At 62.2% G+C, this 54,651-nt stretch carries 46 protein-coding genes and 1 pseudogene (1 of these 47 cut by a window edge); 11 read left to right on the top strand and 36 right to left on the bottom strand.

Annotation, left to right across the window (positions count from 1 at the left end):
* The 5 genes and pseudogenes from ACVWYU_RS26740 to ACVWYU_RS26720 all read left to right on the top strand — a co-directional run.
* Positions 1-465: pseudogene (locus tag ACVWYU_RS26740) on the top strand (urocanate hydratase); the annotation flags it as partial.
* A 131-nt stretch (positions 466-596) separates the two neighbouring features.
* Positions 597-1,763 (top strand): CaiB/BaiF CoA transferase family protein, encoded by a 1,167-nt coding sequence (locus ACVWYU_RS26735; RefSeq protein ID WP_457374111.1) that lies wholly within the window; start codon positions 597-599, stop codon positions 1,761-1,763.
* A complete protein-coding gene (locus ACVWYU_RS26730; protein ID WP_247254912.1) occupies positions 1,753-2,895 on the top strand; it encodes an acyl-CoA dehydrogenase family protein in 1,143 nt (380 codons plus the stop codon). The genes ACVWYU_RS26735 and ACVWYU_RS26730 overlap by 11 nt, the downstream gene beginning before the upstream one ends.
* A 97-nt stretch (positions 2,896-2,992) precedes the next feature.
* Positions 2,993-4,420, top strand: coding sequence for a purine-cytosine permease family protein (locus tag ACVWYU_RS26725; protein ID WP_457374110.1), 1,428 nt, complete (start codon positions 2,993-2,995; stop codon positions 4,418-4,420).
* A 72-nt stretch (positions 4,421-4,492) separates the two neighbouring features.
* Positions 4,493-5,182: a TetR/AcrR family transcriptional regulator gene (locus ACVWYU_RS26720; RefSeq protein WP_457374109.1), complete on the top strand. Its 690-nt coding sequence runs from the start codon at positions 4,493-4,495 to the stop codon at positions 5,180-5,182.
* Here the strand turns inward: ACVWYU_RS26720 and ACVWYU_RS26715 are convergent.
* The 17 genes from ACVWYU_RS26715 to ACVWYU_RS26635 all read right to left on the bottom strand — a co-directional run bounded on the left by ACVWYU_RS26715 (position 5,151) and on the right by ACVWYU_RS26635 (position 24,938).
* Positions 5,151-6,497 (bottom strand): glutamine synthetase family protein, encoded by a 1,347-nt coding sequence (locus ACVWYU_RS26715; protein ID WP_457374108.1) that lies wholly within the window; start codon positions 6,495-6,497, stop codon positions 5,151-5,153. The genes ACVWYU_RS26720 and ACVWYU_RS26715 overlap by 32 nt on opposite strands.
* Positions 6,498-6,519: 22 nt before the next feature.
* Entirely contained in the window at positions 6,520-7,074 is a 555-nt protein-coding gene (locus ACVWYU_RS26710; protein ID WP_090320414.1) for a helix-turn-helix domain-containing protein, read from the bottom strand.
* Between the two features lie 25 nt (positions 7,075-7,099).
* Complete coding sequence (locus tag ACVWYU_RS26705; protein WP_457374107.1) at positions 7,100-8,389, bottom strand: NAD(P)/FAD-dependent oxidoreductase; 1,290 nt, start codon at positions 8,387-8,389, stop codon at positions 7,100-7,102.
* 118 nt (positions 8,390-8,507) lie between these two features.
* Positions 8,508-9,104 carry a DJ-1/PfpI family protein gene (locus ACVWYU_RS26700; RefSeq protein WP_247254917.1) on the bottom strand — a complete coding sequence of 199 codons (597 nt, stop codon included), beginning with the start codon at positions 9,102-9,104 and terminating at the stop codon, positions 8,508-8,510.
* 107 nt (positions 9,105-9,211) lie between these two features.
* Positions 9,212-10,867, bottom strand: coding sequence for an arylsulfatase (locus tag ACVWYU_RS26695; protein ID WP_390956425.1), 1,656 nt, complete (start codon positions 10,865-10,867; stop codon positions 9,212-9,214).
* Between the two features lie 61 nt (positions 10,868-10,928).
* Positions 10,929-11,723: a cyclase family protein gene (locus tag ACVWYU_RS26690; protein ID WP_390956426.1), complete on the bottom strand. Its 795-nt coding sequence runs from the start codon at positions 11,721-11,723 to the stop codon at positions 10,929-10,931.
* The gene (locus ACVWYU_RS26685; protein ID WP_390956427.1) at positions 11,701-12,705 is read right to left on the bottom strand and encodes an NAD-dependent epimerase/dehydratase family protein; all 1,005 of its coding nucleotides are present in this window, start codon (positions 12,703-12,705) and stop codon (positions 11,701-11,703) included. The genes ACVWYU_RS26690 and ACVWYU_RS26685 overlap by 23 nt, the downstream gene beginning before the upstream one ends.
* Positions 12,706-12,715: 10 nt before the next feature.
* Positions 12,716-13,699 (bottom strand): fumarylacetoacetate hydrolase family protein, encoded by a 984-nt coding sequence (locus tag ACVWYU_RS26680; RefSeq protein WP_247254921.1) that lies wholly within the window; start codon positions 13,697-13,699, stop codon positions 12,716-12,718.
* Entirely contained in the window at positions 13,696-14,277 is a 582-nt protein-coding gene (locus tag ACVWYU_RS26675; RefSeq protein ID WP_090320392.1) for a cupin domain-containing protein, read from the bottom strand. The genes ACVWYU_RS26680 and ACVWYU_RS26675 overlap by 4 nt, the downstream gene beginning before the upstream one ends.
* 13 nt (positions 14,278-14,290) lie before the next feature.
* On the bottom strand, positions 14,291-15,553 hold the full coding sequence (locus ACVWYU_RS26670) for an MFS transporter (RefSeq protein WP_457374106.1): 1,263 nt from the start codon (positions 15,551-15,553) through the stop codon (positions 14,291-14,293).
* Complete coding sequence (locus tag ACVWYU_RS26665; protein ID WP_457374105.1) at positions 15,543-18,017, bottom strand: efflux RND transporter permease subunit; 2,475 nt, start codon at positions 18,015-18,017, stop codon at positions 15,543-15,545. The genes ACVWYU_RS26670 and ACVWYU_RS26665 overlap by 11 nt, the downstream gene beginning before the upstream one ends.
* A gap of 4 nt (positions 18,018-18,021) precedes the next feature.
* Positions 18,022-19,128, bottom strand: coding sequence for a WD40/YVTN/BNR-like repeat-containing protein (locus ACVWYU_RS26660; protein ID WP_090320384.1), 1,107 nt, complete (start codon positions 19,126-19,128; stop codon positions 18,022-18,024).
* 58 nt (positions 19,129-19,186) lie between these two features.
* Positions 19,187-20,575: a DUF1329 domain-containing protein gene (locus ACVWYU_RS26655; protein ID WP_390956431.1), complete on the bottom strand. Its 1,389-nt coding sequence runs from the start codon at positions 20,573-20,575 to the stop codon at positions 19,187-19,189.
* A gap of 12 nt (positions 20,576-20,587) precedes the next feature.
* Positions 20,588-22,285, bottom strand: a complete 1,698-nt coding sequence (locus ACVWYU_RS26650; protein ID WP_090320379.1) for a DUF1302 domain-containing protein — start codon at positions 22,283-22,285, stop codon at positions 20,588-20,590.
* A 57-nt stretch (positions 22,286-22,342) separates the two neighbouring features.
* Positions 22,343-23,467 carry an FAD-dependent oxidoreductase gene (locus tag ACVWYU_RS26645; protein WP_457374104.1) on the bottom strand — a complete coding sequence of 375 codons (1,125 nt, stop codon included), beginning with the start codon at positions 23,465-23,467 and terminating at the stop codon, positions 22,343-22,345.
* A gap of 87 nt (positions 23,468-23,554) precedes the next feature.
* Positions 23,555-23,965 (bottom strand): Rieske (2Fe-2S) protein, encoded by a 411-nt coding sequence (locus tag ACVWYU_RS26640; RefSeq protein ID WP_457374103.1) that lies wholly within the window; start codon positions 23,963-23,965, stop codon positions 23,555-23,557.
* Between the two features lie 31 nt (positions 23,966-23,996).
* Positions 23,997-24,938 carry a VOC family protein gene (locus ACVWYU_RS26635; protein ID WP_390956432.1) on the bottom strand — a complete coding sequence of 314 codons (942 nt, stop codon included), beginning with the start codon at positions 24,936-24,938 and terminating at the stop codon, positions 23,997-23,999.
* 277 nt (positions 24,939-25,215) lie between these two features.
* Here ACVWYU_RS26635 and ACVWYU_RS26630 point away from each other — a divergent pair, with 277 nt between their 5' ends.
* Both ACVWYU_RS26630 and ACVWYU_RS26625 read left to right on the top strand, forming a co-directional pair.
* Positions 25,216-26,178, top strand: coding sequence for a LysR family transcriptional regulator (locus ACVWYU_RS26630; protein ID WP_247254929.1), 963 nt, complete (start codon positions 25,216-25,218; stop codon positions 26,176-26,178).
* Between the two features lie 59 nt (positions 26,179-26,237).
* Positions 26,238-27,395: an alpha/beta hydrolase family protein gene (locus ACVWYU_RS26625; RefSeq protein WP_457374102.1), complete on the top strand. Its 1,158-nt coding sequence runs from the start codon at positions 26,238-26,240 to the stop codon at positions 27,393-27,395.
* 218 nt (positions 27,396-27,613) lie between these two features.
* Here the strand turns inward: ACVWYU_RS26625 and ACVWYU_RS26620 are convergent, their stop codons facing one another.
* Positions 27,614-28,000: a nuclear transport factor 2 family protein gene (locus tag ACVWYU_RS26620; RefSeq protein WP_090320360.1), complete on the bottom strand. Its 387-nt coding sequence runs from the start codon at positions 27,998-28,000 to the stop codon at positions 27,614-27,616.
* A gap of 260 nt (positions 28,001-28,260) precedes the next feature.
* Here ACVWYU_RS26620 and ACVWYU_RS26615 point away from each other — a divergent pair, with 260 nt between their 5' ends.
* On the top strand, positions 28,261-29,610 hold the full coding sequence (locus ACVWYU_RS26615; protein ID WP_457374101.1) for an amidohydrolase family protein: 1,350 nt from the start codon (positions 28,261-28,263) through the stop codon (positions 29,608-29,610).
* Between the two features lie 11 nt (positions 29,611-29,621).
* Entirely contained in the window at positions 29,622-30,068 is a 447-nt protein-coding gene (locus ACVWYU_RS26610; protein ID WP_457374100.1) for a GlcG/HbpS family heme-binding protein, read from the top strand.
* Here ACVWYU_RS26610 and ACVWYU_RS26605 read toward each other — a convergent pair.
* On the bottom strand, positions 30,053-31,003 hold the full coding sequence (locus ACVWYU_RS26605) for a LysR family transcriptional regulator (RefSeq protein WP_457374099.1): 951 nt from the start codon (positions 31,001-31,003) through the stop codon (positions 30,053-30,055). The two genes, ACVWYU_RS26610 and ACVWYU_RS26605, sit on opposite strands and share 16 nt — an antisense overlap.
* A 209-nt stretch (positions 31,004-31,212) precedes the next feature.
* Here ACVWYU_RS26605 and ACVWYU_RS26600 point away from each other — a divergent pair, with 209 nt between their 5' ends.
* On the top strand, positions 31,213-32,391 hold the full coding sequence (locus tag ACVWYU_RS26600; protein ID WP_457374098.1) for a GGDEF domain-containing protein: 1,179 nt from the start codon (positions 31,213-31,215) through the stop codon (positions 32,389-32,391).
* Positions 32,392-32,400: 9 nt separating this feature from the next.
* Here ACVWYU_RS26600 and ACVWYU_RS26595 read toward each other — a convergent pair whose 3' ends face one another.
* From ACVWYU_RS26595 to ACVWYU_RS26515, 17 genes are all read right to left on the bottom strand, one after another.
* Positions 32,401-33,543, bottom strand: coding sequence for an acyl-CoA dehydrogenase family protein (locus ACVWYU_RS26595; RefSeq protein WP_457374097.1), 1,143 nt, complete (start codon positions 33,541-33,543; stop codon positions 32,401-32,403).
* Between the two features lie 9 nt (positions 33,544-33,552).
* The gene (locus ACVWYU_RS26590; protein WP_457374096.1) at positions 33,553-34,746 is read right to left on the bottom strand and encodes an acyl-CoA dehydrogenase family protein; all 1,194 of its coding nucleotides are present in this window, start codon (positions 34,744-34,746) and stop codon (positions 33,553-33,555) included.
* Positions 34,747-34,916: 170 nt separating this feature from the next.
* Positions 34,917-36,002: a Zn-dependent alcohol dehydrogenase gene (locus tag ACVWYU_RS26585; RefSeq protein WP_247254938.1), complete on the bottom strand. Its 1,086-nt coding sequence runs from the start codon at positions 36,000-36,002 to the stop codon at positions 34,917-34,919.
* Positions 36,003-36,030: 28 nt separating this feature from the next.
* The gene (locus ACVWYU_RS26580) at positions 36,031-37,383 is read right to left on the bottom strand and encodes a coniferyl aldehyde dehydrogenase (RefSeq protein ID WP_457374095.1); all 1,353 of its coding nucleotides are present in this window, start codon (positions 37,381-37,383) and stop codon (positions 36,031-36,033) included.
* A 133-nt stretch (positions 37,384-37,516) separates the two neighbouring features.
* Positions 37,517-39,709, bottom strand: coding sequence for a LuxR C-terminal-related transcriptional regulator (locus ACVWYU_RS26575; protein WP_457374094.1), 2,193 nt, complete (start codon positions 39,707-39,709; stop codon positions 37,517-37,519).
* A 135-nt stretch (positions 39,710-39,844) separates the two neighbouring features.
* On the bottom strand, positions 39,845-41,212 hold the full coding sequence (locus tag ACVWYU_RS26570) for a DUF1329 domain-containing protein (protein WP_248916441.1): 1,368 nt from the start codon (positions 41,210-41,212) through the stop codon (positions 39,845-39,847).
* Positions 41,213-41,238: 26 nt separating this feature from the next.
* Complete coding sequence (locus ACVWYU_RS26565) at positions 41,239-43,071, bottom strand: DUF1302 domain-containing protein (RefSeq protein ID WP_457374093.1); 1,833 nt, start codon at positions 43,069-43,071, stop codon at positions 41,239-41,241.
* 168 nt (positions 43,072-43,239) lie between these two features.
* Positions 43,240-44,028, bottom strand: coding sequence for a crotonase/enoyl-CoA hydratase family protein (locus ACVWYU_RS26560; protein WP_457374092.1), 789 nt, complete (start codon positions 44,026-44,028; stop codon positions 43,240-43,242).
* 11 nt (positions 44,029-44,039) lie between these two features.
* Entirely contained in the window at positions 44,040-45,041 is a 1,002-nt protein-coding gene (locus ACVWYU_RS26555; RefSeq protein ID WP_457374091.1) for an acyl-CoA dehydrogenase family protein, read from the bottom strand.
* A 22-nt stretch (positions 45,042-45,063) separates the two neighbouring features.
* Complete coding sequence (locus tag ACVWYU_RS26550; RefSeq protein WP_090320320.1) at positions 45,064-46,221, bottom strand: acyl-CoA dehydrogenase family protein; 1,158 nt, start codon at positions 46,219-46,221, stop codon at positions 45,064-45,066.
* A complete protein-coding gene (locus ACVWYU_RS26545; RefSeq protein WP_457374090.1) occupies positions 46,218-47,423 on the bottom strand; it encodes a lipid-transfer protein in 1,206 nt (401 codons plus the stop codon). The genes ACVWYU_RS26550 and ACVWYU_RS26545 overlap by 4 nt, the downstream gene beginning before the upstream one ends.
* Before the next feature lie 31 nt (positions 47,424-47,454).
* Entirely contained in the window at positions 47,455-48,594 is a 1,140-nt protein-coding gene (locus ACVWYU_RS26540) for an acyl-CoA dehydrogenase family protein (protein WP_090320314.1), read from the bottom strand.
* A gap of 246 nt (positions 48,595-48,840) precedes the next feature.
* Positions 48,841-50,364, bottom strand: coding sequence for an acyl-CoA synthetase (locus tag ACVWYU_RS26535; RefSeq protein WP_457374089.1), 1,524 nt, complete (start codon positions 50,362-50,364; stop codon positions 48,841-48,843).
* On the bottom strand, positions 50,355-50,789 hold the full coding sequence (locus ACVWYU_RS26530) for a PaaI family thioesterase (RefSeq protein ID WP_457374088.1): 435 nt from the start codon (positions 50,787-50,789) through the stop codon (positions 50,355-50,357). Before ACVWYU_RS26530 ends, ACVWYU_RS26535 begins: the two co-directional genes overlap by 10 nt.
* Positions 50,789-52,345, bottom strand: a complete 1,557-nt coding sequence (locus ACVWYU_RS26525; RefSeq protein WP_457374087.1) for an acyl-CoA synthetase — start codon at positions 52,343-52,345, stop codon at positions 50,789-50,791. Before ACVWYU_RS26525 ends, ACVWYU_RS26530 begins: the two co-directional genes overlap by 1 nt.
* A gap of 60 nt (positions 52,346-52,405) precedes the next feature.
* Positions 52,406-53,209, bottom strand: coding sequence for an enoyl-CoA hydratase/isomerase family protein (locus ACVWYU_RS26520; protein ID WP_457374086.1), 804 nt, complete (start codon positions 53,207-53,209; stop codon positions 52,406-52,408).
* Positions 53,210-53,242: 33 nt separating this feature from the next.
* The gene (locus ACVWYU_RS26515) at positions 53,243-54,397 is read right to left on the bottom strand and encodes a CaiB/BaiF CoA transferase family protein (RefSeq protein ID WP_090320300.1); all 1,155 of its coding nucleotides are present in this window, start codon (positions 54,395-54,397) and stop codon (positions 53,243-53,245) included.
* Positions 54,398-54,594: 197 nt separating this feature from the next.
* Here ACVWYU_RS26515 and ACVWYU_RS26510 point away from each other — a divergent pair, with 197 nt between their 5' ends.
* Positions 54,595-54,651: the 5' portion of a LuxR C-terminal-related transcriptional regulator gene (locus ACVWYU_RS26510; RefSeq protein ID WP_457374085.1), read on the top strand. Its footprint extends 2,760 nt past the window's final position; the window shows 57 of its 2,817 coding nt (coding positions 1-57); the start codon lies at positions 54,595-54,597; its stop codon lies beyond the right edge, outside the window.

Genomic DNA, 54,651 nt, shown 5'->3' with positions numbered 1-54,651 from the left:
GGTCTGCCGGCCCGTATCTGCTGGGTCGGCCTGGGCCTGCGCGCCAAGTTGGGCCTGGCGTTCAACGAAATGGTGCGCAGCGGTGAATTGTCCGCGCCAATCGTCATCGGTCGCGACCACCTGGACTCCGGTTCGGTGGCCAGCCCGAACCGCGAAACCGAATCGATGCAGGACGGCTCCGACGCCGTGTCCGACTGGCCACTGCTCAACGCCCTGCTCAACACCGCAAGCGGCGCGACCTGGGTGTCGCTGCACCACGGCGGCGGCGTCGGCATGGGCTTCTCCCAGCACTCGGGCATGGTGATTGTCTGCGACGGTACCGACGAAGCGGCCGAGCGTATCGCCCGCGTGCTGCACAACGACCCGGCCACCGGTGTCATGCGTCACGCCGATGCCGGTTACCAGATCGCCATCGACTGCGCCAGGGAACAGGGCCTGAACCTGCCGATGATTACCGGTCAATAACGCAAAACCGCTTTATGTGGGAGCGAGCGGGCTCGCGATGGCGTGTCAGTCGACACAGCGGTGAATGACACACCATCGCGAGCAGGCTCGCTCCTACAAAAAAACAGCCGTCCTTCATCGAGGAACCTGCCATGAGCAGCATCCCGTTTACCCAACAACTTCAGGGCGTGCGCGTGCTCGACCTGAGCCGCGTGCTGGCCGGTCCGCATTGCACCGCCATGCTCGCGGACCTGGGCGCCGACGTCATCAAATTCGAAGTCCCGGGGCACGGTGACGACAGTCGCCACCTGGGCCCGTTCAAGGATGGCGAGAGCGTCTATTTCGGCCTGATCAATCGCGGAAAACGCAGCGTCGAGATGGACTTCAAGTCCACCGCCGATCGCGCCCGGCTGTACGAGCTGGTACGCGACGCCGACGTTGTCGTGGAAAATTTTCGTCCCGGCGTGACCCAGCGCCTGGGCATCGATTTCGACACCCTCAAGCAATACAACCCCCAACTGATCTACGCGAGCATTTCCGGCTTTGGCCAGCACGGCCCGCTGTCGGGCAATCCGGCCTATGACATCGTCGCCCAGGCGATGTCGGGGCTGATGAGCGTCACCGGTTTCGCCGAGACCGGCCCCACCCGCAGCGGTGAGGCCATCGGCGATCTGTGCGCCGGGGTGTATGCCGCGTGGGCCATCAGCAGCGCGCTGTTCGCCCGGGAGCGGCATGCACCCGGCGCGCAATACATCGACGTCGCCATGTTCGATGTGCTGTTCAGCCTGCAAATGACCGGCCTGTCCAACCTCTTCGCCCATGGCGTGGCACCTGGCCTGGTCGGCAACCGCCATCCGGTCTCGACGCCCTTCGATACCTACCGCGCCGCCGATGGCCAGGTGGTGATTGCCGTGGCCAGCAACAAGCTGTTCCAGCGCCTGTGCGACTGCCTGGGCAAACCCGGGCTGGGCACCGACCCACGCTTTGCCGATGACCCGCAACGCACCCTCAACGAGCCGCTGCTGCGCGCCGAAATCGAAGCCTGGACCCGCCAGCTGAGCGTCGATCAGGTCTGCGACATCCTGCTCGACGCAGGCGTGCCGTCCTCGCCTGTGTGGAACCTCGCCCAGGCGGCCGCCAGCGAACAGGCGCAAGTGCGTCAACTGATGGTGCACCCACAGGGCTCTGCACAGCCGCTGGTGCCGCAACCCGTTTTCTTCAACGGTCACAAACCCCATGCCGTCACCCACGCGCCCCATCTGGGCGCCGACAACCAGGCATTTGGACTGAACAAACAGGAGCTTTCCCATGAACTTTGAATTGGATCAGGTCGAACTGGCCGTCATCGAAACCGCCGAAAAAGTGGCTCGCGAGGTGATCCAGCCACTCGCCCAACATTACGACGAAAGCGAAACCTTCTGTGCCGAGAGCCTCAAGGCACTGGCCGAGCTGGGCGGCATGGGCATCAACCTGCCAGAGGAGTACGGAGGCCTGGGCATTGGCAGCCTGGCCATGAGCCGCGTGGTGGAAGCCGTCGCGGGTGCCTGTGCCTCCACGGCATCGGCATTGACCGCGCACTTCCTGGCGACCGACTCGATCCTGCTCGGCGGCACCGAAGCACAGAAACAGCAGTGGTTGCCCCGAGCCGCCAGTGGTGAATTGCTCGGCGCCTTTGCCCTGACAGAGCCGGCGGCCGGTTCCAACCCGGCCGACATGCGTTGCCGTGCCCAACGCGAAGACGGCGGCTGGCGGGTGCGTGGCAGCAAGCACTACATCACCAACGCCCGCGAGGCCGACTTTATCGTGCTCTATGCCAAGACCGATGCCGACGCCGGCCACAAGGGCATCAGCGCCTTCATGATTGCCAAGGGCACCGAAGGGATCAGTTTCTCCAGCCCGGAAAAAACCATGGGGCTGCGCGGCAGCACGATCTATGAGCTGGCCCTGGACTGCTGGCTGCCCGATTCGGCGCTGCTGGGCGTCGAAGGTGCCGGCTTCAACACCGCCATGGCCGTGCTGGACCGGGGTCGCGTGGAAGTCGCCGCGATGTCGTTGGGTATTGCCAATGCGGCCCTGCAAGCGAGCCTGAACTGGGTCCGCGAACGGCAGATCGGGCCCAAACCGCTGGCGGCCTATCAAGGCACCCAATGGCGCCTGGCCGACATGTACGCGCAGCTGGAAAGTGCGCGCATGCTCACCTGGAAAGCGGCCGCCCGGCGCGACAGCGGTGAACGCTTCAGCCTCGATTCGGCGACCGCCAAACTGGTCGCCGCCGAGTGTGCCGGTTTCGTCACCGACGCCGCGCTGCAGCTGCATGGCGGCTATGGCTACATTCGTGATCTGCCGCTGGAGCGCTATGTGCGTGACGCGCGGATCCTGCGCATTTTCGAAGGCACATCCGAAGTGCAGAAAATCATCATTTCGCGAAGTCTGCTCGACGCCCAACGCTAACCGAGCGAAACAACCGGGCCTGTCCTGCAGGCCCTCCTCCTGAGTATTTCAACCACGAGAAGGCTGTCGTATCGAACGACACCCGAGAGGAACCGCCATGTCCGCCTCCAAAGAAAGTGCGCAGCGCAAGACGTATATAGAACGGCGATCCATCGATTACATACCCGAGTCGGAGCGCCACGGCCGACTGCTCAGTCAATTCACCCTCTGGTTCGGCGCCAACCTGCAAGTGACCGCGATTGTCACCGGGGCCCTGGCTGTCGTGCTCGGCGGCGATGTGTTCTGGTCCCTGGTCGGCCTGTTGCTCGGGCAATTGCTGGGCGGCGCGATCATGGCGCTGCACGCCGCACAGGGCCCGCAACTGGGCCTGCCGCAGATGATCTCCAGTCGCGTGCAATTTGGCGTCTATGGCGCTGTCATACCGATCGTTCTGGTGTGCCTGATGTACGTGGGCTTTTCCGCCAGTGGCTCGGTGCTGGCGGGTCAGGCGATCAGCCAGTTGATCAATGTCAGCGACGCCGCCGGCATCCTGATTTTCGCCGCGATGATCGTCGTGCTGACGGTGCTGGGCTACCGCACCATCCACTTGATCGGGCGCTTGTCGAGCCTGATCGGCGTGGTGTCGTTCTTCTATCTGTTCTACCGCCTGCTGTCGGTGCATGACATCGGCGAGCTGCTCGGCAATCGGCATTTTTCCCTCAGCAGCTTTCTGCTGGCGATCTCACTCTCGGCTTCCTGGCAGATCGCCTTCGGTCCCTATGTCGCCGACTACTCGCGCTACCTGCCGAGAACCACCTCAGCCTGGAAAACCTTCCTTGCGGTGGGCCTGGGCTCTGTCATCGGCACGCAGATTTCCATGGTCTTTGGCGTGTTCGTAGCCGCCCTGGCGGGCGACCAGTTTGCCGGTCACGAGGTGGCCTACATCGTTGGCATGGGCGCCAGCGGCGTTGTCGCTTCACTGCTGTTTTTCAGCATTGTGTTTGGCAAGGTGACCATTACCACCCTCAATGCCTACGGCAGCTTCATGTCGCTGGCCACCATCATCAGCGGCTTTCGCGGCAACCGGGACATCTCCAGGACCGTGCGCCTGATCTACATCCTGGTCATGGTCGGGTTTGCCACGGCCCTGGCATTGCTGGGCAGGCATTCCTTCCTGCACGATTTCTCGGCTTTCATTCTGTTCCTGCTGGCGTTTTTCACCCCCTGGAGCGCCATCAACCTGGTGGACTACTACCTGGTCACCAAGGAACGCTACGACATCCCCGCCCTCAGCGACCCGGATGGCCGCTATGGACGCTGGAACGTCACGGGCATCGCGGTGTATGCCCTCGGCGTGGTGATCCAGTTGCCGTTCATCGCCACCAGTTTCTACACCGGGCCCCTGGTTGAACCCCTGGGCGGTACCGATATTTCATGGCTGATCGGATTGACCGTGCCGGCGCTGATTTACTACCTGGCGGCACGTCACTCGTTGCATCGGGTTCCCGCGCAACTGATTCTTCCGCAAGACGCCAGCCCGGTTTGATCCACCGTCACCGCAGGGCGGCCCGAGCGGGCCGCCACTGCCCCCTTTCACCACACAGCGCCCGGGTTTCCCATGCTCGCCATTGCCTCCTCGCCTCCCGCCACCCGTGCCCGCGACCGACTGCTGGACGCCGCCATCGAACTGTTTGCCCGCCACGGTTTTCAGGCCATCGGCCTGCGCGACCTGGCGAGCCACCTGGGGCTGCACGCCGGGTCCCTGTACCACCACATCGAAAACAAACAATGCTTGCTGTTCGAACTCATTGAGTCGGCACTGTCGGACTTGTTGCTCGACACCAAGCGCCGGATGAGAGGCGCGAAGACTCCACGGGAACGCCTGCGCCGTTTCGTCCAGGCCTTCGTCGCGTTCAATCGGCGAGAGAAGCAGCGGCTGGTGCTGGTCACCCGTGAGTTCGTCAATCTCGACGAAGAACACCAGCGCCAGGCCAACCAGTTGAAAGACGCCTACCGCGCCCTGTTGCGCACGATCATCGCCGACGAATACAAGGACCGCGGCCATCACGAGCAAGAGGCCGGCCTGATCACCCATGCGGTGATGGGCCTGCTGTACGGCCAGTCACTGTGGATCGAGGTCGACATCAGTGAACAGCAATTGGCAGACCTGTTCACACACTGCGTCACGGGCATGATCGCCGGTGGCACTGCCGGTTTAACCCCGCCTGCCCGGCCGCCGAAGCGAACGCACCGGGCAGATCGAGGGCCGTCTGGCCTCACAGATACCAGCGATATTCCCGGGCACTGATTTCCTGCATGAACGCCAGATGATCCTGACGTTTGTTCTCGCAATACACATACACGAATTCCGCCCCCAGGCCTTCGCGCAGTTGCGGTTGATGCTGCATCGCGCGCACGGCTTCGAGCATTTCCAGCGGGAAGTCGATGCCGCTGTTGCGGTCTTCGTTGAGTGGCGGAATCGGCTCCTTGCCGGCTTGCAGGCCATGTTCGAGCCCGACCAGAATCGCCGCCAACACCAGATAAGGGTTGGCATCGGCACCGGCCAGGCGATATTCGATGCGCAGGTTTTTCGCGTCCGACTCGGGAATGCGCAGGCACGCATCGCGATCTTCAAAGCCCCAGCTCGCATGGGTGGCCACGTTTGTGGTGCCGCCGAGACGGCGATAGGCGTTCTGGTTCGGCGCGAAGATCGGCATGCTGTGCGGCAGCAATTCCAGGCAACCGGCCACGGCATGGCGCAGGGGTTGCTGCTGGTTGGCGGCCAGCAGGTTTTTACCGTCGGCATCGTACAGGCTGACATGCACATGCATGCCGCTGCCCGGGTGCTGCAAGTAAGGCTTGGCCATGAAGCTGGCGCGGTAGCCGTGCTTAAGCGCGACGCCACGGGTGCTGCGGCAGAACAGAGCAGCCCAGTCGGCCGCACGCAAACCGTCGTCGAGATGGCCGAAATTGATCTCGAACTGACCCGGTCCCAACTCTGCGGTAATCACCGTGGCATCGATGCCCTGGGCTCGCGTCGCCTCGACCATTTCATCCAGCACCGGCGCAAAGCGCGACAGGCGCTCGATGTGCATGTTCGGTTGATCATCGGCATCGTCAGTCAAGTCATCGCGGGGGAACTGCGGCAAGCCGTCACGCAGTTTTTTATCGAACAGGTAAAACTCCAGTTCGAACGCCACCACCGGATGAATGCCTTTGCGCGCCAGCCGGTCCAGCACTTGTGCCAGCACCTCGCGCGGCTCGAAGACGATCGGCTTTTCGGTGCCGTCGGAGGTAATCAGCATCTGCCCCAGGGGCTGCGCTTCCCAGGTCACCGGTTTGAGCGTGCCAGGCACCAGCCGCCGCAACGCGTCCGGGTCACCGTCGTTGAAGCAGTAGTCACCGATCTTGAACAACCCGCCCTGCACGCCCAGCAACACGCAGTTTTGCGGCAGCTTGAGGGCGCTGCCAGCCGCGACTTTTTCCAGCATCTCTACGGGATAACGCTTGCCGTAAAAGTGCCCCGGAATGTCCAGGGAAATCAGGTCGACATACCGCACCTCGGGGTAGCGTTGGCGAAAGGCACGCACTTCGGCGAGCAAATCAGAGCAGGCAGCATCCATCGTGGTTGTTCCTTGGTTATTGTCAGGTGTAGACCCAGAGCACGCGCGCGGGCTGCTCGGTCAGGTTGCCGTAACGGCAACGGGTGTGACTGTCGAATTGAAAACTGTCGCCGGCGCGCAAGGTGACCGGCTCGTCGTCGCCCAGCCATAACGTCAACTCGCCTTCGAGCACGTAGCCGCCCTGCTCCGAGCTGTCGGTCAGGTGCCGGTCGCCACTACTGGCGCCGGCTTCCAGATGACTTTCGAGCATCGAGAACGACGAGCGCATCTTCGGCGAGACCAGGATGTCGGTAATCCCGTTGGCGTAATACAAGGTACGGCGCTCGTCAGGCCGGGTTACCCAGGGCAGGACCTTGGGTTTGGGCAAACTGTAGAAATAGGTGGTCGGCACGCCCAGGGTTTCACTGATCGCCGTCAGATCGGCCACCGTTGGCCGGGATAAGCCACGCTCGACCTGGGACAAAAAACCCACCGAACGACCGATCCGGTCCGCCAGTTCCTTCAGGGTGAACTTCTTGTGCTTGCGTAAATCGTGAATAAGGATCGCCAACGCGGCGATTTCTTCTTGCTTGTTCATGACCGGGATTCCGCTGAATGACTCATCAAATGCTGTCGCGCAGTCGATACCAGGCTTTGCCGATCGCTTCCAGCGGCGCGGCCAGGTACTTGCCGCCGGGGAAACTGCCATTACTCAAGCCTTGATACAACGCCAACTCATCCGTTTGGCCGAGAATCGCATCCGACACCGCGCGCGCCGCCGCCAGGGTCGGCAGCACGCCGTGGCCCGAGTAACCCTGTAGCCAGTAGCGATTGCCCTGACGGCCGACATCCGGTGTGCGGTTCAGGGTGAGGTCGATGTGGCCGCCCCAGGCGAAGTCCACCTTGACCCCTTTGAGCTGAGGAAACACGCGCTCCAGGAACGGCCGGGTGGCCGCGGCGATGTCCTTCGGCATGCCGCCCAGATAGGTGCAGCCGCCGCCGAACAGCAAGCGGTTGTCCGGGGTACGCCGGAAGTAATCGAGGACGAACTGGTTATCGGTGACGCAGGCATTGGTCGGCAGCAGCGCCGTGGCCTGCTCGGGCGTCAGGGGGGCGGTGGCGACCTGATAAGTCCCGACCGGCAACACACAACTGGCCAGTTTCGGGTCGAGGCGATCCAGATAAGCGTTGCACGCCAGGACCAGCACATCGGCCCGGACCGAACCACGCTCGGTCTGGACCCGGAACCCACCGCCCTCTTCCCGATAACTCAACGCCTTGCTCTGTTCATGGATGCGCCCACCCGCGCGCTCGATGGCGGCGGCCAGGCCCAGCGCCAGTTTCAGCGGGTTGAGGTGAGCACCTTCGGGATCAAAGAGACCGGCCTGATAGCGATCGCTGTCCACCCAATCGGGCAACCGCTCGCGGGGAATGAACTGCAGGCCGTCGTGGCCCCACTTGTGACTGGCTTCGTGTTGCCATTCGGTCAACAGGCTGACCCGGCGCGGCATGACCGAAGTCCATAGATGGCCGGATCGATAATCGCAGTCGAAGCCATGACGCCCCGGCAGTTCACGCAACTCCGTGGCGGCCCAGCGCATGCCGTCCCACAGTCGGCGAGCACGTTCATAACCCAGGGCGGCCTCCAGCGGCGGCATGTCACACGACCAGCCGAGAATCGCCTGCCCGCCGTTGCGCCCCGAAGCCGCCCAGGCCACCCGGCTGGCTTCCAGCAGCGTCACCCGTTTGCCGGCCAAAGCCAGACGCAGCGCGGTGTGCAGACCACTGAAGCCAGCGCCGATGATCACCACGTCGGTGTCATGGTCGCCCCTCAGCGCCGGCCGGGAGGTCAGGCGATCGGCACAACTGTGGGCGTAAAAACTGGCGACATGCTGGGTGGACTGCTGAAACATACGGGCCTCATGAAATTTATTTTTTATAATTTCATGAAAAAATACACCGTTAATTTCACGAAGGCAATGTGGATTGCAGCGTTCGCCATCCAGACAAGCCCGCCCTCGCGATGGAGCCCTACAGAAATCGTGAAATATTCGCCATCGCGCGCGTCACGTAGTCGTCTTTCTCGCCCACCGGGGCGACGTAATGAATCGCGCTGCGTGCAGCCTCGACGCCCTCCAGACGGGCAATGAACCAGGCGGCCAGGTATTGCGACGACAGGCAGCCGCCAGCGGTGGCAACATTCCCCTTGGCCACGAACGGCTGATTGAGCACTGCCACACCCGCCTCCTCGACCCACGGCCTGGTGGTCAGGTCGGTGCAGGCCGGAACATCGTTCAGCAGCCCCAGCCTGGCCATGACAAGCGTGCCCGAGCACTGAGCACCGAGCAGCTGCCGGGTCGGGTCGAGTGCAAGCCGGGACATCAACGCGGCGTCAGCGACAACTTCCCGGGTCTTTCTCCCGCTGCCCACCAATACCGCGTCCGCATCGCAGGCGTCCTCCAGCGTCGCCTGCGCCTCGATCAACACGCCATTCATCGACCGCACTTGCTGCGTGGGACTGGCAATGGATACCCGCCAACCCGGCCGCTGCACCCGGTTGAGGATACCGAGCGCGATCAGCGAGTCGAGTTCGTTGAAACCGTCGAAAGTCAGGATGGCGATGTGCATGGGAAGCCTCGGGCAGGTGGAGACGTTGTGTGACACCATCCTAAAACCCGGCTACCAAGACATTCAAAAAATTGTCATGGATACATTTCGCCTGACCCGCCGATGTCCTAATGCGGCGCAAACACGACACCTACCTGCCCGGCATATTTCAACCAGGCGGCTTTGAGCCGCTGCACCGTTTCCGGCTGGCTGGCGGCCAGGTCGATGGTTTCGCCCCGGTCCTGCGCCACATCGAACAATTGCCACTGCAGCGGCTGCGCGTTGTCACCAAAGCCGGCCTGGGGGCGTATGCCCAGCAGCTTGAGGTTGCCCTCGCGATAATAGGCATTGCCGAACAGCTCCCCGGCCAGGCTGTCGTTACGGTGCGGGCTGCCCTTTCCAGCGAGCATCGGCAGCATGGATTGACCGGTGATAGGGTGTTTACTCGTGTTGGATGGCGCCTCGCTCGGCACGGGTATACCCGCCAGGTCGAGGAAGGTTGGCGCCAGGTCATCGACCCTCGCGACACCGCGCTCCAGTCCCTGGCGACGCAGTGCTTTGGGCATCTGAATGATCGCCGGCACGCTGATGCCGCCTTCTGCGGTAGTGCCTTTGAACAAGTGGAACGGTGCCGCGCTGACCTCGGCCCAGCGCAAGCCATAGTCGATCTGTGAACCCTTGCGACCGAGGTTGGCATAACTATTGTCGGTGCTCGCCCCAGGCGGATAGAACCGGGCGTGGTTCTCCCCTGCCGCGCCGTTGTCCGACATGAACACGATCAGGGTGTTGTCGTACTGGCCGCTCTTGCGCAGGTAATCCAGCAACCGGCCGATGTTATGGTCGAGGTTATCGACCATGGCGGCGTAGATCTCCATCTTCCGCGCCTCGACACGTTGTTGTTCCGGGCTCAACTGCTGCCAGCCCGGCAGTTTTGGATTGACCGGGAGCGGATTGGCCGGCCGGGCATCGCTGGCCATGAGGCCAAGGCTTTTCATCCGTTCGATGCGCGCCAGGCGCACGCTGTCATAGCCCTGATCGAATCGCCCTTTGTACTTATCCAGGTATTCCGCGGGGGCTTGCAGGGGCCAGTGCGGAGCGGTGTAGGCGGCATAGGCAAAAAACGGCTTGCCGTCCTTCTTGCTGTTTTGCAGGTAGCTGATCAGCTTGTCGGTATAGAAATCCGTGGAGTAGAAATCGTCCGGTAACTCCACGGCCTTGCCGTTCTCACGGTAATGCACTTGCTCGAGTATTGTCGGCTCGACACTCGAAGGCTTGAAGTGTGCGGCACCGCCTTCGAGCAGCGTGAACGACTGCTCGAATCCACGCTGATCCGGTCCTTGATCAGGTTCCAGCCCCAAGTGCCATTTACCCACCATGAGCGTGTTGTAACCGCCCTCTTTCAACAACTGGGCAATCGAGTAGGAACGTCGATTCAGGTAGCCCTCATAACCAGGTTTGTCCCTCTGAAAGGGCTGCAAGGCTTCGGCCATGGTGCCAAGCCCGGCAAGGTGGTTGTCGGTGCCGGACATCAGCATCGATCGCGTGATCGAACAGGTGGGTGCAGCGTACATGCTGGTGAACTGCATGCCTTCACGGGCCAGTCCATCCAGAGTTGGCGTGCTGATTTCACCGCCATAACTGCCCAGGTCTGAATAGCCCAGATCGTCGGCGACAATCAGCAGTATATTGGGCTGCGCCGGATCGGCACTCGCCGCCATGGCCAGGCTACTGCTCAGTGCCAGCGCCCCCATCAGCAAGGTTAAAGGCATACGCAAACGAGGCATGTTTTCTCTCTTATTGTGTTCATCGAGGAGCGTTGATTTCGTTACTTGCCCAGCGCAGCGCTTACGCTTCGAATATCGCCACCGCGCGAACAAAACCTGCCGACGCATGCTTGATTTTGTAAGGGAAGCAGGACACCAGGAACCCGCTCGCCGGCAACACGTCGAGGTTGGCGAGTTTTTCCATTTGCCCATAACCGATATCGCGCCCGGCCTTGTGCCCTTCCCAAATGATCGAGGCATCACCGTCAGCGGCAAAACGTTCGCGGGTGTATTTGAACGGCGCGTCCCAGCTCCAGGCATCGGTGCCCACGACCCGCACACCGCGTTCCAACAGATACAGGGTGGCTTGCCGGCCAATGCCGACGCCGGCATCCAGATAGCCCGGCTGACCAAACAGGGCGCCGGCACGGGTGTTGATCAGCACGATCTCCAGCGGCTGCAAGACATGATCAATGCGCGCCAGTTCGGCTTCGATCTCATCGGCCGTCACCACATGCCCGTCCGGCAAATGCCGAAAGTCCAGCTTCACCCCCGGTTGCAGGCACCAATCCAGCGGCAACTCGTCAATGCCAAACGCAGGTTGCCCGCCATCGGTGGTCGAGGCGTAATGCCAGGGTGCATCCATGTGCGTCCCGCTGTGGGTGGTGATCTGCAAACGCTCGGCCGCCCACGACTCCTTGCCTGGCATCTGTTCCAGTTGCAAGCCGGGGAACATGGCAGCCATTTCCGGCCATCCCTGCTGGTGGTCCATGTAATCGATCTTCGGCAACAGCGGTGGTGGGTCCGTGTAAGGGTTGTTGTCCAGGGTGACCGAAAGATCCACCAGGCGACGTTTAGGCTGGGTTGGTTGCGACATACAGGCTGTCTCCAGTGAGTGACAAGTGGCGTGGGGTGGCGGGGTTCAGAGCGTTGCGGATCAGCGCTGCGGCATTGCCGTCATGACTGAAGCCGGCAGCGCGCGCCAGCGGGGTTTTCAGGGGTGGCAGACGCCCGAAGAGCGCTTCCAGGTGGGCGTCCGGGGCATAGCTGACAAGGCTGCGGCGCTCCTGCCCATAACTCGCCGCCAACGCATCGACCACCTGGGCAATGGACAGATGCAGCACGGGCAACTGCCAGACACGCTGCGATCCAGGCAAGACGCCATTGAGTTCGGCGGCATGAATCAGGTTGTTCACACAGCAGCGTGCCGACATCCACCAGGCCGTTGCCTGCTCCGAAACCGGGCAACGATAAGCCTCGCCCTCGGCAAATGAACGCAACAAGTCGCTCATGAAGGCCGAGCGCAAGCCATTGGGTTCACGTGGGCGCGCAACGATGCCCGGCAGACGCAACACGCGGCCGTCCACTTCCGCGCGCCGGCCGAGGTCGATCACCGCACGCTCGACCATGGCTTTGTGCGTGCCATAGGACAGTTCCGGGCGCAGCTCGGCGTGTTCGGTCATTTTCGTCGGCAAATCGCCGCCGTACACCGCCACGCTGCTGGCGTACACCAGCACCGGCGGCAGCGTTTTGTTGCGCAGCTGGTTGAGTAACTCCAGGCTGGCCAGCAGATTGACCTGATAACCCAGTTCGTAGTGCTCCTCCGCCGCGCCACCGGCAATGCTCACCAGGTGGAACACGACATCGATGCCATCGGCCAGAACGCGGCGGATCAAGGCCGCATCGGTAATGCTGCCGCAATGTCGGCGTAAACGCGGATCCTGGGGCACGCCTTGCAGTTCGGTATCGAGCAATAACAACGAGTCGATGACCTGACCACGCAGGCGGCCCCGCGCCAGCAGGCAGCGCACCAATTCGCGCCCGACAAAACCGTTGGCACCGGTAATCAACACACGCATAGGCCGCTCCTTAGCACCCGGCCTTGACGACACGTTGATTGATTGCACCAAACAACGACTGCCCGTCGTTACCCAGCACCTCCATGTGCACACGGTCACCAAAACGCATGTAGCCGGTCTTGGCGACGCCATGCTCGATCATCTCGATAGCGCGACGCTCGGCAATGCAGGCCGATCCGGCCTCGCGTTCGGCGTTCGAGACCGTACCCGAGCCAATCAGCGTGCCGGCGCGCAACCGGCGGGTCAGCGCGGCATGGGCAATCAACTGGCCAAAACCGAAGGTCATCTGCCCGCCGTGGGGATGACCGAACCACTCGCCGTTCCAATGCACCTGCAAGGGCAAATGCACGCGACCGTCGCGCCAGGCATCGCCCAGTTCGTCCGGTGTAATGGCCAGCGGGGCGAAGCTGGATGAGGGCTTGGCTTGCAGAAAGCCAAATCCGGTGGTCATTTCCCGTGGGGCCAGGGCCCGCAGACTCACATCGTTGATTTGCAGAATCAGCTTGATGTGTTGAAGCGCCTGCCCGGCTGTACAGCCCATGGGCACGTCATCGACCAACACCCCATACTCACCTTCGAAGTCGATGCCCTGGCTTTCGCTGGGCAGTGGGATATCGTCGTTTGCACCGATGAAATCATCACCCGCGCCCTGGTACATCAGCGGTGTGTGCTCGGCACCTTCGATGGGGTCAAGGTTGAAAGCCTTTTGCATCAGCGCACCATGGCTGAGGAATGCCGAGCCATCGCACCACTGATAGGCACGCGGCAACGGCGCCATCGCCTGGGCCGGGTCAAAGGTAAACGCCTCTCGTGCCTCCTGCGCATTCAGCCGGGTAGCCAGTGCCTGCAAGCGCGGCTCGGCGCTGTCCCAGTTTTCAATGGCCTGTTGCAAGGTCAGCGCGACCGGGCTGGCGTCCAGCGCCCACTTCAGGTCCCGCGAGACGATCACCAGCCGGCCATCACGGCTGCCGTTTTTCAGAGTGGCGAGTTTCATGCCTTGGCTCCCCGATCAGTGCCCAGCTCAGGGGCGAAGCGCCCGTCAAGAAGAATGAAGACCATGCGCGCCATGGCCTCGGTGCGATTGCTCCAGGCATGGTTGGTGCCGCGTTGCACCACCACGTCACCGCGTTTGAGGTGCACTTCCTCCTCATCCAGCACCAGCCACACTTCGCCCTCGGTGACGATCCCGTAGTCGAGGGTTTCGGTGCGGTGCATCAGTTTGTGCCGGGCGTTGGCCTGGCCCGTACCGGCGTGGGATTCACCGATTTCAGCAAACACTGCCGCGGCACTTTCATCGCTGACTTGGTTCTGCACGCTGTCCGGTGGAATGTCCACCACACGAATCACGCTGCCCTGCGGTCCGGGGCTCAGTTGCAAGGGTTTGCTGCCGGGATCACTGGCGTTATCCAGCACAGCCGGGCTGGTGCTGCTGTTCCACAGCTCATGAAAGACCGTGCCGGGCACGGCCAGCAGAGGGAACACATTCGGCGTCGGCCCGTTGCTGGCGACGATCGCCTGGCCTTGTGCGTTGTGGCCGGTGACCACGCGTTTGAATTCAGGAAGCGCTTGCATGAAAAATCCTCGTTCAGTTTCCATTGCCGGTGGGGGTGCCACCGACCACAACGTTGGCATCGACCAACCGTCCACCGAGCCTGGGCACCGCCAGACAAAACACCGCCACCAGCAATTGCAGCCCGCCGACGATTGCCAACACATGCGGCAGCGCCATGGCAACGCCCTGGGTGATGCCCAGCACGACCAGCGGGCTGATGAATTCACCGGCGAAGATGGCGGCGGTGAAGCAACCCGAAGCCCTTCCGCGCTGGTGGAAATTGACTTGCGCCATGATCCAGGTGATCAACGTGGGCAGCATCAAGCCGATGCCCAGGCCATTGATCAGCACGGCAACCACCACTTGCACATGGCTCAAGGCGTCGGACATCAACAAGCCGCCAACCCCCGCCAGCGCATAGGCAATCAACAGCACGTGTGGCCTACGCAGGCCGCTGAACAAACGGAAGCCCAGCGCACCGACAAGCACGCCCAACTGATTGGCGCCCATGGTCATACCGATTTGCTGCGGAGCATCCACACGCAACAGGTTAAGCAGATAACCGGCCTGCACCGGCACGATGAACAGACTCAAACCCGCCAGCAGTGCCAATGCGTACAGGGGTGTGAGCGCGCGCCAAGGAAATGCTCCGGGCGCCAAGGGCGGCACCGGTTGCGCAGCCGCCGCGCGGGCCTGGGGTTCCCAAAGCTGCCAGGCCATCAGTGGCAGGAAGATCAGACCCACTGCATACAACGCAAAAGGCGTGCGCCAGTCGTTCTGGCCGAGAAAGCCACCTACCGCGATAAACACCGCAGCTGACAGCGACGTCGCGACCATCTGCAAGGCGAACAACCGTTCACGCCTGCGACCGCTGTAGTAGTCGCCCATCAGCGTGGTGCAGCAGGTCATGATGCCCGCCTCGGCCAGGCCGATCCCGGCCCGGCTAAGGACGATGGCCTGTAGCGAATCAAGCCACAGCGGCAGCACCCCGCAGAGGACGTACAGACACATGCTCGCCAGCAACAGCGGCTTGCGACCGAGGTGATCAGCGATCATCCCGGCGAAAGGCGCCAACAGCGCGATCACCAACGCCGGCAAGGTCAGCACAACCGGAACCAGCACGGCGCTGCCGGCGACATCGCTGAAATGCGCCTGCATGCGCGGCAACACCGGCGCCAGCAATACCGCGCCCAATACCGGCAGGCAACTTCCCAGCAGCAGCAACAGCGATTGCGCCATCCCCGCTTGCCGTCCGGCTAATTGGGCAGTGCCTTCAACAACGGGCTCAACGGACATGGCAACTCTCCTTGATGCACAGGTGAGGAACGTCAGCCGCCACCGGACTGGCAGGCTCTGACACATTGATCACATTCACGGGTGCCACGGCACCGACCGCCGAGCGGCGGGCCGGCAGCAGGAAGTACGCCAGTGCCGGCAGCAACACCAGGGCACCGACCATGTTCCAGACAAACATGAAGGCCAGCAGCACGCCCATGTCGGCCTGAAATTTGATCGGTGAAAAAATCCAGGTGGCCACGCCAATGGCCAGGGTGATGCCCGTCAGCATCACCACCTTGCCGGTCGACACCAGCGCCCGGTAATAGGCTTCAGACAGGCTCGCACCCTGGCGCAGATGACCGAGCAGAATGCTCATCACGTACAGCGCGTAGTCGACACCGATGCCCACGCCCAGGGCGATGACCGGCAGCGTGGCGACCTTCACGCCTATGTTCAGCCAGACCATCAGCGCTTCGCAGAGAATCGACGTGACCATCAGCGGGATCACCGCGCACAGCGTGGCGCGCCAGGAGCGAAAGGTGATCAGGCACAGCAGGATCACCGCGCCATACACCCAGAACAGCATCTCGCGGTTGGCTTGCTTGACCACGATGTTGGTGGCGGCCTCGATACCGGCATTGCCCGCCGCCAGCAGGAACTGGACTTCATCGGTGTTGTTGGCCGCGGCAAACTGCTCAACGTGCTCGACCAGACGTGTCAGGGTCTCGGCCTTGTGGTCGGTGAGATAGGCGTACAGCGTCAGCAGGCTGCAATCTTCGTTGTACAAGCCACGGGGCGCGCTGGCGGTGATCATGTTGAGCATCGCCTGGTTGTTCTGCAGCTCGTACCACTTGGCGTTGCCTTCGCTGAGGCCGACCAGCATGCGCCGGTTCAGCAGCGCCAGGGAGTTGGTCGAATCCACGCCCGGCAAGGCGCGCAGTTGCCAGTCCAGAGCATCCACCTTGGCCAGGATGTCGTACCGCGCGCAGCTGCTGGCCGGGGTTTTGACCATCACTGCAAACAGATCGCTGCTGGCACCGTAATGACGGGTGAGGAACGCATCATCCAGGTTGTAGCGCGAGTCTGCGCGCAACTCCGGCGCACCGGCGTCGAGATCGCCGATTTTCAGTTGCAGGCTGACCGCAAAGCCGACGGCCGCCAGGGCCAGGCTGATGGCGATACACACGCTGGCCCAACGACGCCGGGTAAACAGATCGAGGAACCGCCAGAAGGCATGACGACGCTGGCCGGCCTGTTCGGTTTGTTCGCTTTTGAGGCTCAGTTGCGCTGCACGGGGCGTTACGCCGATGTAGGAAAGCAGCACGGGAAGCAGGATCAGATTGGTGAAGATCAGCACCGCCACGCCAATACTGGCGATCACCGCGAGGTCTTGTATGACCTGGATCTTGATCAGCATCAGCACCGCGAACCCCACGGCATCACACAGCAGCGCCGTCAGCCCGGCCAGGAACAAGCGTCGGAACGTGAAGCGCGCCGCCACCACCCGATGCATGCCACGGCCAATGTCCTGCATGATGCCGTTCATTTTTTGCGCACCGTGGCTCATGCCGATGGCGAACACCAAAAACGGCACCAGCACCGAGTACGGGTCCAGTTGATAGTTGAGCAATGGCAGTAAACCGAGCTGCCAGACCACCGCCACCAGGGAACAGAACACCACCAGCAAGGTGCTGCGCAGGCAGCGGGTGTACCAAAAGAGCACCGCCGTGGTAATCACGATCGCCACGGCAAAGAACAACAGAATCTGTTTCAAACCAGCGATCAGGTCGCCGACTTTTTTCGCAAAACCGGTGATGTGAATGTCGATCCTGTCGTTTTGATAGGTATTGCGAAGCGCCTCCAGTTGATCCGAGAGGGTCGAATAGTTCAGCGGTTGGCCATCGGCCGTGTTGGCCAGCAGCGGCACGTAAATGATGCTTGAGGTCTGGTCATACGCCACCAGTTGCCCCAGCTCGTTGGAGCGCTGCACATTTCGCCGCAACGCTTCAAGGTTGGCCGGGGTGCCGCTGTAGTCATCGGGAATCACCGGGCCGCCATCCAGGCCATCTTCAGTCACCGCCACCCAGCGCGTAGCCGGCGTCCATAAGGACTTCATGTACGCACGGTCTACGCCGGGCAACAGGTACAGCTTATCGCTCATGGCTTGCAGGGTTTTCAGGTACTCGGCGTCGTAGATATCGCCATGCCGGTTGGCCACCACAATGCGCAAGGCATTGCCCAGTCCACTCAGCTGTTGCTGGTGCTCAAGGTAATTGGCGATGTAGGGCTGTTGGGTCGGAATCATCTTCTCGAAGCTGGCGTTCAGCTCGATACGCGTCGCTTGATAACCCAACACCAGGGTGGTCAGAACACAGACCAGCAGCACCCACAGGCGATGATTGAACAGCGTGCGCTCAACCACCGAGCCCGAACGTGGATCAAAATTCGCCAGGCTGGCCGTGGCGTTGTCGAATGGCTTCATAACCTCACTCCGAAGCAATAGCGGTGGGCGGCGAAACCCGCGCCAAACCGGTGAAACCCGCCAGCACCAGACTGCCGTCCGCGGCCTCGACCACGCTGGCGACCGGTATGCCGAGTGGTTGGCCGTAAGGCTTCAGAAACGCACCCGACTGGCCACTGGTGCGAAACAACGCGCCGCTCTGATTGACCAGCAGCAGTTGGCCGTCGTCGGTGCGAATGGCATCGCTGAAGGAAACGGGCAGTGCAACCGGTGCGGGCTGGAAGCTTTCGCCCAAGTCGTTGGAGACAAACGCGTTGCCCTTCAGACCCGCCGCCAGCAATGTCCCGTCGTCGCGGATCTGCAGGGCAAAGAAGCTGCCGGCATAGGGGCTCTGGAGCGCCATGAACGACTGGCCGGCATCGTCGGAACGGGCCAGATAACCCTGCTCGCCCGCGACAAACCAGTGCTCGCCCTGCCGCGCAATGGCATACAGATGAGCCCCCATCGGATTGTCGATTCGGCCCATCAACGACTGCCAGGTGCGGCCACCATCGTCCGTGTGGAATGCCAGGCCGTAGGCACCGACAATCAGGCCGTGCAGCTCATCGACGAACTTGAGTGCGAGGAAGGGTTTGTCCTGGCCTTCGCTGACGAACCGCTCAGCCGTCTGCACGCGTGCGGCGGCTGCGTCGGGATCGCTCGCGGTGGACAGTTGCTGCCTGGCGGCTTGCAACTCAAGTTGCGCCGCACGGTTTCCGTCCAGTTGCAAGCGCCAGTGTTCACCCCCATCGCGGGAGACGAGCACGACACCGGCATGACCGACCGCCCAGCCCGTATCGGCATCGATAAACTGCACCGCCGTCAGACTCACCGACACCGGCACCTCGGCCTGACGCCAGCTTTTGCCATTGTCATCGGAAAGCAGCACGATGCCCCGCTCCCCCACCGCCACCAATCGCGTCCCCGCACGGGCCAGGTCCAGCAGTACTGCATGCTGTGCCTGCGGCGCCCGCATCGCCGGGGTGTTCAGCGCGTCCGTCACCGCCGCGCCATGGGCGAGGCTCAACGGCATCGCCAACGGCAGGGCCACCAGCCACATCAGCCGACCCACTACCTGACAGATTCTGTTCATTACCGACCTCGAAACCTGTGGGCCGGATCACGATCCTTGAACCGTGATCCGGTCTGACTCAACGAACCCCGGCACCCGCCATCGCCGCCGGCGAAAACTCGGAGGCCTTGTAGCGATCCACCATGCCGTACTGTTCGGGCAGGCCCGTGTAGACGTTCTGGATGAACCAGGCGCCGGAGGTCAGATCGTAAAAGCCCGAAGACAATTGCGCCTGTGCGGGCAGGTCCGGCAGGACCGCCGGCAACGACCACAGGGTCTTGGCCAACTGGCCGTTGGCGTCCCAGCGGTCGCCCAGCATGGCCTGCCAGGTGTCCTCGTCCAGGTAGTAACGGCCCTTCGGCAACTGGTGACGTTTGCCCGGTGCCAGGTCCGCCTCGACCACCCACACCCGGTGCAATTCCCAGCGCACGTAATCCGGATTCATGTGATGCGCGAGGAACAGGTCTTCAGGCTTGGCGGCGGTTTGCACCTTGTTGGTGTTGTAGGGGATGTACATCTCCTGCTTGCCCACCAGTTTCCAGTTGAAGCGGTCCATGCGTCCCTGGAACACGCTCAACTCGTCGAACGACATGACCCCGGCAGTCGCCGGTGTCGGCGTATCGCAGCAGGCGTTGGGCAGCTTGCGCACGCGGCGCTGGCCGGTCAGGTAAACGTGCGCCTGGGACAGGTCGCCATTGATGTTGGTGCGCCCCATGATTTGCTCGCCGGCCCGCAGCGGTGGCCCGATATTGAGCAGACGGAACAGCCAGTAGTCGCCTGCAAACGACTCCGGCGAACCGTCCTGGTAGTAATACGGCATCTCCTGGATGGCCTGGCCGTCAGTGGTCAACACCTGCTTGCCATCGGCGGTCATCAAGTAGTGACGAAAATGCATCGACACCGAGGTGCCGCGCCAGTTAAGCAGGTGGTTCCACATGGCTTCGGCCCCGTTGTGCGGGACCGGAAACGGGATACCGCCATACGCGCCCTGGGGCACCGGACCGGCGCTGCTGTCGACCAGTTTGGCGCGGGTGGCGTTTTTCAGCGTGTTGTCATACACCCACTGCGGCGCCGCGGCGCTACGACGGGTCGGGTAGACATCGATGCGATAGGTCTCCGGGAAACGCTTGAACATTTCCAGGGTGCCGGCGCTGAGCTTGCCGGCGTATTGCGCAAGATTTTTCGAGGTAATGCTGAACAACGGCTTGTCCGCAGCGAACGGATCGGAACGCTTGCCGCCTTCCTTGTACGAAGGGTCGACCTTGGTGTAACCACCGTCCCAGGCAGGAATGGTGCCGTCGGCATTGCCGGCGCGTTCGGCTCCTAGAGGCGTGAGGGTTTTGGACAGTTTGCTCGCTTCCTCAGCCGTGGCAGCCATCGTCAGTTGGCTGCAAATGGCCAGGCCGCCGAGCAGTGCAAGGCAAAGGGCTTTGAGCTTGAAGGCTCCGGTTTTCTTGTTATGGATCATGCGCAAGTCCTCTTAAAACGTGGTCTTGACGGAGAAAGCCAGGTAATCCCGGTCTTTCAGCGATTGCTCGTAATTGAACTGGCTGGCCGCGTCGAGGTTGGTGTTCTCGGGGCCGTAGTAGTGCGTGTACGTCAGGCCCGCGGTAATGCGGTCCAGGTAGGTGGCGGTAATGCCGATGTTCATATCGCCGCCGTTGTCTGGCCCGAAAGAGCTGACAACCGCCGATTTACCCATAGGGAAATAGCTCAGGCCAACCGGAATGCTGATATCGATGCCGGGGAAGAACTGGCGGTAGGTCGGCGTGTAAACCATCTTCATGCCGAGGCCGTCGCGGGTGGCATTGGGGTCGAGGGCGTCGTGGTTTTTGGTCACGCTGAGCAGACGGTTCCAGGCGACCTCACCGACAAAGGCGGACTCCTGGGCAAGGAAGTTCGGCCCGAACGAAGCCAGCACGTTGAGGTTGACGTGAGCCGTACGGCCGACGGCGTACAGCGGATGACTGTCGTTGTCGGCCTCCACACCCGGCAGGACGGTGACACCGTTGGACACCAGCGGCATGTTCCAGCGCATCGACGCTTCACCGGCAAAGCTGTATTCATCGACAGTCGTCGAGAAACTGGTACCCAAGGCGCGGATGTCTTCCGGGTAGACCCAGTAGTAGTCGCCGATTTGTCCGGTGCTGAAGTTCGGCGTACCGGTGGACGGTTTCAGGTACAGCTTGGGGGTTTTGTCGTGGTACTGGATCGCATACAGGCCGTATTCAACGGTCTCTGCGTTGTACTTCAACTGCAAGCCGCCCTGCCCGGTGTTGCGCGCGTCTTCGTCCTTGCCGTGGAAGAACGCCGCCGGGCTGTCGGGATTGCCCCCCAGGAAGGTGGGAAAGGGTGCGCCCACGATCAGGCGTTCATTGCCTTCACCAATGGTGTCACTGTTGGAGAAATAACTGCCGGCACCCGGCAGGCGTGTCTCTTCCCATTCGAACTGGTAGAACGCGCCGAGCGACACGTCATCGGTCAGTTGGAAGGTGCCCGAGAGTTGATTGACCGGCCGGGTGATCTCCTTGAACTGGGTGTTGGGCACCGACTGCGCCTTGACCACGTCGACCGGCGCCATGCCTCCGGCAATGCCGTTGTTGCCGAAGAACAGGCTTTCGCCCCAGATCAAGCCGTGGCGGCCGGCACGCACGGACGTCGCGCGGTCGGCCACTTCGCCGTTCCAGTACACAAAGGCATCGAGCAATTCACCGTTACCGCCATGCAGCTGGCGGGTGTCATCGGTGAATTGGTCGTAGGCCACGGAGCGTGCGTTGGCGCGTGTTGGATCGTTGTTATCGTTGTCTTGCTGGTATTCGGTGTCGTACCAGGCCGCACCACTGAGGCGCGCGCCGACGTTTTTGAACGACATATCCAGCTCGGAAAGGATGTCCATGCGGTTGGAGATCAGGCCTTTTTTGAAGGCGCGATCACCGTCGTCCTGATTGAGTGCCACCTGCCCCTGGGTCAGTTTGCTGCTGGGATTCTCGGTTCGCCAGGCGGCGCTGTACTTCACGGTGTTATCCCAACGCAGGCTGAAATCCGGATTGCCGGTATCCACCTGAAAGGCATGGGCCGCCTGGCTGAACAGAACCAGGGCCGCGGCCAAACTGAAACCAAAGGGTGCAGACGTGCTGACCGGGCGGCGCGCAAGCGTCGCAGTCGTGGAACTGACCATCGCGTTAACCTCTTGTTTTTATAGTGGTAACTGCTGTGGAGGTGCTGCAGATTCGAATCAGATGGGCTCCGCCGTGCGAGCGAGCATCTGCTTGACCAGGCCAATACGGTCGAACTCGCGGTCGTGCTGCATTTCCTTGTCGCCAGCGAGGATCGAGCTTTCGCTGATGTACTTGCAGCGCTCGAAACGGCGGGCCATAAAGCGCTGGAGCTGTTGTTCAACACCGCCGTCGCCCGTCAGTTCTTCACTGAGCACGATGGCGTCTTCGATCGCCATGCCGGCGCCCTGGCCCAGGTGCGGTGTGGTGGCGTGGGCGGCGTCACCGATCAACAGCACGCGCCCGCGATACCAGGGCTCGTCGACGAACACCACTTCCATCGGCTTGTACACCACCTGGCTGCTGTCGCTGATCTGGTCGCGCAGTTCACCGATCAGGCCGGTAAAACCCTGCAAGCGCTGACGCATTTGCGCCGCCAGTGTCGCGGGGTCCATCCAGGGGTTGGACGGTTCATGGGACGTCAGGAACAGGTACATCAGGTCACCCGCCAGCGGCACCAGGCCGGCATTGCCCTCGGCGCTCTGATAGTTGGCCAGGTGATCGATTTGCGGCGCACGAGGGAAGTTGTAGCGCCATACCGCTTGGCCAGTGAAGCGCGGTGTGTAGCTGTCGCCGAACAGCAGATGGCGGACCCTGGAGAACAGACCGTCTGCGCCGACCACCAGGTCGTAGTCACCGCGACTGCCATCGGTAAACAGCACATCCACACTGTCGCCCTGGTCCGCCAGGGACTCGACACTGAGCCCCAGGCGAACCCTGGCGCCCAGCTCAAGGGCGGTTTCACTGAGGACCTTGTGCAAGGCCAGACGCGAGATGCCCACGTTCGCCGGATACTCGGGCCCGGCCAGTCGCTGCCCCGGGATGCGCGCCAGTTGCTGGCCGGCCGGGCCATAAATGGCGACGTCTTCAAAGGCGTACGCGGCATCGAGATAACCGTCGAGCACGCCCAGCCTGGCCATTTCGCGAACCACGTTGCTTTGCTGGATGATGCCGACGCCGTAAACGGTCCACTCTGACTTGAGTTCGATCAGATCGACCTCAATGCCCTTGCGCCGCAGCGCGATGGCCGCACACAAGCCACCGATACCACCGCCCACAATCAGAACTTTGTTCACTGCACTCATGGTTCTCTCACTTTTTATTCTTGTGATTCGATGCAGCGCCGGGCACTGCGTCGTTGGGTTCAGCTTCCGGTCAAAGCAGGGATTTGACTAATCGCGATCAGGGATGCGATGTATCGTCAAACGCGATACCTCGACGTGGGGCGGCGCGACCTCCTTGCCGGGCATTTGCAGCACCAGCCAGCCCTCTTCCACACGCCACGGCAACGCCTCCAGCTTCTGGCCCAGACAAGGGCCGTAGACACATTCGCCGGTGCCAGGCAGAAACTGCGCACCGTGCGCATAACAGACAATCAACTGGCCGTCGGCGGACAGAAAACGGTCTTTGCGGTACTCCAGGCGGACGTCCAGATGCGGGCAACTATTGCGATAAATCCGCAGCTGTCCTTCATGCACCAGGGCAAAAACACTGTCCCTGCCGCGTTGCAATGGATCGAATCCGCGCGCCTGCCCTTCCACCAGTTCGTCCACCCGGCACAGCGGGAAATCGCTGTGGTTCATGACAGAAACCTCTGTAGGAGCGAGCTTGCTCCTACAAGTGTTTGGGTGGTGGGCCGCCGGGTGCCCATTTTTCTTTCGAATTGAACAGGAACAGTTGCGAGTTATCCGCCGACAGCGGTGCGCGACGCGCCTCCCAGGCGTCATCGTGCTTGTCCATGTCGGCGTCGTATTCGATGTGGCAACCCAGTGGACTGTTGAAGTACCAGAACCAGTTGGAACCAAAGAGATGGCGGCCCGGGCCCCAGAAACTGGTCCAGCCTTTTTGCTCGAATCGCGTGCCGGCCAACAGCACCTCGGTGCCGCTGCCCATGTGGAAGGTGAAGTGCTCGCACCCCTTCATGTGCGGCGGGGTCTGGATCATGAACAGGCAATGGTGATCATCGGAGCCCGCGGGGCGCATGAACGGCCCGGCGCCGATGAATGTGTCCGTGGTCCTGAAACCCAGGCGTTCGGCGTAGAACGCCTCGGCCCTGGCGGCATCCGGCACGAAATAAACCACGTGGGACAAGGTACGCGGCACAGCACTCATGTCGAGGGTAATGCCCGGCTGATTCAGCGGGCGCTGCGGTGCGTTGCCAGCGGCATTGGTCAAATCGTCCGGCGCGCTGTAGGCCTTGCGCACAGTGACTTGAAAGGCGATTGCAAAGCCCATGTCGTCAACACTGTGCAGCACGCCGTTGTCGTCACGGATGACCTGGCGATCCCGCGCCAGTTCGTCTTCGATCGCATCCAGATCCGCTGGGCTGGCAACGCCATAGATGGTTTCGCGAATCGACGGGGCCGGGCCGATAGCGACTGGCAAGGTCGGATCGTCCGCCCGGCGAATGATCACGGCAGTGCCGTCCAACGCTTCAAAACGCCCGCCATTGTCGTCGACGGCAACGGGCGCAAGGCCATAGTCACGCAGACAGGCCGTACAGGCTTGGATGTCATCGACGCCAAAGATCAGGGCATCAAGGCCAATGATGTTCATGGCTACCACTCCATTGAAATTAGAATCCGGAGACCGCTGCCGCCGACTCGACCATGTCGATCGACGATGCAGGGAACCCGGTGGTGGTGTCGGCAAGAAGTCCGACTGCGGCGAAGATTGACCTGCGCTTTGGCAACTGACTAATCGAGTGTCGGGATGCGACCTATCGGCAAACGCGATACCTGATTGCAGGGGATGACGCTGCATGGACGGGTTGACGCGGCGATGTATTCATCCGAATGTATCGCGAAAATAAATACAAAGACGGACCTGCCCGATGCGTTTCAACCACCTGGATTTGAACCTCTTGGTCGCCCTCGATGTGTTGCTCGAGGAGCAGAACATCACTCGCGCCGCCGAACGCCTGCACATGACGCAGTCCGCCACCAGCGGAGTTCTGGGGCGCCTGCGGACCTATTTCGAAGATGAATTGCTGGTGCAGGTCGGGCGCAAAATGCAGCCGACCCCCTTTGCCCTGGAACTGGTCCACCCGGTGCGCGAAGTGCTGCTGACGATCAAGTCCTCGATTACCGCCAAACCGGTGTTCGCACCCACCACCAGCAAGCGGCACTTCCGCCTCGTGACCTCGGATTACCTGATCAGCGTCCTGTTTGCCCAGGTGATTCAGAAGATTCACCAGGAAGCACCGAACATCACCTTCGAGATGCTCGGCCCTGGCGACAATTCCGGTGAGCTGCTGATTCGCGGGGAAGTCGATTTGATGATCGTGCCTGAGCGCTACATCATCGAAGGCCACCCTTCCAAATTGCTTTTTGAAGAAGAACACGTCTGCGTGGTGTGGCAAGGCAATACCCTGGTCGGCGAGAGCTTGACCCTCGAGCAGTACATGGACATGGGCCACGTTTCCGTCGGGTTCGGTCGCAGCCGGCACATGAGCATCGAAGAATGGTTCATGAACCAGTACGGCTTCAACCGCCGACTCGAGGTCATCACCAACGACTTCAATACCCTGCCGCAGCTGGTCGTCGGCACCCAACGCATCGCCACCATGCACCAGCGTCTGGCGCGCCTGTACGCGGAGTACCTGCCACTGCGCATCCTGCCGCCGCCGGTCAGGATTCCGGTGATGCGCGAGTTCATGCTCTGGCACCGCAGCGTGGACGGCGACCCGATGCACCGCTGGCTGCGCGAGCGCATCAGTGAGTTCATCCAGCATCTGGAACAGGATCATATCGCCGCTCGCGATACCTCCCATCCCGAGTCACGATTGGCCAAATAGCCGGTTCGTCCTTAACGTGCCTTGCACACTTCATGGCAAACACAAGGACAACAATAATCATGTTCCGCTATTTCCCAACCAACTATGTGTGGAATCTCTCGGTCGACCTGGCCATCGAAATGGGCGCCCGCATGGGCGAAATCGAAGAGATGTGCGCGCCACTGCAAGAAGCCGCCAAACAACCTGATGCTGCCGGGACCCAGGCGTTCCGCGAAACCTGGTCGAAGATGGCAGACAAACTCTGCGGTCTGGCCGAAGAAGATGAAAGCAAAGGCCGGCTGTTGTCCGCCGGTGAAAAGTACAACCGCGCCGCGACCTACTACCTTACGTGTGAACGCCTGCAAGCCCATGGCGCAGCAGGCCGTACCGAGTTGTACCAACGCTTTTTGCAGACCTTCAAACGCGGCATCGAACTGTCCCGGGAAAACTGCGAGCGGGTTGAAATCCCCTACGAGGGCAAACACATTTCCGGCCTGCTGGTACGTGCCGAAGGCGTAAACGGCCCGGCACCGCTGCTGGTGCAGGTCAATGGCCTGGACTCCACCAAAGAGATGAAATACCGCGTCGGCCTGCCTGCCTGGCTGGCCAGGCGTGGCGTGTCATCCCTGATCATCGATCAGCCCGGCACGGGCGAAGCGCTGCGCCTGCACAACCTGATTGCCCGTTACGACAGTGAGCACTGGGCCAGCCGTGTGGTCGACTGGCTGGAGACCCGTAGCGATGTGGATGCCAAACGCATTGGCCTGGAAGGGGTCTCACTGGGCGGTTACTACTGCCCGCGCGCAGTGGCCTTTGAGCCGCGTTTCGCTTGCGGCGTGGTGTGGGGCGCCAACCACGACTGGCGCGATGTGCAAAAGCGTCGCCTGGAAAAAGAAGGCAGCTTCCCCGTTCCACACTATTGGTCGCACGTGTGCTGGGTATGGGGGGCAAAGGATGTCGAGGAATTCATGACCATCGCCGAAAACGTTCATCTGGACGGCGTGCTCGATCGCATCAAGGTGCCATTCCTGGTGACCCACGGTGAAAAGGATTCGCAGATCCCACTGAAATGGGCGCAGCGCACCTACGAACAATTGGTCAACAGCCCGAAACGCGAGCTGAAGATCTTCACCGAGCGCGAAGGCGGCGTGCAGCATTCCAGCTTCGATAACAGCATCAACGCCGGGCAGTACATCGCCGACTGGGTTGCCGAAATCCTGGGTGGCCACACCGCCTGACTTGCCGGCGAAAGCGTCGGCACATTCAACATCACTGGCGCCTGACATGCCGCCATCGCGAGCAGGCTCGCTCCCACAAGGGATTGGCGGTGTATGCATAGGCCGGGTTCGCCACACAATCTGTGGGAGCTGGCTTGCCAGCGATCCGTGCACAAGGCTGCAAAACGCCGGATAGCCTTGGGGGCTTTCCGGCGTTTTGCATTGACGGGAAATCGAGGTCAGTTGGGGGCTCGGGTGCCGTGGAATGAACTGATCTGCCAGCCCTTGTCACCGAGCGTCCAGACCTGCGTGGCGAACCCGTCACCGCGCATCGACTGGTCGCCGCCGCGCTTGCGTAAGGTGTTGCATTGCGTACCGGTCATGACCGCCAGATGCTCGCCGTAGAAACGGATCAGCAACTCGCCCCGCTCAATGTCCAGATACTGCACGGCGCTTTTCGCATACTCCAGGTAATCCGCCTTGCCTTGCACCAATCCCGTGGTGTGCACATACACCAGGTCATCGGCGAACAACTCGGCGACGCGCGGGAAATCTTCCTCAACCAATGCCCGGCGGCGTTCCTGCTCAAGAGCCAGGAGTTGGTTTCTTACAGTTGCGGTGCTCATGGGAATGACTCTCTGTGGTTGACGAGCGCGCACCATAGATCGACGATCCGCCCCATAAAAAATCGCCGATCACGATGCCAGCCATCGTCACTCGCAATACCCGCCCATTGCGCTCTGCCACTGGCGCAACACCCCCGCTCCTGCTGGCGCTCCGCACCTATTGATCCCATCAATACCCGGGCATCGATGCAATCTGTTGGTGGTGGCTTTGGCAGCGCCCTAGCCTCGCTTCGCATAACAATAGCCAAAGCGAAAACACCATGACCGCCCTGCACCTGAAATGCCAGACACTGTTCGACGGCACTGGCCTGGAAACACGCCAGCAGCAAACGCTGGTCGTAGAAAACGGCCTGCTCAGTTACGTCGGTCCGACGGCGACCGCGCCCCAGCCACAGCCCGGTGATACCCAGGTGGACGCGGGCGACAACTTTGTCATGCCGGGGCTGGTAGATGTGCACACCCACCTGGCGTTCGGTAACGCACAAAGTGAAGAAGACATCGATCTGTGGACCAGCGACGAATTCCGCGCGTTGCGCGGCATGTTCTTCGCGCAACACGTGCTGGCGGCAGGCGTCACCAGCATGGTCTGCCCCGGCGACAGCGGTCAGCTCAGTATCGCGGTGCGCAATGCCATTACCGCCGGTTTGTTCGAAGGGCCGCGCATTGCTGCCAGCAGCCGGGTGATCACCAATCGACAGAGTCTCAACGACTGGTTCCCGAGCCGGGTCGGCGCTCCTGAGTACTTCACCGCGCAACTGGTCACCAGCCGCAGCGATGCACTGGCGGAAATCCGTAAACAGGCCAAGGACGGCGTTGACCTGATCAAGATCGCCATGGACGGCACCCACCGCCGCCCGAACGGCGACATCATCGCCGCCTTCACCGCCGAAGAAACCCGAGAGATGGTCGAAGAAGCCCATCGCCTGGGCTGCAAAGTGGCCACCCACGCCTATGGTCGCGAAGCCGTGATGTACGCGGCCCGCGCCGGGGTTGATCTGGTGTTTCATGCCTTCTACATGGACGATGCGTGCATTGAGGCCTTGCTCGACGCCGGCAGCATCCTCGCGCCGACCATGACCTTCCCGCAAAACACCGTGGACTTCTGCCAGCCTCACGATCCGGCCATCAGCACCGGATACGCCGGCTACTGCGCACGCACCCTGGAAGTCGGCTCGGCGGTGCTCAAGCGGGCCAAGGCCGCCGGTGTGCCGTTCGCCTGTGGCAGTGACAGCGGTTTCGCCGTGACGCCCTACGGCGAGTGGCACGCCCGTGAACTGGAACTGCTGGTCACTCGCCTGGGCTTCACTCCGGCAGAAGCGCTGTACGCCGCTACCGCCGTCGGCGCGCGCTGCATGCCACGGGGGGAGACCCTCGGCAGCCTCGAAGTGGGCAAGCAGGCAGACTTCCTCTTGCTCGACGGATCGCCGTTGCACGACATCCGCATTCTGCAGGACCGTTCGCGCCTCAAGGCCGTGTACAAGGCCGGCCAGCCGGTGCGCATGGACCGTAGCCCCTACAACCCCAAGCAAGTGTCCGATTTCAATTCGCTGAAATGGACCGACCTTTACACCCGCGACCGCGTTGCCCAGCTAGGCAAGTGGGCCCTGTGAGGACCGACACCATGCAACGACTCGATTTGCTCACCGCCACCCGGATCGCCAGCCACGCCATCGGCCATGCCCGAGAAACCGGGTTCAAACCCTTGGCTGTCGCCGTCCTGGACGCCGCCGGTCATCCGCTGGCGGTCTTGCGCGACGAACACGCCAGCTTCCTTCGCCCACAAATCGCCACCGGCAAGGCACGCGGATGCCTGGGCATGGGTTTTGGCGGGCGGGAGTTGGCGCGACGCGCGCAAGCGATGCCAGCGTTTTTCGACGCCATAAACAGCCTGACCGGCGGTGAAGTCATTCCCGTAGCCGGCGGTGTCCTGATTCGCAATGCCGAGGGCTGGATCCTCGGTGCGATCGGCATCAGCGGCGACACGTCGGACAATGACGAACGGTGCGCCTTGCAGGCAATCGACCAGGCCGGGCTGGTGGCGGATCACGGGGATCAGCCCGCAGGCTGATCCACCTGGTCATGATCAAGCCATGCGGCCTGCTCCAGCAAGAGGCCGCGAAACCACAGCATGGCCGGATCGCGTTCTTGATAGGGGTGCCATTGCAGCACTTGCACGGCGTCGGGAAAAGCCAGCGGTGCGGGGTGGATACGCAGCCCATAGTGCTCGGCAAAACGCCGGGCCTGGCGGCGAAACACGGTAGCGATCCGCGCGGTGCCGACGATAAATTCCGGCATCAACACGAAGCTTTCGAGGGCCACCGCCACTCGCCGTTGAATACCCAGCTCGTGCAGGTGCACCGCGTCCATCGCCAGATTCTGGCCATCGGCAAACTCACGCACCACATGCTCCGCCTCGCAATAGCTGGCCAGGCTCAGGCCGTCGGCGAACCGCGCCTGACGCGCGCAGACGATGCAGCAAAGCTGGTCACTCATTAACGGTACATGGGGGTAAGCCGGGTTCAACCGGCGCTGCGGCACGATCACACAATCACTGCGCCGGTAATCGAGCGCTTCGCTGACCACATCGCCGTCACGCGGCACCGGCAGGTCCCGCAGCGTCAGGCGCACGCCAGGGGCGATGCGTGCCAGCTCAAGACTGACCGCCGGCAGCAGCACCCCCGCCACGTAATCGGAGGCCACTAGTGTGAAGTGCCGCGTACAACGGGCCGGGTCAAAGTTGACCGGCGCATCGACAATCTCCCGGGTCAATGCCAGCGCTTCGCGCACTTTGGGCAGCAGCTCCAACCCTAATGCAGTGGGTTCCAGACGCCGCCCGACCTGAACCAGCAACGGATCATTGAAATGCTCACGCAAACGTCCTAGCGCCGAGCTGGTTGCCGACTGGCCCAGGCACAAACGTTCCGCGGCCCGGCTGACGCTGCACTCGCTGAGCAAGGCATCCAGGGCAACCAGCAGGTTAAGGTCGAGACGTCGATACCGCATGCGGTTCCCGTTACAGGTTGAATTTGAGGGGCAAGTTGCAACCTTAACGAGTCGGGCATGGGTGCACCAATCGCGTGAGTCGTTGCCAGATATCGCCAATCGAGATACCCGCTGGCGCCATAGCGCGGTGCAACATCGGCGCTCTCTGAAAAATCCCCCCAAACGCTTACAATCGCCCCCTTCACCGCAAATCAGCAGGCAACAAGGTTATGGCGCTCGACCCTCCTACGATGTTGACAATCTCGATCGCCCTCGCGGCGGCCGCCGCCCTGTATCTGGCGGTCGAGTGGCGCAGCATCCGTGAATCTTCGCTGCTGTTCTGGAGCGCGGGCTTCGCCACGATCACCGTGGGATCGACGCTCGCCTTGCTGCGCATGAGTGGCCTTTTGTTGATTGGCATCTGGTTTGCCAACGGCCTGCTGGTCATGGCCCACTGGCTGTTCCTGCTGGGCGTCGCGCGCTTCACCCGGATACGTCTGTCCCGCGCCTGGTGGCTGATCGTCGTCGCCTGGTTTGCGCTGCTGGCACTGCCGGACGACCCCTCGTGGTCGAAGATCATGCTGGTGGCCAATTCGTTGCTGGTGGCGCTGCCGACGCTTCGCGCCAGTTTGCTCCTGCGCCCCCATGGCAAGTCATTGAGCGTGGGCGCAGTGCAGCTGCGCTATGTGCTGCTGGTCCACGGTTTGTTCTATCTGGCCAAGGCCATCTCGGTGGTTATTCCGGGCACGCTGATCGATCTTGCGTCTCTGCGTGGCGAGATCATTCAGATTTCACTGGTCGAAGGCGCCATGGCGATCATGCTGATCGCCCTCTCGATGACCGGGACCGAGCGCCATCGACGCGAGGAACAGATCGCACGGCTGGCCGCCCATGATCCCTTGACGGCCCTGTACAACCGTCGCGCCCTCGAAGTGCGCGCACCGCGCCTGTTGGCAGAAGTCTCGAGCACTCGCCCGGGCGCCCTGCTGCTGATTGATATCGACAACTTCAAACTGGTCAATGATCTCTACGGTCATACCGCCGGCGACCGCCTGCTCGTCGCCTTGAGCGAGATGATTCGTGCGGTATTGCCGCAGGGGGCACTGGCGGCCCGGCTGGGTGGAGACGAGTTCGTGATCCTGCTGAACAACGCGTCGAATGAGCGCATCGTGGAGTTGGGCAATACCCTGCGCGACCGCTTTCACAGCACGGCCTCACAAACCTTCGTCACGCCCGAAGCGGTGACCCTGAGCATCGGCGCCGACCTGTTCGACCATCCGCCCTCCAGCCTGGCGGCCTTGATCGAACAAGGCGATGCGGCGCTCTACGAGTCCAAGCGCGGCGGACGAGACAGCATCCGCCTTGTGGATCGAACCCTGCCGGTCACGAGCCCGGCAGTAGGCCCTTGACGGCCGGGCTCAGGCCACTTGCATCAGCTTCGCATAAGCCTGCAGGTGGTGATCATCGTCACCGAACTGGCGAGCAACCATCAGCAGATGCTTGGCATGGTGCGACAACATGTACTCCCAGGTCAGGCCGATCCCGCCATGCAACTGGATGCCCTGGTCCGCGACAAAACGGCTGGCGCGGCTGACGATGAACTTGGCCGCCGCGAGGAGGCGGCTGCGCTCGTGACTGTCCTCCTGATCCGCCACACAGGCGGCCAGTAGCGTCATGGACGTGGCCTGATCCAGCTCCATGCGCATATCGACCATCCGGTGTTGCAACACCTGGAACTTGCCGATCGGCTGGCCAAATTGCTGACGGGTTTTCAGGTAGTCGAGGGTCAAGGCGCACGCGGCCTCCATACTGCCCACGGCTTCAGCGCATTGCGCGGCGATGCAACGACCCTGCTGGTAACGAAGCGCCGGCAGGGCCTGCCCCACTGAACCCAAAACCGCGTCGCACTTGACGAACACCTCATCGAGGTACAGCTCACAGGCCTTGCGTCCGTCCATGGTTGCGAACGTACGGCGGCGCACGCCGTTGTGCTGTGGATCGACCAAAAACAGGCTGATGCCCTGCTCGTCACGGGTGCCGTGGCCCGTACGCGCCGAGACCAGGATCAAACCGGCGCTCTGGCCGCCAATGACGACCGACTTGCGACCGTTGAGCTTCCAGCCTCCCGTCACCGCCACGGCAGTGGTCTGCACGTCATGCAACTGGTAATGACTCTGGGGTTCATCCACGGCGACCGCCATCTGTAAACTGGCGCTGCCCAGTTGCGCGAGCAGCCTTTCTTTCTGTACTTCAGTGCCCAATTGGCTGATCAGGCCACCGGCGAAAATCACCGAATGCAGATAGGGTTCCAGGCACAGGCCACGACCCAGCTCGGTCATGATCAGCATGTTTTCCACGCCACTGCCGCCAAATCCGCCATACGCCTCGGCGAAGGGCACGGCGCAAAGGCCCAGGTCTCCCAGTTGCTGCATGAACGCGCGGCTGAAACCGGGCTCGCTTTGGCTGAACGCTTCGCGCTGTTCGAAACCGTAGGTGTCACGCACCAACCTGGCGGCGGTGTCTTGCAGCATCAGCTGCTCTTCTGTCAGTTGGAAATCCATGGTGGCCCCTTACAGTTCGAGAATCATTTTCGCGATGATGTTCTTCTGGATCTCGTTGGCCCCACCGTAGATCGAGGCCTTGCGCGCATCCAGATACTGATAGGTGGCCGCGCTGCTGTAGTCGGTGTACAGCAACGCCTCGCTGCCGTAACCCAGCTCATCCTCGATGAACGGCAAGGCATAGGGCCCTACTGCTTTGCTGATCAACCAGGTGATCGCCTGACGAATCTCGGTGCCCTTGATCTTCAGGAACGAACTCTCCGCGCCCGGTACGCCGCCATCGCGAACCGCCGCCAGGGTCCGCAGGCTGCTCATTTCAGCGGCCATCAACTGCATTTCGACTTCGGCGATCTGTGCCCGAAACAGTGGGTCGTCGATCAATGGCCGACCATCGCGCCGTTCTTCGCTGGCCATGCGTTTGAGACGGCTGAGCAGCGCCTTGTTGTGCGCAATACCGCCAATGCTGGTGCGTTCATGGGTCAGCAAATACTTGGCGCAGGTCCAGCCCTGATTTTCCTCGCCGACCAGGTTGTCCACCGGCACCCGCACGTTGTCGAAGAACACTTCGTTGACTTCATGCTCGCCGTCGAGGGTGATGATCGGCCGCACGGTGATGCCCGGGGTCTTCATATCCAGCAGCAGAAAGGAAATACCGCGCTGCTGCCGGGCATCCGGGTCGGTGCGTACCAGACAGAACATCCAGTCGGCATAGTGCGCATACGTGGTCCAGGTCTTCTGCCCGTTGACCACATAGTGATCGCCCTCGCGTACCGCGCGGGTTTTCAACGACGACAGATCGGAGCCCGCGCCCGGTTCGGAGTAACCCTGGCACCACCAGTCATCACAGGTAAGGATGCGCGGCAGAAACCTTGCTTTCTGCTCGGCCGTGCCGAATTTGATGATGACCGGGGCGACCATCTTCAGCCCAAACGACACCACTTTCGGCGCGCCGGCGGCAAAGCATTCCTCGTCGAAAATATGCTTTTGCACATCGTTCCAACCGGTACCACCGAACTCGACAGGCCAGCCTGGGGCCAGCCAGCCTTGCCGGTTGAGTGTGCGCATCCATAGCACTTGATGCTCTTTACTCAAGCGTTTGCCCTGGGAAATGCGCTCGGCGAATTCGCTCGGCAAGTTGTCGCGCAGCCAGCCACGAACATCCTCGCGAAAGGCGCGCTCGTCCGCTGTGAAATCAATGTCCATCAATGAACTCCAAAAACGCAAGGGTGAGCAGGTACTCGAATACTGCTGAAACCCTGTAGGAGCGAGCTTGCTCGCGAAAAACCCGAGAACGCTGCGCAGTGTCAGGCTGCCAGCGTTTTCGTTGACAACCATCGCGAGCGAGCTCGCTCCTACAAGGGCCGTTAAGGGGCTTACTCGTCGAAGATGATCACCGAGCGCGCCAGCTCGCCACGACGCAGCTCATCGAACGCATCGTTGATCTGTTCCAGCTTGATGCGCTGGGAAATCATTTCGTCGAGCTTGAGCTTGCCGGCCATGTAGAAGTCCACCAGGCGCGGCATGTCCACCGGGAAGCGGTTGGAGCCCATCAGCGAGCCCTGGATACGGCGTTCGTGCAGCAGTTGCAGCGGGTCCAGCTCGATTTTCAGGCCGGGCTTGAGCATGCCGATCACGGTGGCGGTGCCGCCGCGCGCCAGCATGGCGAACGCTTGCTCGGCGGTTTGCTTGAGGCCGATGCATTCGAAAGCGTGGTGCACACCGCCACGGGTCAGTTCCATCACTTGTTTGGCGGCATCGCCATCCTTGCCATTGATCAGGTCGGTGGCACCGAACTGCCTGGCCAATTCCAGTTTCGAATCGAGCATGTCGATGGCGATGATCCGCCCTGCCCCGGCCAGCGCCGCGCCGTTGATGGCCGCCAGGCCGATACCGCCGCAACCAATGACCGCCACGGTTTCGCCCGGGCGCACTTTGGCAGTGTTGAATACCGCGCCGGTACCGGTCGTCACAGCGCAACCGAGCAGCGCCGCCCGGTCCAGCGGCATGTCGCGACGGATCGCAACGCAGGCGTTTTCGTGCACCAGCATCTGCTCGGCAAAGCCGGACAGGTTGACGAACTGAGGGATCGGCTTTTGCACGTAGGTCAGGCGCGATTCCTCGTCCTTGCCACGCTTGGTTTCCGGCGACACGCAGCGCGCCAGATGGCCGGTCACACAGTGATCGCAGTGGCCGCAGAACACGGTCAGGCAGGTCACCACATGATCGCCCGGCTTGACCGAGCGCACTTCGGAACCGACCTGTTCGACCACGCCGGCCGCTTCATGGCCCAGTACCAGCGGCCCCGGGTACGGGAACGAACCGTCGATGACATGCAGGTCAGAATGGCAGACACCAACCGCTTTGGTGCGGATCAGCACTTCACGGGGGCCGGGTTTGCTGATGCCCACTTCTTCAATGACCAGCGGGGCTCCAACCTGGTGGAATACGGCAGCTTTCATGGCAGTTCTCTCAAGAATGAATGGGGGTTCAGGCCGGATTGGGCACGTTGCGCAGTACGGCTTTGGCGTGGCTGAAGGTGCGGAAGCCATCGATGCCGTGATAGGCACCCATGCCGCTCTGGCCGACGCCGCCGAACGGCAGGCCTTCGGTACTGGCATGGCTCAATACGCCGTTGAGGGTCACGCCGCCGGAACAGGTACGGGTCAGCACCAAAGCTTCTTCGGCGGCATCGTTGCCGAAGTAGTACAGGGCCAACGGGCGCGGCCGCGCGTTGATCAGGGCAATCACCTCGTCGATGGTGTCGTAGGGTTTGATTGGCAGCAGCGGGCCGAAAATCTCGTCCTGCATCACTTGCAGATCGTTGCCAGGGTCGCGCAGCAGGGTCGGCACAATCTTGTTGAGCTTGCCGTCGCTGAAATCTTCCGCGGCCGCGTTCAGTTCGATCAGCTCGACACCGGCCTCGCGCGCTTCGCTCAGGTAACCCAGCAAGCGTTCGTAGTGACGGCTGTTAATGATCGAGGTGTAGTCGGGATTGTCCTTGAGCGTCGGCAGGAAGCCGGCGACCACCGCCTTGGCGATGGCGATGAAGGTATCCACCGACTCCCGTGGCACGAACACGTAGTCCGGCGCGACGCACAGCTGACCGGCGTTGAGCAGCTTGCCGACGACCGTCTTGGCCACCGCATCCTTGAAGTCCGCGGTGCGGGAAATGATGGTCGGCGACTTGCCGCCCAGTTCCAGGGTCACCGGCACCAGGTTTTCCGCCGCTGCGCGCAATACGTGCTTGCCGATGCTGGTGGCGCCGGTGAACAGCAGGTGATCGAACGGCTGGCCGCAAAACGCCTGGCCGACGTCTGCACCGCCCAGCACCACCGCTACCTCGTCTTCGGCATAGACCGAGCGGATCAGTCCCGCGATCAGGGCCGAGGTATGCGGGGTGAATTCCGAGGGTTTGATCATCACCCGGTTGCCGGCGGCCAGGGCACCGGCAAGGCCGCTGAACACCATGTAGCCAGGGACGTTCCAGGCGGTCACGATACCGACCACACCGAGCGGCTGGTATTGAACCCAGGCTTCACCGGCCCTGGCCTGACGTTTTTCCGGGCGCATCCACTCGGCCAGTTCGGCCTTGGTCTGCTTGAGGGTGGCCAGCGGCGACAGCACCTCACTGCCCTTCGAGAATCCAGGGCTGCGATGGCCGAAGTCCGCCGTCAGGGCGTCGATGATTTCCTGTTCGTGGTTGACCAGCAAGCTGATCGCCCGATCGAGCAGCTCTCCGCGTTGCCCGGCCGTCCAGGGCTCATTGGCCAGGAAGGCCGTCCGCTGTTTTTCCAGAACCGTGCGGATGTCCGTGCTCGTCCAACTCTCGATGGCGCTCATCTATACCTCTCTTGTTGTTGTCTGGACGCCACCGCGATTGCGCAGCACTGCGTCAGGGCTGCCTGCATGGTTGATCATCGGTCGCGCCGCGCCGCCACCCGGATCAGGTGGGTGGCGTTTTCAGCCGATCGGTTCAGGCCAGGATGCCCATCGCCTTGGCACTGTTGATGGCCTGGGTTCGACGGCAGGCGCCGAGCTTGACGTTGATGTTCTTGGCGTGGGTCTTGACGGTATTGACCGAAATGAACAGGCGATGGCCGACTTCGCGCACCGACATGCCTTCGGCCAGCAACTTGAGTACCGACACTTCGCGGGGTGTCAGGCCGTCCTGGTAATCCGGCACGCCACTGACATGCGCCACCGGGGATTTGTCGCTGTCGGTCTCGCATTCCCGGGACAGGTTGCGGGCTTTTTGCAGGGCGATCGGACTCTGGTAACACGCACGGTCGATCTTGCCCCAGTGCATGCGCCGCTCGGCCTCGTGCAGCAGCAGATGCGCCTTTTCGACCTCATCGTTGCGCGAAGCGATCTCGGACAACAGCAGGTAGGCGTTGAGCACGAACGGCGCACAACAGTCGCGTACTTGCAAAAGCCCGTCCTGCACCACTCGCCGGGCTTCTTCGATTTGACCTTGCTGTAACAGCAGCTCGCCTTGCAGGAACATCAGGCGACCGAGCAGTGGATAAGGCTGAGTCCTGCTGCCCGTCAGTTGCGAAAGCTCGGTTCGCAACAGCGATTGGGCCAATCCCGACTGCCCTTGAAGCAGCATCAAGCGCACCCGGTCAGTGTTCACCAGTACCTCGGCCTCCCGACTGCCCTGGCGCCGCGCCAGCTCCAGGGAATGCTCCAGCAACACTTGGGCTTCGTTCAGCTCGCCGGTGTTCATGGCGATGCGCGCCAGGGTGCAGTGGCACAGCAGCACCGACAGCCAGTCTTGTGCGGGCAGGTAACGCAGGGCGGCATGGCAATGCAGACGCGCCTGTTCGGCATGGCCGCGTAACGCCTGCAAGGTCCCATGCAACGCCTGCCAGTTCGCCAGCAAACGCTGACTGCGATGCGGATCCGGCAGTGGCAGGAAATGCCCGAGGCGTTGCAGACACTCCTCGGCTTCATCCAGGCGGCCACTGAACAGCAACGCCTTGGCGCACAAATAGATCAACCGCGAACTGCTCTGGAGCAATTGCGGTTCGATGCGTTCGCGCCAGTCCAGGAAGCGGTCCAGATGCCGCTCGCTCAGAATCCAGCTCAGCCACAACCGCTCCATGTAGTTCGCGGCCACCTCAGGCTGATCGGCACTGAGCGCCTGCTCGACCGCATCATCGACTTGCCCCAGCACACTGAGCAACTGGCAGGCGCGCAAGCGCAGCCGATTCAACGGCGCGCCGCTCAAGCGGTCTTGCAGCGCCTGCGCCACCGCCGGCAACACGCGAAACCAGCCGGGCTGATGATCGATCGGAACCAGAAACGCCTGGGCGTCGAGCAGGCTCTTGAACACCCTGGCGCCCTGCTGTTCTTCCCAGAGTTGCTCGCAAAGGTCGGCGCTGGCCTTGGACAAATGGGCCAGGCCGAAGAGGACCTCACACTGTTCTTCGCTCAGGCGCGACAACAGTTCACGTTCGAGGTAGGGGCCGAGTAATGCCGTGGGCAGCAAACGAACCCCGGCGCACCAGCCGGCCGTTTGATGCCACAACTTTTCCCGCGAGGCAGTGTCCGCAGCAGGCGCCAGCAGATTGACCAGCGACTCGAACTCATCAGGGCGCAGGGCCAGTTGCCGGGCATCCAGCTCGAGCAATTCGCCTTTGAGCATCAGCTGCGGCAGGTTCCATTCGGGACGCTGGCGGCAGGTGACCAGCACTTGCAATTGCGGGTTGTCGAGGGACAGGAGCTGGTCGAACCAGTGGTTCAGGTCGGCCGGCATCTCAGGGGGCAAATCATCGAAGACCAGGCGAAGCGGGCCGGCAGTTACAGGTTCATTGCCAGGGAAGGCCTCATCGCGGGCAAGCCCGCTCCCACAAGGGAATGCGGTCGACCGGGGGAGCGGCGATGGGCCAGTCACCCAATCCCTTGTGTCTATCAATGTCAGAAAGGCATCGGGTGCTGTATCAGGTGCCAGGCCCAGGGCATCAGCCAGCATCAAGCACAAGGATTCCAGCGTCTGCGCTTGGCCGCCAAGACTCACCCAGACCACCCGCCCGGGCGCAGCCAAGTCCCGCAAATACTCGCGCAATAACGCTGTTTTTCCGTAACCGGCAGGGGCGCAAAGCAGTTGCAAGCGGCGCTGCTCGCGCTTGAGTACGTCGCACAGATGCGGCCGTGGCACAAACATGGCGGACCTCGCTGATGGTGTGTGGATGCCATCATTGGGCGAGACCGCCGCCAGCGCGCCACCCGCATCAGGTGGTAGCCGACGGAACGCACAACGCCCTGCGAACAGGGCGTTGGGTCAAGCGGGGACAAAGGCTCAGCGGATGCCGGCGTTACGCAGCGCCGATGGCGTGAAGTCGGTCATCTTCGCCGTCATGCCATAGGTGGTTGCATGCTTGGCCTCGTTGGTCATTGCCAGCACGTTGTAGCGACCGGCGATCAAGTCGTAGATGCCGAGCATGGCGAAGTTGGAGGCGCCGCGCTCGTAGTCGTTGAGCGCATAACCCTCCGCCACTCGCCACAGCTGACCACGGCCGTCGTAGTGATCGACCTCGGCCAGTTGCCAGGTGTCTTCGTCGAAGTACATGTCACGCTTGGCATACACGTGACGCTGGCCCGGCTTCAAGGTCGCCTCGACGTGCCACACGCGGTGCAGCTCATAACGGGTCAGGTCCTGGTTGATGTGCCCCGGCTTGATGATGTCGTCGTACTTGAGCTTCGGCGACTGCAACCGATAGTTGTTGTACGGGATCAACAGCTCCTTTTTGCCGACCAGTTTCCAGTCATAGCGATCCGGCGCGCCGTTCATCATGTCGGTGTTGTCGGCGGTCCGCATGCCGTCGGAACCGTTACCCGGGCCATCGTAAGCCACCTGCGGTGCGCGGCGCACGCGGCGTTGACCGGCGTTGTAGACCCACGCCAGACGCGGCTCCTTGACCTGGTCGATGGTCTCGTGGATCAGGATCACACTGCCGGCCATGCGCGAAGGCGCGGTGATTTCCTGTTTGTAGTAGTACAGAACGTTGTCGCCCTGCCCGGCTTCGACGCCTTCCATCAGCTGCGGGAACGCCAGCTTGTCGTCGTACTCGACGATGGAATACGAGCCGTTGGTCTGCGGTGCCGCCTGCGCCGCCTGGCGCTCCATGTTGCCGCCGCGATAACGGTTGGTGTGGTTCCAGTAAACCTCGACGCCGTTCTTCGGAATCGGGAACGGGTAGTAGCGGGTTTGCGCGAAGTTCAGCAGGCCATTGCCGTCAGGGGTCAGTTCAGTGGTCACCGCACTTTTCCTGGCGATGTCATAGATGTTCTGTGGCGAAGCTGCCGTGCGATGGGTCTTGTACACCGGGATCTTGTAGCTGTCAGGGTAGCGCTTGAACATCGCCAGTTGACCCGGTGTCAGCTTGTCCTTGTACTGCTCGGCATTGGCCGCGGTGATCACGACCTCTGGCTTCTCGCCGGCAAACGGATCGCCCAGAAAGCCATTGTCGAGCGGTGCCGCACCCGGCTTCAGACCACCGGTCCAGGCCGGGATGCTGCCGTTGGCATTGCCCTCTTTCTGAGCGCCCAGGGGCGTCAGCGTGGTGCCCAACTGAGCGGCCTCCTGGGGCGTGACGGCAGCCATGACGCCGCTGGCCAGCAGCGAGAGACTCAGTGCGCCAGCGCGCAGGATAAAACGTGCGTTCATGTTCAGGATCCTCTGGCAACGTTGCATCAGAAATTCACGCCGAAGCTGAGCGCGACGTAGTCGCGGTCGACGTTGGTGTTGAAATCGCCACCGAAGTAATTGGTGTAACTCAGGCTGGCGGTGTAGGTGTTCTGGTAATCGGCGTCGACACCCAGGCTGACGGCTTTTGAACCTTCATCGAAGTTCGGGCCATAACCCTCGACGTCATGGGACCAGGCGATGTTGGGCGACAGGTTGATGCCGGCGAACACGTTCGGGTAATCCAGCTTGCCGCGCAGGCGATAGCCCCAGCTGTTGCTGGTGTAGAAACCATCGTCGTTGCATTCCTGCGCCGGGTTGCTCGCCGTCGGCGTGCCCGCAGCGGTACCGCGACAGGTGGCTGCACCGGCAACGCCCGGCAGTTCACCGGAGCCGAACGCAGGGCTGCGACCGAAGCGCAGGTCCGTGCCATCCGCCTTGCCCAGGCCACTGATGTGGTTGTAACCGACCTCGCCCACCAGGGTCAGACGACTGGCGCCGAGCACCTGATCGAAGAACTGGGTGGCGGTCACTTGCGCCTGGGTCACCGGCATACGCTTGTAGCCGTTGACCTCGGCGCCCAGGTTGCGGCCGGCGAAGCCGGTGGTGATCAGCGGCGAGGTCGCGCCGAAGGTCGCGGCGGACAACAGGTCAGCCGTGTTCAGCTGCAGCGGCATGTTCGGTCGGTAGCTGACTTCGCCACCCAGTGCCACGCCCTCGACGTTGGTCTGGAAGCTCAGCCCGTACAGATGAATGTCTTCCGGATAATCGATGAAGTAACGGGCACTGCGCGCCGAGGCCAGGCCACCGGCCGGGTTGCTCATCTGCGTGATGCTCAGGTAGGGGTTGCGGCTGTGGTAGTTCATCGCGTAGGCGCCGAACTCGGTGTCGTTGGCCTCCGGCACATACCAGCGCAGCGCCAGGCCATACTGACCACTGTTGCGTGCATCGTTGTCGTTCAGGCGCGGGATGAAGGCGTCATCGGTACCGGCTGCGATGGCGGCCAGACCGCCCGTGTTTTTCGCGGCACCCGGCGGCAGGTCCTGACCGGCGATGACCAGACGGTCATCACAACCTTGGGCTATGCCGTCGCTGCCGAAGAACGTGCCGCAGTTGTCGACCACCGATTTATCCCACTGCAGCTGATAAAAGCCCTCTGCCGTGATGTTGTCCGCCAGGCCCTGGGACACGTAGAGCAAGTTGACCGGAATCAGGCCTTCCTTCACTTCCGCGCCAGGACGACGCAAGGCGGCGACGTCGACCGGGTTGATGCTGTTGATCGAGTTGCCGATGAACGTACTCTCGCCCCAGCTCACCACTTGCTTGCCCAGGCGCACGTTGCCGACCTGATCGCCGATGGTGTAGTTGTGGTACACGAAGCTGTCGAGGAACATCGCCCCGGACGATCTCGCCGCGCGATCACGACCGCTGTCATTGATGTCGTAGAACGGACGGCTCTCGTCCATCAACTCAAAGTCATACCAATACTTGCCGCGTACGAAGGCGCCGCTGTCGCCGTACTTCAGCTCCAGGTCATGCACACCCTTGAAGATCTTCGAGAAGGTTTCACCTTTCTTGAAGTTCAATCGGTTGTCATCGGTGGTGCGCGAAGCGGACTCGCCCCCGGTTACGCCCTGGGAGTTGAAGTTGGAAATGAACTGTTTGTCCGGGTTTGCCGCGGACCAACTGGCACCGATCGACAGCGACGAGTCAAACTTCCCTTCAATTTCCCCGATATTGAAATCGACTGCGTGAGCCTGGTTGCTCGCACAAGTCGCAATGATTACAGCTACGGCCAGCAGACTTGGCTGGAAGACTCCGCGCATTGTTGTTTTTGTCATGCGGTTTCCCCGGTTAAGGATGACGTGGTGAGAGCCCATGCTAGCGAGGCTCCCGGGATGCCCTCACACCCGAATGGGTGATTTGGAGGGCGTGTTTTTTTTCGGTTTTTGTTGCGGTGTAACAGCCCGATCAGAGAGGCGCTCAACGGGCGTTACGCGTGGTGACACTTACCCTGTGAAAGTCGCGGGTCGCTTCTCGATGAACGCCGCCACGGCTTCGCGGTGATCCGCGGTCTGGTGCGACAGCACCTGAAAAGTCGCGGACATTTCCAGCAGCGTGTCGAGTCGCGTGTGCAAGGCTTCGCGTAACAGGCGCTTGGCCAGACGCACGGCATGGGGCGGGTTGGCCGCAATCGCCGCGGCGATTTCCCGGGCACTGTCCAGCAGCTGTTCGGCCGGTACGACGCGGGACACCAGGTTCCATTGCTCGGCCTGGCGGGCCTCGATCATTTGTCCGGTCAGGGTCAATTCGGTAGCCCGCGACAAACCGATGATGCGCGGTAACAACCACGCCCCACCGTCGCCGGGAATGATCCCCAGCTTGACGAAGCTTTCGGCAAACTTCGCCTGCTCGGAGGCCACACGGATGTCGCACATGCAGGCCAGGTCGAGACCGGCACCGATGGCCGCGCCATTGACGGCCGCGATGACCGGCACCTCCAGATTGAACAGCGCCAGCGGCAAACGCTGAATGCCGGTGCGGTACTCCTGACGTAACGCCATGCCCGACATCTGCGCGTAGCGGTCCATGTCGCGCACATTGCCACCGGAGCAGAACGCGCTGCCGGCACCGGTGATGATGACGGCGCGAACACTGCTGTCGCGCTCGATCCGTTCGATGGCTTCAAGGAACTCGGGCACGGCGCTGTTGCCGGTCAGCGGGTTGCGTCGCTCGGGGTCGTTCATCGTCAGCGTGACGACATGCCCCTCTTGTTCGTACTTCAAAAAGTTGCTCATGGAAGGCGTCCTCAAGCGGGTTGTGACGGGATGACATTGCGCACGAATTCACTGGCGCCAACCTGTGGCTGCGCCAACAGCGCCTGACCAACGAGACCGTTCCAGTGCGTTTCCGAACCTTCGCTGACGCGCCACTCGTGCAGGCGTCGGGTGAACAGTTGCAGATCCAGCTCCTCCGTCACGCCGATGGCACCGAACAATGCGTGCGCCGTGGCGGTGACTTGCGGCACCGCCATGCTGGTGCGCGCCTTGGCGATGGCTGTCGCAAGCGCGTCGGGAACCGTAGCGTTGGAGGCGAAGGCCAGCTCGGCAGCGATGCGCGAAGCCGCCACCTGCTCAGCCATCACGCTGAGCTGATGCTGCACCGCCTGAAACTTGCCGATGGCCTTGCCGAACTGAACCCGGTCATTGCAGTACTCGAGGGTCATGTCGAGCGCCTTTTCCATCGCCCCGGCAATGGCCGCGGCATGAATGGCGGCGCTGAACAGACGAACCTCAGAACCATTGCTGCCCAGGGAAATCCCCTCGGCATCCTGCGGCCAATACAGCGTGGCGCACTGGCTGCCGTGGACACCGCTGCGCACGCGCTGCGCCTGACTGCAATCGAGCAACAGCAGCTCACCGCCCAGATTCACCAACGCGAAGTCGGCCAGGGCGCCATAGGCCATGCGCGGAGCGCACAAACGGCCATCGGCTTCCCGGTAAGCCGTGCCGGCCAGGCTCAGCATGCCGGTCGGTGGCGCATGCGGGCAGTCACGCATCAACGCCCGGGCGGCAATGCTCTGGGCGACCGGAAGCGGCAGGGCATGGCGTCCAAAGGCGAGGAAAATCGGGAACACCGCTGCCAGCGACAGCCCCGCTCCGTCGGCCACTTCCGGCGTCAGCAGCTCCAGAAAACCGCCGTCCTCCAGCTCACGCCACAACGCGCTGGCGCAGTCACCGTTTTCAACCGCGCGGACCTGTGCCGGAGTGCACAAGTCGGTCAGTATTTTCTCTATGGCTTCAGTGAACATGACGATCTTTTCCTATTCGATATCAACGCAGGCCCAGGCCACGGGCGATCATGCCGCGCAGGATTTCCCGGGTGCCGCCGCGCAACGAGAAGGTCGGTGCAACCTGATTCAGGTAGGCGACGGTGCGGTACAACTCCTCGTCGACCGGAGCATCCGGATCAGCACTGATCGATGCGGCGATCGCCGCCGGAATCGCCTGCTCGAATTCGGTGCCGATGTCCTTGACCAACGCGGCCTCCACCACCGGGCTTTCGCCCTTCGCGAGCAAGGCCGTCAACGCCAGCGACAGGTTGCGCAGGCTGGTCAGTTGCGTGATGAAACTGCCGAGCAATGCCGTTTCGGCGGCGCTGGCACCGTTGCGACGCAGGGTGTCAGCCCAGAGGTCCAGCAACACCACACTGGAGTAGAAACGCTCCGGCCCGCTGCGCTCGAAAGCCAGTTCGGCGTTGACTTGTTTCCAGCCGCTGCCCTCTTCGCCCACCAAGGCGTCTTCGCCGAGCAGCACATCGTCGAATGCCACTTCGGAGAAATGCGCATCACCGGCGAGGTCGACAATCGGGCGAATGCTGATTCCCGGTTGCTTGAGATCGATGATGAATTGCGACAGTCCGCTCTGGCGGTCTTCGGGCGCACCGCTGGTGCGCACCAGGGCGATCATGTAGTCGGCGTGATGCGCGTTGGTGGTCCAGATCTTGCGCCCGCTCAGGCGCCAGCCGCCTTCGCACCGTGTGGCGCGACTGCGCACGCTGGCCAGGTCCGAACCCGAGTTGGGTTCGCTCATGCCAATGCAGAAGAACGCCTGACCGGCGCAGATGCGCGGCAGGTAGAAATCTTTCTGTGCATCACTGCCAAATTTCAGGATCAGCGGCCCGCTCTGGCGATCCGCGATCCAGTGCGCAGCGACCGGGGCACCGGCCGAGAGCAATTCCTCGACCAGTACAAAGCGGCTGAACGCATCCAGCCCGGCGCCGCCATAGGCTTGCGGCAAGGTCAGGCCGACCCAGCCACGCCGGGCCAGTTCGCGGCTGAATGCGGCGTCGAATCCGGTCCAGCTGCGCGCCCGCACATCGGCCGAAACCCGTGGCAGATGCGCAGCCAGAAAATGTTTGACCTCAGCGCGAAAGGCTTCCGCGTGTTCCGGCAGCGCGGTCAAACGGAAGGCGTCGAGCAGGCTGCTCACTGGCCACCTCCGACTTTGCCGTAGAGCGTCACCACACACGCGCCGCCCAGTCCCAGGTTGTGCGCCATCGCCAGGCGTGCGCCCTCGACCTGGCGCTGATCGGCGTTGCCGCGCAGTTGCTGGGTCAGCTCGTAGCATTGCGCCAGACCGGTAGCACCCAGCGGATGCCCCTTCGACAGCAGGCCACCGGACGGGTTGATGACGATTTGTCCGCCGTAGGTGTTGTCCCCGTCCAGGACGAATTTTTCCGCGCCGCCCTCGGGGCACAAGCCCAGCGACTCGTAGCAGATCACTTCGTTCTGGGCGAAACAGTCGTGCAGTTCGCAGACGTCGATGTCTTGCGGGCCGACGCCGGCCTTCTCGTAGACCTGGCCGACGGCGGCCCGGGTCATGTGCGTGCCGACCCAATCAAGCATCGACGGCTTTTCGAAGTTGAAGGACTCGGGAGTGTCGGTGGTCATTGCCTGGGCAACGATTTCCACGTCACGGCGCAGGCCGTGCTTCCTGGCAAAACGCTCGGAAACCAGGATCGCCGCGGCACCGCCACAGGTGGGCGGGCAGGCCATCAGGCGGGTCATGACGCCCGGCAGAATCACCGGGTCGTTCATCACGTCTTCGACGCTGAGCACCTTGCGGAACAATGCGAGCGGGTTGTTGGCAGCATGACGGCTGGCCTTGGCGCGCACGGCGGCGAAGGTTTCCATTTTCATGCCGTACTTCTGGATGTACTCGCGCCCGGCACCACCAAAGGTACGGATGGCCTGAGCCATGCCATCCATATCGGCGGTGAGATCGCGCAGGATCGGCAGGAAACGCTCGCGGGTCGGCGGACGGTCATCCCAATGGGATTTCAGCGCGCCGGCCTGCATTTGCTCGAAACCCACCGCCAGGACGCAATCGACCGAACCGGATTCGATGGCCTTGCGCGCCAGGTACAGCGCGGTGGAACCGGTGGAGCAGTTGTTGTTGACGTTCACCACCGGAATCCCGGTCATGCCCACTTCGTACAACACGGTCTGGCCGCAGGTTGAATCGCCATAGACATAACCGGCGTACGCCTCTTGCACCAGCTTGTAATCGATACCCGCATCGGCCAGGGCGCGACGCACCGCTTCGGCGCCCATCTGCACGTAGGTCGGGCTCTCGCTCGGCTTGCGGAACGGGATCATGCCGACACCGGCTACCAGTACTTTTTCGCTCATGCTGTCACCTGAAAAAATGAGGGGGAAAGGATCACAACTGGCGCGCGATCAGTTCGCGCAGCACTTCGCTGGTGCCACCGAAGACACGCGTCACACGCATGTCGACGAAGGCGCGGGCGATCGGGTACTCCATCATGTAGCCGTAGCCGCCATGCAGCTGGACCATGTCGTCAATGCACTTCCACAGGGTTTCGGTGGCGAAGAGCTTGGCGATGGCCGACTCCTGCACCGTGAGGCGACGACGCATGTGCTCGCCGATGTAGTGGTCGATGGTCAGGCGCACGGCCGTGGCCTGGGCCTTGATGTCGGCCAGCTTGAATTTGGTGTTCTGGAAGTCCCAGACGGTCTGGTTGAACGCCTTGCGGTCCTTCACGTACTCGACGGTCTGCTCCAGCAAACGCTCGAGTTTGGCCGCGCTGTACAGCGCGATCACCAGGCGCTCTTGCGGCAGCTCTTCCATCAGGTGCATGAAGCCTTTGTTTTCTTCACCGAGCAGGTTGCCCACCGGCACGCGCACGTTGTCAAAGAACAGCTCGGCGGTGTCGGCGGCGTGCTGGCCGACCTTTTCCAGCTTGCGCCCGCGACGGAAACCTTCACGGTCGCACTCGACCACGATCAGGCTGCAGCCCTTGGCGCCGGCACTCGGGTCGGTCTTGCAGACGACCACCACCATGTCGCAGGTCAGGCCGTTGCTGATGAAGGTCTTGCTGCCGTTGATCACCCACTCGTCACCGTCACGCACAGCGGTGGTGCGGATCGCCTTGAGGTCCGAACCGGTGCCAGGCTCGGTCATCGCCACGGCCAGTACGGTTTCGCCGGTGCAGATTTTCGGCAGCCATTTTTGTTTTTGCTCTTCGGTGCCCAGACGCACGATGTACGGCGCAACGATGTCGGAGTGCACACCCAGGCTCCAGCCCGAAACCCCGGCGCGGTACAGCTCTTCGATCAGTACCGCCGAGTGCCCGAAGTCACCGCCACCACCGCCGTACTCGGTCGGCACGGTGAGGCACAGCAGGTTATGGCGACCGGCCTTGAGCCAGGTCTCCCGGTCGACCTGGCCAGCGGCGTCCCACTGCGCCTGCTTGGGCAGGCATTCACGCTCGAAGAAACGGCGCGCGGTTTCACGCAGCATTTCGTGGTCTTCACGGTAGACAGTACGGTTGATGTGCATCGGGATCTCCAGTGGGTTGCCAGGCAAGGCTTGCGCCTGGTTCGTGAGTCCACTGTATTGACGCGGGTGGGTGGTGAAGCCACCCGGATCGGGTAGCGAATGCCTGGAGGAAAACGATCTGAAGCACTGGCGCAAAAACGGTGGGCGCGAGCCTGCTCGCGAAAAGGTCGTCACATTCAACATTCATGTTGACTGGCATGCCGTCTTCGCGAGCAGGCTCGCTCCCACAGGGGGGTTGTGGTGTGGTTATGAACGCAGTTCGCGCTTGAGGACTTTACCGGCGGCCGAAAGCGGCAACTCGTCGCGGAACTCCACGCTCTTCGGGCATTTGTAGCCGGCGATGAACTCCCGGCAATACAGGCGCAATTGCTCGGCATCGACCTGGGCGCCGGGCTTGCGCACCACCACCGCGTGCACCGCCTCGCCCCATTGCTCATGGGGCACGCCGATCACCGCCGCCAGCGCCACGGCCGGGTGGCGGGCGAGGACGTTTTCGACTTCCGCCGAGTAAACATTCTCGCCACCGCTGACGATCATGTCCTTGAGGCGGTCGACGATGAACAGGTACCCCTGCTCGTCCATGTACGCGGCATCACCGGTGTACAACCAGCCATCGCGCAATGCCCGGGCGGTTTCTTCAGGCTTGTTCCAATAGCCCTGCATGATGTTCGGCCCGCGCACGATGATCTCGCCCACCGTGCCACGTGGAACTTCCCGGCCTTGCGGGTCGACGATCTTCACATTGACCCCCAACCCGCCCCGCCCGACCGAACGCGACAAACCGCTCCGGCGCGCTTGTGCCGTGTGATTGCACGGCAGATTGCTCGACACCACCGGGCAGGCTTCAGTCAGCCCGTAGGAATGAGAAAGCTCGAGGTCCGGAAGCCGGGCCAACACCTGCTCCACCATTTCGCCCGCGCTGGGTGACGCACCATAGGTCAGGCGTTTGAGGCTACTGAGGTCATGCCGATCAAATTCCGGATGGGCCAGCAACGCGAGGATCATGGTCGGCACCAGCAGCGTCTCGGTGATCCGTTCCCGCTCGATCACCCGCAACACCTCAGCCGCGTCGAAACCCGACAGCAGCACATGGCTTTCACCGGCCATGAACTGGATCAACGCGCGGGCCATGCCGGCGACGTGGAACAGCGGTGCGACGTGCAACAACCGGCCGTCGCGTATCGGCGGCATGTCAACCATGCGCGGCATGCACGCCGACCACAGGTTCAGATGAGACTGCATGACGCCCTTGGGAAAACCGGTGGTGCCGCCGGTGTACATGATGCAGGCAAGGTCTTCCCCGCCGCGTCCTGCATCCTCGACCGGCGTTGCCTGGGCCAGCAACTGCTCATAACCGAGCATGTCCGGCGGCACTTCACCGTCCCCGGCGTAGATAAACCGTGGCGCCTGGCGGGCGGTCTTGCGGATACCTTCGGCCATCGCCGCGAAGTGCTCATCGACAATCAGGAAGCCGGTGGCGCAATCGTCCAGCGAATAGACAATCTCCGGCACGCTCCAGCGAATGTTGATCGGGTTGAGCACCCCGCCGCCCCACCAGACCCCCATGATGTACTCAAGATAACGGTCGCAATTGAGCGCCAGCATGCCAACGCGGTCTCCCGCCGCCATCCCCAGGTTCTGCAAGGCGCCCGCCAGGCGAGCGACACGTTCACCAAACTGGCGATAGGTCTGGCGGCGATCGCCAAAGATCGTCGCCAGGTGCTCCGGGTTTTGCTGCAAGGTGCGTTGCAGACACTGGGTCATGTACATGGTGTCTTGCCTTTCCAGGTAGTGAAGACACCGTTGGCCCGCAACACCAGGCGCTCGCCGACCTTCAGCAGGCAGCTGGCGTTGATGAAGGTGCCGCCGGTCTTGAGCACTTCCACATGCGCCTCCAGCCACTCGCCTTCGCGCACCGGACCGATGTAATCGACGTTCAAGTTGACCGTCAGCGCAACCGATGGCGGCTGCAGATGGCGCCGTAAAACGATGCCGAAAGCGCTGTCCGCGACCGTGGCGAGGAAACCGCCATGGGCGATGTGCACATAGTTGAGGTGGTGCGGCTGCAGACGAACGGCCACGATCGGCCGTTCATCATGGAGGAAGAAATCACCGCAATTGCGCAGGAAACCCGAGAGACTTTCCAGCGCTGTGAATCCCTCGGGAATCGTTGCCGCTTCCTTGTCCAGCGCCATCAGCTGACACTCCGGTCCTTGCCGGCCCAGTAAGGTTCGCGCAGGTCGCGCTTGAGCACCTTGCCGGCACCGGACAGCGGCAACGCGCTGCGGAACTCGACCGACTTCGGTGTCTTGTAGCCGGCGATCTGCCGACGGCAATGTTCGATGATGTCCGCGCCGGCTGCTTCGAGATCAGGTTTGAGCACAATCACCGCGTGTACCGCTTCGCCCCACTGTGCGCACGGAATGCCGATCACCGCGCAGGCGGCGACGGCCGGGTGGCTGGAAATCGCGCTTTCGACTTCACCCGAATAAACGTTTTCGCCACCACTGACGATCATGTCCTTGAAGCGGTCGACGATGTAGATGTAACCCTCGTCGTCCATGTAGGCGCCATCGCCCGTGTGCATCCAGCCGCCACGCAGGGCCTGGGCGGTTTCTTCGGGTTTGTTCCAGTAGCCGAGCATGATGTTCGGCCCACGCACCAGCACTTCGCCGACCGTTCCGCGCGGGACTTCGTTGTCATGTTCGTCGACGATGCGCACCGTCACGCCCAGCCCTGGACGCCCGGCCGAGCGCAGCCGGCCATTGGCAATGCCTTCGGGACCATGGTTCTGCGGGCCGTTGGCGGAAATCGGCGGCGCGGCTTCGGTCATGCCGTAGCCTTGGGTGAACTCGACGTTCGGCAGGGCTTTCAAGGCAAGTTGCAGCAAGGGCACGGCAATCGGCGAGGCGCCGTAGGTCAGGCTGCGCAGGCTGCTGAGGTCATAGTTGGCGAACTCCGGATGCATGATCAACGCCTGGATCATGGTCGGCACGATCAGGATGTCGGTGATGCGCTCGCGTTCGATGGTTTGCATCACGTTCAGCGGGTCGAAGGCCGGGACGAAGATGCTCGGCAAGCCCAGCAACGAGATCAGGATCACCCGCGACAGCGCGGCCAGGTGGAACATCGGAGCAATGTGCAAGGTCAGCGCGTCGGCCGGCACCGGAACATCGGCGGCACGGGCCACGGCGGCGCTCCACAGGTTCATGTGCGACTGCATCACGCCTTTTGGCAAGCCGGTGGTGCCACCGGTGTACATGATGCTGGCCAGGTCGTCACCGCCACGAAAGGCATCATCGACCGGCTCGGCGTCACGAATCAGTTGTTCGTAAGACAACATGCCTTCGGGCGTCGGGCCTTCGCCGATGTGGATCAACAGCGGCCGCACTTTGGCGGTGCCGGCGATGCTGTCGGCCATCGACAGGAAGGTGTCGTCGATCATCAGGATGCGCGTGTCGCAATCGTCCAGCGAATAGACGATTTCCGCCACGCTCCAGCGAATATTGACCGGGTTGACCACACCACCGCCCCACCAGGTGGCCAGGTAGTACTCGAGAAAACGATCGGAATTCAGGCCGAGCAGGCCCACGCGGTCACCGGTCTGCATGCCCAGTTGCTGCAAGGCACCGGCCAGGCGGGCTACGCGGTCGGCCAGTTGTGCATAGGTGTGGCGCCGGTCGCGGAAAACCGTCGCCAGGGCATGAGGGCGCTGCTGCAAAACACGGTGCAGTCCTTGGGTGAGATACATGATGGTTTCCTGTGAATTATTGTTGTCAGGTAAGAACGCATACAGTCACTGGGCGGTGCGTCATGCACCGATGTATTTGGGCGTCCTTTGCTCGGCCAGCGCCACGCGCCCTTCGGCGTGATCCTGGCTGTCGCGCAGCAACCCCCAGTGCAAGTGGGCTTGAATCACAAAGTCGCGGGGCGTCAGGTGTGCCGTCTGCACCGCCAACTGCTTGATCGACTGCACCGCCAGGGGGCCATTGGCGGCTATGCGTTCGGCCAGGTTCAGGGCGGCGGCCATCAACCGTTCTTGTGGCAGCAGGTCGATGACCAGTCCGATGCGCAAGGCTTCCTGAGCGTTGATCGGCTCACCGGTCATCGCCATTTTCATGGCGTGGGCGGCGGGCACCGCGCGCAGCAGGTATTGCACGCCACCGGCCGCCGGAATGGTCGCATCGCGCACTTCGGGCAAGCCGAACGCGGCGCTTTCGGCCGCAATGCGCAGGTCGCATTGCAGGGCCAGTTCAAAACCACCGGCCAGACAAGCGCCATTGATGGCGGCGATGACCGGCTTCCAGATCTCCAGATCGCTGAGGTCGAACAGACGCGCGTAGCCGCCCTCCTCAGCCTCGGTCTCGCGGCTTTTCAGTGCGCCGGCGACAAAACCGGACAGTCCGCGCGAAGGATCGCGCGGGCTCGCGCCGCAACAGAATGCCCGCTCACCGGCACCGGTCAGCACGATGACCCGCACCTGCTCGTCATCCTGGCAAGCCACCAGCGTCTTGCGCAGGTGCATCAAGTCGCTGATGGACAGCGCATTGTTCGACAGTTGCGCATCGAGCGTAATGACTGCCACGTGATCGATGATCTTGAACTGTATGGCCATGGACTAACCTCTATGATTTTTATGGGAGGGAGGTCAGGCCTTGAAGCCCAGGCCCAGCGAATGCAACCGCTCGATGGCGACACTGTCGAAACCCCAGTCGCGCAACGCCTCTTGACCGTGCTCCCCGCGTTGCGGTGCCGTTCGTGGCTGCGCCGAAGGCGTGCCGAGAAAACGCGGTGCCGGGACGGGCTGGACGACGCCATCGACTTTGATAAAGCTGCCGCGGGCCACGCTGTGGGGATGTTCGGCCGCTTCAGCGAGGCCCAGCACCGGCACCACGCAGGCGTCGCTGCTGGCAAACGCGTCGGCCCACTCTGCCCGGGTGCGACTGAGAAAGGCCGCGGTAAAGGCCTCACGCAAGCGCGGCCAGCCAGCCCGGTCGTGTTGACGCGGCAGGTCGGCGCCTGCCAACCCGAGAATGTCCAGCATTTGCGCGTAGAATCGCGACTCGATCGGACCGATCGACATGTACTGCCCGTCGCGGGTTTCATAGGTGTCGTACCACGGCGCACCGCCATCGAGCAGGTTGCTGCCGCGCTGTTCGGTCCAGTGACCGCCGGCCAACAGGCCCCAGACCACCGAACCCAACTGCGCCGCGCCTTCGGTCATGGCCGCATCGACCACTTGTCCGGCCCCGCCACGCTGCACGTTCACCAGCGCCGCCAGCACGCCCATCGCCATCAGCATGCCGCCACCGCCGTAATCGCCCACCAGGTTCAGTGGCGGGACCGGCCGCCCACCGGCCGGGCCAATGGTCGACAGCACGCCGGACAAGGCGATGTAGTTCAGGTCATGGCCGGCACGGTCAGCCATCGGCCCGGTCTGGCCCCAACCGGTCATGCGTGCATAAACCAGCCGTGGATTGCGCGCCAGCGCCACTTCCGGGCCAAGGCCCAGACGCTCCATGGTGCCAGGGCGAAAGCCTTCGATCAGCACATCGGCTCGTTCGATCAATTCCAGCGCGGCGGCGACGCTTTGCGGACATTTCAGGTCCAGAGTGACCGAACGCCGATTGCGCCCTGTAATGTCGGCGCGCTTGCCTTCAAACTTCGGACCCAGGTCGCTCGCAGCCACCGGACGGTCGATCCGCACCACGTCGGCCCCCATGTCCGCCAGCAGCATCGTGCCAAAAGGCGCCGGGCCGATTGCCTCAAATTCCACCACTCGAATGCCGCTCAGTACACCCATTGCCGCCGCTCCATTGTTCTGACGGAGCGCCTTGCAGCACCCCTATTTTGTGGCGTCCAGTTAATCAATCCCTTATTCGCCGACCACCACCCGCATCGGGTGGCGAATGCCAAACACAGGGCCATGACTGGCTGACGGTGCGTTACACTCCTCTGGATTCAGTGCCTTCCCAAAACAAAAAAGATTCGGACAGCCCCATGGATAAACCCCGCAAGTCCACAGCCTCGGACACGCCTTCCAGCCCGGTCTTGAAT

Source organism: Pseudomonas sp. TE12234 (assembly GCF_054061835.1).
Note: the sequence above shows the minus strand (reverse complement) of the source record. Positions and strands in the feature narration are given on the sequence as shown.

What these genes read in the sequence shown, in the direction of transcription:
- ACVWYU_RS26735 (WP_457374111.1), top strand. Translation starts at nt 597, where the DNA reads ATGAGCAGCATCCCGTTTACCCAACAACTTCAGGGCGTGCGCGTGCTC.
- ACVWYU_RS26730 (WP_247254912.1), top strand. Translation starts at nt 1,753, where the DNA reads ATGAACTTTGAATTGGATCAGGTCGAACTGGCCGTCATCGAAACCGCC.
- ACVWYU_RS26725 (WP_457374110.1), top strand. Translation starts at nt 2,993, where the DNA reads ATGTCCGCCTCCAAAGAAAGTGCGCAGCGCAAGACGTATATAGAACGG.
- ACVWYU_RS26720 (WP_457374109.1), top strand. Translation starts at nt 4,493, where the DNA reads ATGCTCGCCATTGCCTCCTCGCCTCCCGCCACCCGTGCCCGCGACCGA.
- ACVWYU_RS26715 (WP_457374108.1), bottom strand. Translation starts at nt 6,497, where the DNA reads ATGGATGCTGCCTGCTCTGATTTGCTCGCCGAAGTGCGTGCCTTTCGC.
- ACVWYU_RS26710 (WP_090320414.1), bottom strand. Translation starts at nt 7,074, where the DNA reads ATGAACAAGCAAGAAGAAATCGCCGCGTTGGCGATCCTTATTCACGAT.
- ACVWYU_RS26705 (WP_457374107.1), bottom strand. Translation starts at nt 8,389, where the DNA reads ATGTTTCAGCAGTCCACCCAGCATGTCGCCAGTTTTTACGCCCACAGT.
- ACVWYU_RS26700 (WP_247254917.1), bottom strand. Translation starts at nt 9,104, where the DNA reads ATGCACATCGCCATCCTGACTTTCGACGGTTTCAACGAACTCGACTCG.
- ACVWYU_RS26695 (WP_390956425.1), bottom strand. Translation starts at nt 10,867, where the DNA reads ATGCCTCGTTTGCGTATGCCTTTAACCTTGCTGATGGGGGCGCTGGCA.
- ACVWYU_RS26690 (WP_390956426.1), bottom strand. Translation starts at nt 11,723, where the DNA reads ATGTCGCAACCAACCCAGCCTAAACGTCGCCTGGTGGATCTTTCGGTC.
- ACVWYU_RS26685 (WP_390956427.1), bottom strand. Translation starts at nt 12,705, where the DNA reads ATGCGTGTGTTGATTACCGGTGCCAACGGTTTTGTCGGGCGCGAATTG.
- ACVWYU_RS26680 (WP_247254921.1), bottom strand. Translation starts at nt 13,699, where the DNA reads ATGAAACTCGCCACTCTGAAAAACGGCAGCCGTGATGGCCGGCTGGTG.
- ACVWYU_RS26675 (WP_090320392.1), bottom strand. Translation starts at nt 14,277, where the DNA reads ATGCAAGCGCTTCCTGAATTCAAACGCGTGGTCACCGGCCACAACGCA.
- ACVWYU_RS26670 (WP_457374106.1), bottom strand. Translation starts at nt 15,553, where the DNA reads ATGTCCGTTGAGCCCGTTGTTGAAGGCACTGCCCAATTAGCCGGACGG.
- ACVWYU_RS26665 (WP_457374105.1), bottom strand. Translation starts at nt 18,017, where the DNA reads ATGAAGCCATTCGACAACGCCACGGCCAGCCTGGCGAATTTTGATCCA.
- ACVWYU_RS26660 (WP_090320384.1), bottom strand. Translation starts at nt 19,128, where the DNA reads ATGAACAGAATCTGTCAGGTAGTGGGTCGGCTGATGTGGCTGGTGGCC.
- ACVWYU_RS26655 (WP_390956431.1), bottom strand. Translation starts at nt 20,575, where the DNA reads ATGATCCATAACAAGAAAACCGGAGCCTTCAAGCTCAAAGCCCTTTGC.
- ACVWYU_RS26650 (WP_090320379.1), bottom strand. Translation starts at nt 22,285, where the DNA reads ATGGTCAGTTCCACGACTGCGACGCTTGCGCGCCGCCCGGTCAGCACG.
- ACVWYU_RS26645 (WP_457374104.1), bottom strand. Translation starts at nt 23,467, where the DNA reads ATGAGTGCAGTGAACAAAGTTCTGATTGTGGGCGGTGGTATCGGTGGC.
- ACVWYU_RS26640 (WP_457374103.1), bottom strand. Translation starts at nt 23,965, where the DNA reads ATGAACCACAGCGATTTCCCGCTGTGCCGGGTGGACGAACTGGTGGAA.
- ACVWYU_RS26635 (WP_390956432.1), bottom strand. Translation starts at nt 24,938, where the DNA reads ATGAACATCATTGGCCTTGATGCCCTGATCTTTGGCGTCGATGACATC.
- ACVWYU_RS26630 (WP_247254929.1), top strand. Translation starts at nt 25,216, where the DNA reads ATGCGTTTCAACCACCTGGATTTGAACCTCTTGGTCGCCCTCGATGTG.
- ACVWYU_RS26625 (WP_457374102.1), top strand. Translation starts at nt 26,238, where the DNA reads ATGTTCCGCTATTTCCCAACCAACTATGTGTGGAATCTCTCGGTCGAC.
- ACVWYU_RS26620 (WP_090320360.1), bottom strand. Translation starts at nt 28,000, where the DNA reads ATGAGCACCGCAACTGTAAGAAACCAACTCCTGGCTCTTGAGCAGGAA.
- ACVWYU_RS26615 (WP_457374101.1), top strand. Translation starts at nt 28,261, where the DNA reads ATGACCGCCCTGCACCTGAAATGCCAGACACTGTTCGACGGCACTGGC.
- ACVWYU_RS26610 (WP_457374100.1), top strand. Translation starts at nt 29,622, where the DNA reads ATGCAACGACTCGATTTGCTCACCGCCACCCGGATCGCCAGCCACGCC.
- ACVWYU_RS26605 (WP_457374099.1), bottom strand. Translation starts at nt 31,003, where the DNA reads ATGCGGTATCGACGTCTCGACCTTAACCTGCTGGTTGCCCTGGATGCC.
- ACVWYU_RS26600 (WP_457374098.1), top strand. Translation starts at nt 31,213, where the DNA reads ATGGCGCTCGACCCTCCTACGATGTTGACAATCTCGATCGCCCTCGCG.
- ACVWYU_RS26595 (WP_457374097.1), bottom strand. Translation starts at nt 33,543, where the DNA reads ATGGATTTCCAACTGACAGAAGAGCAGCTGATGCTGCAAGACACCGCC.
- ACVWYU_RS26590 (WP_457374096.1), bottom strand. Translation starts at nt 34,746, where the DNA reads ATGGACATTGATTTCACAGCGGACGAGCGCGCCTTTCGCGAGGATGTT.
- ACVWYU_RS26585 (WP_247254938.1), bottom strand. Translation starts at nt 36,002, where the DNA reads ATGAAAGCTGCCGTATTCCACCAGGTTGGAGCCCCGCTGGTCATTGAA.
- ACVWYU_RS26580 (WP_457374095.1), bottom strand. Translation starts at nt 37,383, where the DNA reads ATGAGCGCCATCGAGAGTTGGACGAGCACGGACATCCGCACGGTTCTG.
- ACVWYU_RS26575 (WP_457374094.1), bottom strand. Translation starts at nt 39,709, where the DNA reads ATGTTTGTGCCACGGCCGCATCTGTGCGACGTACTCAAGCGCGAGCAG.
- ACVWYU_RS26570 (WP_248916441.1), bottom strand. Translation starts at nt 41,212, where the DNA reads ATGAACGCACGTTTTATCCTGCGCGCTGGCGCACTGAGTCTCTCGCTG.
- ACVWYU_RS26565 (WP_457374093.1), bottom strand. Translation starts at nt 43,071, where the DNA reads ATGACAAAAACAACAATGCGCGGAGTCTTCCAGCCAAGTCTGCTGGCC.
- ACVWYU_RS26560 (WP_457374092.1), bottom strand. Translation starts at nt 44,028, where the DNA reads ATGAGCAACTTTTTGAAGTACGAACAAGAGGGGCATGTCGTCACGCTG.
- ACVWYU_RS26555 (WP_457374091.1), bottom strand. Translation starts at nt 45,041, where the DNA reads ATGTTCACTGAAGCCATAGAGAAAATACTGACCGACTTGTGCACTCCG.
- ACVWYU_RS26545 (WP_457374090.1), bottom strand. Translation starts at nt 47,423, where the DNA reads ATGAGCGAAAAAGTACTGGTAGCCGGTGTCGGCATGATCCCGTTCCGC.
- ACVWYU_RS26540 (WP_090320314.1), bottom strand. Translation starts at nt 48,594, where the DNA reads ATGCACATCAACCGTACTGTCTACCGTGAAGACCACGAAATGCTGCGT.
- ACVWYU_RS26535 (WP_457374089.1), bottom strand. Translation starts at nt 50,364, where the DNA reads ATGTACATGACCCAGTGTCTGCAACGCACCTTGCAGCAAAACCCGGAG.
- ACVWYU_RS26530 (WP_457374088.1), bottom strand. Translation starts at nt 50,789, where the DNA reads ATGGCGCTGGACAAGGAAGCGGCAACGATTCCCGAGGGATTCACAGCG.
- ACVWYU_RS26525 (WP_457374087.1), bottom strand. Translation starts at nt 52,345, where the DNA reads ATGTATCTCACCCAAGGACTGCACCGTGTTTTGCAGCAGCGCCCTCAT.
- ACVWYU_RS26520 (WP_457374086.1), bottom strand. Translation starts at nt 53,209, where the DNA reads ATGGCCATACAGTTCAAGATCATCGATCACGTGGCAGTCATTACGCTC.
- ACVWYU_RS26515 (WP_090320300.1), bottom strand. Translation starts at nt 54,397, where the DNA reads ATGGGTGTACTGAGCGGCATTCGAGTGGTGGAATTTGAGGCAATCGGC.